This is a genomic window from Streptomyces sp. NPDC101118 (assembly GCF_044759445.1).
Lineage (GTDB): Bacteria > Actinomycetota > Actinomycetes > Streptomycetales > Streptomycetaceae > Streptomyces.
The window spans coordinates 621,257-678,927 of sequence record NZ_JBIVZG010000001.1; the positions used below are offsets into that span (position 1 = coordinate 621,257).

Genomic DNA, 57,671 nt, shown 5'->3' on the forward strand with positions numbered 1-57,671 from the left:
GGCCGCGGCGCGCGGCCCCCACCCCAACGTGTGGATTACGCGGGGCGCCGGGGGGGGCGTCGGGTGCCCCTCCTGCCCCCTTGAGCGCGGGTGGGGCCCCCCGGGCCCGGGGGGCCCCACAACCATGATCGGGACGTGACCCCTTCACCACGGTCCGACGGCCCAACCCGCGTCATCGCGGGGCCGCACCGCGCTCTCCCCGGGTAAGACGTGCCGTCAACACGGAGGGAGAGCAGCCCATGTCCCGCTCGGAGGCGCCGTCGGCCAAGGCCGCGGTGGAATGGCTGGTTTCGGTGGCGCCGGATCCCGACGCCTGCCGCTGGGAGTGGGAGCGCAGCCCCCTCGGGGTCACGCTCCTCCCCGCGGGCCGGAGCTGGGACGTCCTGATCCTGCCCGGCGACCTCGGGCACCCGACCCTCGGCGTGCTCGCCCGCCTGGTCGCCCGGCCCGGCCCGGTGCTCGCCGACTTCGGCGACTCCCGGCTGGGCTTCTTCGTCCCCGCGGGCACCGCCACGCGCTGGCTGGGCACGGGCGTACGGGGCGCCGGCCGCGGCACCTGGATCGTGGTCCCGTACCCCGGCCGGGCCACCGGCGGCGTGCGCTGGCTGGTGCCGCCGGACGGCTCCGGCGTCCTGACCGACCCGGCCCTCCTGGAGCTGGCGATGCACGAGGCAGCGGCCGTGGTGGCGCGTGAGGGGAGCGAGGGGTCTTGACAACCTGATTGGTCTGGACCATGTTGTGCGCGATCCGGCTCCTCCCGGCACGTGCCGATCCGCCGCGTGCCGAACTCCCCCCATGTTCGGAGGCAGTTGTGCCGCGCACCCCCACGCGCTTCCTCTCCGGTCCGGTCATCGCGGCCCTCGTCGCGGCCGGACTCGTCGCGGCGGTCCCGTCGGCCGCCGCGGCCGACACCGACCTCGCACGCAACGGCGGCTTCGAGTCCGGCCTCGACGGCTGGACCTGCACCGCCGGCAGCGGAACCACCGTCAGCAGTCCCGTCCACGGCGGCAGTTCCGCCCTCAAGGCCACCCCGGCCGGCCAGGACAACGCGCGCTGCGCGCAGACGGTCACCGTCCGGCCGGGCTCCACGTATACCCTCTCGGCCTGGGTCCAAGGCGCGTACGTCTACCTCGGCGCCACCGGCACCGGCACCACCGACACGTCCACCTGGACCCAGTCCGCCGGCAGCTGGACCAGGCTCTCCACCAGCTTCACCACCGGCGCGGCCACCACCCAGGTCACCGTGTACACGCACGGCTGGTACGGCCAGCCCGCGCACCACGTCGACGACCTCACGCTGGTCGGCCCCGCCCCGGACGGCGGTCAGCAGCAGCCGCCCGCCACCCCCGCGGGGCTCACCGCGGGCGGCGCCACCGCCGGCAGCGTCGGCCTCTCGTGGAACCCCGTGGCCGGCGCCACCGGCTACCGCGTCTACCGCGACGGCACCCAGGTGCTCACCGCGACCGGCACCACCGCCACCGTCACCGGACTGGCCGCCTCCACCACGTACACCTTCCAGGTCAGCGCCACCAACGGCGCGGGGGAGTCGGCCAGGAGCGCGGGCGTGCCCGCCACCACGACCAGCGGCGGCGGGGGCAACCCGGGCGGCGGTCTGCCCGCGCACGCCCTCGTCGGCTACCTGCACGCGAGCTTCGCCAACGGCTCCGGCTACGTCCGGATGGCCGACGTGCCCGACTCCTGGGACGTGATCAACCTGGCCTTCGGCGAGCCGACCTCCGTCACCTCCGGCGACATCCGCTTCGCCCTCTGCCCCGCCGCCGAGTGCCCGAACGTCGAGACGGCCGCCGAGTTCAAGGCCGCGATCAGGGCGAAGCAGGCGGCCGGCAAGAAGGTCCTGATCTCCATAGGCGGCCAGAACGGCCAGGTGCAGCTCGCGACCACCGCCGCCCGCGACGCCTTCGTCTCCTCCGTCTCGAAGATCATCGACGAGTACGGGCTCAACGGACTGGACATCGACTTCGAGGGCCACTCCCTCTCCCTGGCCGCCGGCGACACCGACTTCCGCAGCCCCACCACGCCCGTGATCGTCAACCTGATCTCGGCCCTGAAGACCCTGAAGGCCCGCTACGGCCCCGACTTCGTGCTCACCATGGCGCCCGAGACCTTCTTCGTGCAGCTCGGCTACCAGTTCTACGGCTCCGGCCAGTGGGGCGGCCAGGACCCGCGGGCCGGCGCCTACCTGCCCGTCATCCACGCCCTGCGCGACGACCTCACCCTGCTGCACGTCCAGGACTACAACTCCGGGCCGATCATGGGCCTCGACAACCAGTACCACTCGATGGGGGGCGCCGACTTCCACATCGCCATGACCGACATGCTGCTCACCGGCTTCCCCGTCGCGGGCAACGCGGCCCGCGTCTTCCCGCCGCTGCGGCCCGAGCAGGTGGCGATCGGCCTGCCCGCCACCACGAACGCGGGCAACGGCCACACCCCGCCCGCCGAGGTGAACAAGGCGCTGGACTGCCTCACGAGGAAGGCCGACTGCGGTACGTACGCCACCCACGGCACCTGGCCCGGCCTGCGCGGGCTGATGACCTGGTCGGTCAACTGGGACCGGTTCGGGGGCTGGGAGTTCAGCCGGAACTTCGACGCGTACTTCGGCTGACGGCCCGCGCCACCGGCAGCACCAGCAGGAAGCTCAGGCAGGCACTGGCCAGCACGTCCAGCGGCCAGTGCCAGCCGCGCAGCACCAGGCCCGCGGCCGTCAGGGCGGCCAGGGCGAGGGCGAGCGGCACCGGCCACTTCCGGCGCGCGTAGGGGCGTACGAGCAGGGCCGCGGCGGTGTACGCGACCGCGGCGGTGGCCGTGTGGCCCGAGGGGTAGTACCCGGCGGCCCAGGGCTCCAGCGGGCCCGGCCGGGCCGTCCACGCCTTGAGCGGCACGATCACCGCCGGCACCAGGGCCATCGACAGGCCGGCGGTCAGCGCCGGCACCCAGCGCCGGGAGCGGCGCACCGCGTACGCCATGGCGAGCACCAGCACGGGCACGGCCACCGGGACGTTGCCGAAGTCGGCCAGCCGCTCGGTGACGGAGTCGGGCACGGCCCGCACCAGCGCACGGCTCAGCCGCTCGTCCGGGCCCGACAGGGGTCCCCGGACCAGCACCTGCCAGGTGATCAGGGAGAAGAGCAGGGCGCAGAGGGCGGCGCAGAACGCCGCCCCTCGCGCTGCCGAGAAGGCCGGCCGCCCCGGAACAGGGGGGATGGTTCCGGGGCGGCCGCCCGGATCGGGTCGCCGCGCGCTCCGGGGGGTTTGGAGCGGGCGGCCGTCCGATCGGTGAGGAGTGCCGGGGCCAGAGGCTCCGGCGGGGTGGGTGAAGACACGACCGTCAGGGAGCTGGGGAAGCTCGGTGCCGGCTTCGTCCGCGGTTTCCCGCGGGCGGGGTGTTTCACTCATCTGCAGAAACCGTACGGCACCGAAAAGGGGACCGACAGCGGGAACGCGGTCCCGCCATCGGCCCCCCACACCTTCTTCACAGTGCCCGACCGTTACCGGCGGTACCCCGAAAAGGTGTTCAAGCCCTGGCCGCTCAGATGGCCGAGAACGCGGCCTCGATGACGTCCAGGCCCTCGTTCAGCAGGTCCTCGCCGATCACCAGCGGCGGCAGGAAGCGCAGCACGTTGCCGTAGGTGCCACAGGTGAGGACCAGCACGCCCTCGGCGTGGCAGGCCTTGGCCAGCGCGGCGGCGGCGGCCGCGTTCGGCTCCTTGGTGGCGCGGTCCGTGACCAGCTCGATGGCGATCATGGCGCCGCGGCCGCGGATGTCGCCGATGACGTCGAACTTCTCGGCCATCGCGGAGAGGCGGGTCTTCATGACCTCCTCGATGCGCTTGGCCTTGCCGTTGAGGTCGAGCTCCTTCATGGTCTCGATGGAGCCCAGCGCACCGGCGCAGGCCACCGGGTTGCCGCCGTAGGTGCCGCCCAGGCCGCCCGCGTGCGGGGCGTCCATGATCTCGGCGCGGCCGGTGACGGCGGCCAGCGGCAGACCGCCGGCGATGCCCTTGGCGGTGGTGATCAGGTCCGGGACGATGCCCTCGTCCTCACACGCGAACCACTGGCCGGTGCGGCAGAAGCCGGACTGGATCTCGTCCGCGACGAACACGATGCCGTTGTCGTTGGCGAACTTCACGATGGCCGGCAGGAAGCCCTTGGCCGGCTCGATGAAGCCGCCCTCGCCGAGGACCGGCTCGATGATGATGGCCGCGACGTTCTCGGCGCCGATCTGCTTGCTGATCTGGTCGATGGCCTGGGCGGCGGCCTCGGGGCCGCAGTTCTCCGGGCCGGTGGGCCAGCGGTAGCCGTAGGCGACCGGCACGCGGTAGACCTCGGGGGCGAACGGACCGAAGCCCTGCTTGTACGGCATGTTCTTCGCCGTCAGCGCCATCGTGAGGTTGGTGCGGCCGTGGTAGCCGTGGTCGAAGACGACGACGGCCTGGCGCTTGGTGTACGCGCGGGCGATCTTGACGGCGTTCTCGACGGCCTCGGCGCCGGAGTTGAACAGCGCCGACTTCTTGGCGTGGTCGCCCGGGGTCAGCTCGGCGAGGGCCTCGCAGACCTCCACGTAGCCCTCGTAGGGGGTGACCATGAAGCAGGTGTGGGTGAAGTCGGCCAGCTGCGCGGAGGCGCGGCGCACGACGGCCTCGGCGGAGGCGCCGACGGAGGTCACGGCGATGCCGGAGCCGAAGTCGATCAGGCGGTTGCCGTCGATGTCCTCGATGATGCCGCCGCCCGCACGGGCCGTGAAGACGGGGAGCACCGAGCCCACGCCGCCGGCCACGGTGCCGAGGCGGCGGGCCTGCAGCTCCTGCGACTTGGGGCCGGGGATCGCGGTGACGAGCTTGCGCTCCTGCGGAACAGCGGTCATGGGGGCTCCTGGGGTGTTTCGGACGCAACTGTGTCTTTGTCCGCAGGCTAGGCCCGGCGAGGGGGGCGGGGCATGCTCCGTTCGGGAGTGGTCTCCGCGTGTCCTTGTCCGCTGCGGCCATAGGGAGTGTCTCGTGGATCATGCCGGGACGCAGCTCGTGGGGCGCGCACGGCCACTAGATTGAGCGGCGCAGCACTGTGAGCGGTCAGGGGGCAGGGGTCATGGACACCGAAGGCACGCACGAGGCGGCGGGTGGCGGCGCGTACGGCACCAAGGGGGCCGGCCTCCCCGCGCAGGCCGGCGCCCCGCACGTCCCCCCGCCCCCGGCCCACGCCCCCGCCACCACCCCACCCCTGGCCGACTGGCTCCGCACCCCCCGCCCCCAGGCCGTCCCGGGCACCTGGCGCCCGGGGCACGTCCCGCGTGCGGAGCGCGCCGCGGACGAGGTGCCCGACCGGGCGCTGCTCACCAGCGCCGTGATCTCCTTCCTCGCCTGCGTCCTCGTCTGGTCCCTGCTGCGCAACGGCCTCATCCCGTACTGGACGCTCCCGCTGAAGCTCTTCACCCCCGACAGCTGGTGGTCCGCCTTCGGCGGGGGGCCGGTCGACGGGACCGGGGCGCGCACCGCCCTGTGGTGGTACGAGCTGCTGATCGACGCCGCGCTGCTGTACGGGTTCGGCCGGCTGGGCAACTGGCGCGGCGCCTGGCAGCGGCTGGTCGTGGCACGGGGCGCGTGGGCGCAGGTGGCGGGCGTGGTCGCCGTCATGCTGCTCGCCCTCGCGCTGATCGGGGGCGAGGCCGTACCGGTCAGGCCCCTGGCGTACCTGGCCGTCCCGTACGACTTCTCCTCGCCCGGCGCCCAGCAGCACAACAAGGAGATGACCGAGACCGCCAACGCCGTGATCAACCTGGTGGTGGTGCTCCTGCTGACCTGGGCCGGCGGGCTCTTCGGCCTGCTGCGCGGCCGGAACCGCCGCGCGGAGCCGGCCGGGCACGCCGCCCCGCCGGCCGAGCCGGCCGAGGACCCCGTCGAGTGGGGTGAGGTGCGGGGGGCCGGGTTGGGGGAGGTGGCCGATCTGTTGCGCGGGGAGGTCGCGGGCGGGCGGATGAACGACGTCGACTACGCCCGGATCCGGCGCGCCTGGCGGTCCGTGCAGGCCGACCCCTCGCGCCTGCGGGCCTTCGCGCAGGCCGTGCGCGACAAGGGCGCCGGCGCCTGCGTGCACCCCTCCGGCCTGCGGGACCTGCCCGTCCGCGCCGCCCGGCACGACCTCGTCACCGGCCAGGTCCGCATCGGCCGCGCCGACCCCGGCGAGCGCAACCCCTACGCCCGCCGCGGCACCGGAGTCGCCCTCGACGCCGGCCTCCTCGGCACCTCGCTCCTCGCCGTCGGCCCCTCCGGAGCGGGCAAGACCGCCCGCCTCGTCCGGCCCGTCGTCGAGTCCCTCGCCCTCCAGGCCCTGGCCGGCCAGGCCGCCGTCGTCGCCGTCGGAGCCGCCGGCACCCGGCTCGGCCCCGACGACGCCTACGACGTCGTCGTCCGCGTCGGCGACCCCGCCTCCCGCTACGACCTCGACCTCTACGGCGGCACCACCGACGCCGACGAGGCCGCCGGCCTGCTCGCCGAGGCCCTCGCGGGAGACGTCCCCGGCGCCGACGTACGCCGCGCCGCCACCGCCCTCGCCCAGCTGCTCGGCCCCTTCCGGGCGGCGTACGGGCGCTTCCCCGGCGTCCCGGAGCTCCGCGAGCTGCTCGACGCCGTCCCCGGGGCCGTCGACGCCCTGCGCGCCGAACTCGCGGGAGCCGGACAGCACCCGATGCTCCGCGAACTCGACGCCCGGGCCCGCGCCGCCGGCGCCCACGGCGACCCCGCGCCCCTGCTCGCCGACCGGGTGGCCCTGCTCGACCGGCCCGCCTTCGCCGGGTTCTTCGACACCACCGGCGCCGGGCGCCCCTTCTCGCTGCGCTCCCTGGAACACCCCCTCCGCGTCCGCATCGACCTCCCCGAGCGCGGCCACGCCGACGCCTCCCGGATGCTGGCCCGGCTGGTCCTGGCCCAGTTCACCGCCGGCGCCGCCGCCCGTTCCGACCGTTCGCTCTTCGCCTGCCTCGTCCTCGACGACGCCGCCCACGCCCTCACCCCGGAGACCGTCCGCGGCATTCAGCGGCTGCGCTCCGCGCACGCCGGAGTGGTCCTCACGCTGCGCACGCTGGACGACGTACCGGAGGCGCTGCGCACCCCGCTGCTCGGCGCGGTCGGCTGCCGGATGGCCTTCTCCGGCGTCACGACCTGGGACGGCGGCCGCTTCGCCGAGGCCTGGGGCACCGAGTGGGTCGAGACCCGCGACGTGACCAGCCGTACCGTCTTCGCCGACCAGCCGCTCACCCGGGCCGTCCACTCCTTCCGGAAGCTGGTGACCGGCAAGGCCGTCACCACCGACGCCGTCACCGTCCGGCAGGTCGAGCGGGCGCGCTGGTCCGCCTCGGACCTCGCGCACTCCGTCCCGCCCGGCCACGCGGTCCTCTCGCTGACCTCGGTGCGGGGCGAGCGCGCGGCCCCCCTCCTCGTGGACCTGGAGGGCTGAGGCGAACCACGGGAGGGCTGAGGCGAACAAGCTGAACCGACCTCTACGAGGTGGCAGAATCGATCTGAGCCGTTCATACGCCACGGCGAAATTCCCCCGGCTCACCCCCTGCCTCCCGCCCCCGAAAGCGCACGGTCCCCATGCCGCTCACCCTCGCTTCGCTCGTCCAGCACTCGGCGCTCAAACTCAGCGTCCGGGCTGGCGAGGACCGGCTTGACACCCCCGTGCGCTGGGCCCACGTCAGCGAGCTCGCCGACCCCGTCCCCTATATGGAGGGCGGCGAGCTGCTGCTGATCACCGCCATGAAGCTGGACGCCGACGACCCGGACGAGATGCGCCGCTACGTGCGCCGCCTCGCCGCCGCCGGCGTCGTGGGCATCGGCTTCGCCGTCGGAGTCAACTACGAGGCGGTGCCCGAGGCCCTCGTCGAGGCCGCCCGCGCGGAGGACCTGCCGCTGCTGGAGGTGCCCCGCCGGACCCCGTTCCTGGCCATCTCCAAGGCGGTCTCCGCCGCCCTCGCCGCCGACCAGTACCGGGCCGTCACCGCCGGTTTCGAGGCCCAGCGCGAACTCACCCGGGCCGCCCTGTCCGCCGACGGCCCGGCCGAGATCCTCGGCAAGCTCGCCGCGCACGTCCAGGGCTGGGCCGCCCTCTACGACACCTCCGGCGCCGTCGTCGCCGCGGCGCCCGAATGGGCCGCCCGCCGCGCCGCCCGCCTCACCGCCGACGTCGAGCGGCTGCGCGAGCGGCCCGCGCCCGCCAGCGCCGTGGTCGGCGGCACCGAGGACCGGGTCGAGCTCCAGTCGCTCGGCACCGGCCGCCGCGCCAGGGGCGCCCTCGCCGTCGGCACCGGCGCGCCCCTCGGCACCGCCGAGCGGTACGCCGTCCACTCCGCGGTCGCCTTGCTCACCCTCACCACGGAACGATCCCGCTCCCTGCACGAGGCCGAGTCCCGGCTGGGCGCCGCCGTGCTCCGGATGCTGCTCGCCGGGGAGGCCGAACACGCCCGCTCCGTCGCCGGCCCCCTCTACGGCGGCCTCCTCGACTCGCCGTTCCGGCTGTTCATCGCCGAGGCCACCGTCCCCGAGGAGCTGACCGCCCTGGGCGACGCGGTGGAGTCCGCCGCGGGCCGTGCGGGCGAGGCGCTGCTCGTCGTACCGGAGCCCGGCCGGCTCGTGGTCCTCGCCGGGGACGGCGCCGCGGCCGTCACCGCCTGCGCCGACCACGCCGAGGCGCTGGAGGCCCGCCGCGGACGCGCCGAGAGCGCCAACGGGCCCGTCCCGGCCACCGACGACCTCGTCGTGGGCCTGTCCGCGCCGGCCGGCCCCGCCACGGCCGCCGCCGCGTACAAGCAGGCCGACCAGGCCCTGGCCGTGGCCCGCCGCCGCGGGCGAGCCCTCGTCGAGCACGAGGACCTGGCCGCCGGCTCCGTCCTGCCGCTGCTCGCCGACGACGCGGTACGGGCCTTCGCCGACGGCACGCTCCGCGCCCTCCGGGATCACGACGCAACCGGCCGCGGCGACCTCGTGGCCTCCCTGCACGCCTGGCTCTCCCGGCACGGCCAGTGGGACGCCGCCGCCGCCGACCTGGGCGTCCACCGGCACACCCTGCGCTACCGGATGCGGCGCGTGGAGGAGATCCTCGGACGCTCCCTGGACGACCCGGACGTCCGCATGGAGCTGTGGCTGGCCCTCAAGGCCAGCCCGCCCGCCACCGCGGAGTGATCCACCCCGCCACCGCGCAGTGATCCCGCCTGCCTGCGGAGTGCCCCCGCCCGCCACCGGCCGCCGGCCGTGCGGGGCGTCCGCACCCGGCCCGCCCGGCACCCGACCGGACGGGTGGCCTCCGGAAAGGACACTGACAAAGCGGCGCGACACCGCCGCCGCCCACTCCAACCCGGATAAACGACGGAGCGGCCGGTCGGTCCTACGGTGGGAGGGACCAAGGACACCGCACAACTTCCGAAGGGCCGGGATTCGCCATGACTTCCACCCACGCCTTCTGGCTCGCCGGCCGCCAGGCCACCGGCGAGGACAGCTTCGACGTCCACAACCCGTGGGACGGCCGTCTCGTCGGCACCGTCAGCGTGCCGACCGACGCCCAGGTCGAGGAGGCCGTGGCAGCGGCGTACGCCGTGACGGCGGAGTTCTCCGCCACCCCCGCCCACGTCCGCGCCGCGGCCCTGGACCACGTGTCCAAGCGGCTCGTCGAGCGCACCGAGGAGATCGCCCAGCTGATCTCCGCCGAGAACGGCAAGCCCATCAAGTGGGCCCGCGGGGAGGTCGGCCGCGCGGTGTCCGTCTTCCGCTTCGCCGCCGAAGAGGCCCGCCGCTTCAACGGCGGAGAGGCCCAGCGCCTCGACACCGACGCCGGCGGCGTCGGCCGTCTCGCCCTGACCCGCCGCTTCGTCAAGGGCCCGGTCCTCGGCATCGCGCCGTTCAACTTCCCGCTGAACCTGTGCGCCCACAAGGTCGCCCCGGCCATCGCCGTCGGCGCCCCGATCATCCTCAAGCCGGCCCCGGCCACGCCGCTCTCCGGCCTGATCCTCGGCGAGCTGCTCGCCGAGACCGACCTGCCGGCCGGCTCCTGGTCCGTCCTCCCGGTCGCCAACGACAAGATGCCGGCCCTGGTCAAGGACGAGCGCCTGCCCGTCATCTCCTTCACCGGCTCCGACACGGTCGGCTACGCCATCCAGCAGTCGGTGCCCCACAAGCACTGCACCCTGGAGCTCGGCGGCAACGCCGCGGCCGTGGTCCTCGCCGACTGGTCCTCCGAGGCCGACCTCGACTGGGCCGCCACCCGCATCGCCACCTTCTCCAACTACCAGGCCGGCCAGTCCTGCATCTCCGTGCAGCGCGTGATCGCCGACGCCTCCGTCTACGACCGCCTGGTCGAGAAGGTCGTCGCCAAGGTCCAGGCCCAGGTCACCGGCGACCCGGCGGACGACGCCACGGACGTCGGCCCGCTGGTCTCCGAGGACGCCGCCAAGCGCGTCGAGTCCTGGGTGGACGAGGCCGTGGCCGCCGGCGCCAAGCTGCTCACCGGCGGCAGGCGCGAGGGCGCCTCGGTCGAGCCGACCGTGCTCGCCGAGGTTCCGGACGGCGTCAAGCTGGCCTGCGAAGAGGTCTTCGGCCCGGTCCTCACCATCCACAAGGTGGAGAACACCGACGAGGCCTTCGCCAAGGTCAACGACTCGAAGTTCGGTCTGCAGACCGGCGTCTTCACCCGCGACGTCCAGGTCGCGTTCCGCGCCCACCGCGAGCTCGAGGTCGGCGGCGTGATCATCGGCGACGCGCCGTCCTACCGCGCCGACCAGATGCCGTACGGCGGCGTCAAGCAGTCGGGTGTCGGCCGCGAGGGCGTCCGCTACGCCATGGACGACTACACGTACGAGCGGGTCCTGGTCCTCACCGGCCTGGACATCTGATCGCGTACGGCCCATGAGCCGACGGCCGGAGCCTACTGTGCGGGGGCTCCGGCCGTCCCCTTTTCCCCGCCGCCCCCGCCGGCGGCCCCGCCCACCCGTACGGCCCAGCGGGGGCCGGCCGGAAGCGGCTTACCGCCACCCGGCCCAGCCCGGCTTTTCCCGCGCCGCGCCAAGGGGTACGACTCACAGGTAGCACCGACTGGTAATCGGTACGACCCCTGATCGGTACGTCCCCCGACTCCGGCGGCGAGGTGAGCCCCCTCATGTCCGCAACACAGCCCGCACAGCCCAAGGTGACCGAGCGTGAAGCCCGGCAGGTCGCGGAAGCGGCCCGGGAACAGGACTGGCGCAAACCCAGCTTCGCCAAGGAACTCTTCCTCGGCAGGTTCCGGCTCGACCTGATCCACCCGCACCCGCTGCCCGCCGACGAGGACGTCCGGCGCGGCGAGGCCTTCCTCGCCCGGCTGCGCGAGTTCTGCGAGACCGGGATCGACGGCCCCCGCATCGAGCGCGAGGCCCGGATCCCCGACGAGACCGTCCGCGGCCTCAAGCAGCTCGGCGCCCTCGGCATGAAGATCGACCCCAAGTACGGCGGCCTCGGCCTCACCCAGGTCTACTACAACAAGGCCCTCGCCCTGGTCGGCTCCGTCAGCCCCGCCATCGGCGCCCTCCTCTCCGCCCACCAGTCCATCGGCGTCCCCCAGCCGCTGAAGATCTTCGGCACGCAGCAGCAGAAGGACACCTACCTGCCGCGCTGCGCCACCACCGACATCAGCGCCTTCCTGCTCACCGAGCCCGACGTCGGCTCCGACCCGGCGCGGCTGGCCACCACCGCCACCCCGGACGGCGACGACGCGTACGTGCTCGACGGCGTCAAGCTCTGGACCACCAACGGCGTCGTGGCCGACCTGCTCGTCGTCATGGCCCGCGTGCCGCGCTCCGACGGCCACAAGGGCGGCATCACCGCCTTCGTCGTCGAGGCCGACTCGCCCGGCGTCACCGTCGAGCACCGCAACGCCTTCATGGGCCTGCGCGGCCTGGAGAACGGCGTCACCCGCTTCCACCGGGTCCGCGTCCCCGCCGACCAGCGCATCGGGCCCGAGGGCGCCGGCCTCAAGATCGCCCTCACCACCCTCAACACCGGCCGCCTCTCGCTGCCCGCCATGTGCGTCGGTGCCGGGAAGTGGTGCCTGAAGATCGCCCGGGAGTGGGCGGGCGTGCGCGAGCAGTGGGGCCGCCCGGTCGCGAAGCACGAGGCCGTGGGCGCCAAGATCTCCTTCATCGCGGCCACCACGTTCGCCCTGGAGGCCGTGGTCGACCTGTCCTCCCAGATGGCCGACGAGGACCGCAACGACATCCGCATCGAGGCCGCACTCGCCAAGCTCTACGGCAGCGAGATGGCCTGCCTGATGGCCGACGAACTGGTCCAGATCCGCGGCGGCCGCGGCTTCGAGACCGCCGAGTCCCTCGCCGCCCGCGGCGAGCGCGCGGTCCCGGCCGAACAGCTCCTGCGCGACCTGCGGATCAACCGCATCTTCGAGGGCTCCACGGAGATCATGCACCTGCTGATCGCCCGCGAGGCCGTCGACGCCCACCTCTCCGTCGCCGGCGACCTCATCGACCCCGAGAAGGCACTCGGCGACAAGGCCAGGGCGGGCGCCAGGGCCGCCGGCTTCTACGCCCGGTGGCTGCCGAAGCTGGCCACCGGCCCCGGGCACGTCCCCGGCAGCTACCGCGAGTTCCACCCGCGCGGCCACGCCGACCTCTCCGCGCACCTGCGGTACGTCGAACGCGGCGCCCGCAGGCTGGCCCGCTCCACCTTCTACGCCATGTCCCGCTGGCAGGGGAAGATGGAGACCAAGCAGGGCTTCCTGGGCCGGATCGTCGACATCGGCGCCGAACTCTTCGCCATGAGCGCGGCCTGCGTGCGGGCCGAGCACCTGCGGGCCTCCGGCGACCACGGGCGCGAGGCCTACCAGCTCGCCGACGCGTTCTGCCGGCAGTCCCGGCTGCGGGTGGAGGAACTGTTCGGGCGGCTCTGGGCCAACACCGACGACCTGGACCGCAAGGTGGTCGCCGGGGTGCTCTCGGGCACCTACACCTGGCTGGAGGAGGGCGTCCTCGACCCCTCGGGCGACGGTCCCTGGATCGCCGACGCCACCCCCGGGCCCTCCGCGCACAAGAACGTGCACCGCCCCATCCGCTGACGCGGACCGACCTGCGAGGATTCGCCGGAGCGCCGCACGGTGCGGCAGACCGGCGAACGGAGCGGGACGGACATGACGGCCGACCTGGAGAGCAGACGGCTGGCCCGGTGCGTGGCGCTCCTGCTGCGCCACGCACCGGACCCGGTGGTGACCGGACTCCTGGACCGCCTGGACCCGGCCGCCCGGAAGTACCTGTGCCGGGACGAACCCCTGGCCCCCTCGGCGGTCACCCTGCTGCTGCGGCACGGCACCGCCGAGGACCGCCGCCGGGTCGCCGCCAACCCGTACGTCCTCGGCCGCCCCCTCCCGGGCCTCCCGGGCGCCCGCCGCTACGCCACCCGCCGCGCCCCCTCACCGGAACTCCGCGGCACGGTGTCGGCGGAACTCTCGCAGGCGGGGACCCCGGCGGAAGCGGACGGGCTCACCACCGCCCGGCTGGTGGGGCTGCTGCGGCGGCACGGCGCGCGGCGGCCGCGGGTGCCGTTGGACCTGCTGGCGCTGGCCGGCGGGGCCCCGGAGGCGGAGCCGCTGCTGCGGGAGCACGCCCGCCGGCCGCTGCCGCCCGGCTCCGTGGAGGCCCTGCTGCTCACCGGCGGGCTGCCCCGCGAGGCCTGCGCCGCGCTGCTCGACACGCGTGCGGCGGCCTCGTACGGCCGGGACTGGCACCGGCCCGCCGTCCGCGCCGTCCGGATGGGCCTGCTGACCTGCGACGAGATCGTCGCGTACGTCGCCCCCGCCCACCGCAGCCTGCTCCTCGGCGACCTGCGCGTCCGCACGGGGCTGCGGTGGTCCCTGCCCGAGCAGGCCGCGTACCGCTCCGCGCTGCACCGCGCCCTCCGCCCCGCCCTGGGCGACGACCCCCGCCTCTGGGCCGAACTCCTCCGCCACGCCCCCGCCTTCGACGGCACCCTCCGGGAGCTGGCCGCCGCCGTGGCCGCCGGCACCGTGCCGGAGCCGGCCGGGGGCCTGCCGGCCGGCACCCCGCCCGAGCGGCTCCCGGAGCCGGCCGGGGAGGGGAGCGTCCCCGGAGGACCGGGGACGCCACCGAACGAGACCGATCCCTTGGCCCGGGCGCTCGGCGAAGCCGTCACCGCCCTCGCCGCGCACCCCCCGGAGGCACCCGGCGGCCCGGAGCGCGAGCTCGCCCTCGCGGCACTGGGCGTACCCAACGCCATGGGCGACATCGCCGAGGACATCCGCTGGGTACGGGCCTGCCTGGACCGCTCCCTGCTCACCGGCACGGACGTGATCCGGCACAAGGCCCCCGCCGCCTGGGCCCTCGACGAGGACCACTGGCTCGGCGAGGTCGACCTCACCCGGACCCTCCTGGACGAGGACCCGTGGACGGACGTGTCCGAGCGGGCCCGCGCCCAGGCCCTCCTCGCCGCCCGGGCCGAGGCGGACCGGCTGCTCGGCGGGGCCCTCCGCACCGACGTCACCGCCTGGTGGCGCACCGCCCTCGCGCTGCCCGGCTTCCCCGGGACCCTGCCCGAGCTCGTCGCCGGCGTCGTACAGGGGGACTCCGTGCCCGGGCGCGGCTGAGTTGCGGCAACAATGGGGGGCATGAGCGCCAGCCCAGCCCCCCTCGCCGACCCGCACCTCCTCTTCGACCCCGCGGTCGGCCGCCGGGACATCGTCGTCCTCGGCTCCACCGGGTCCATCGGCACGCAGGCCATCGACCTGGTCCTGCGCAACCCCGACCGGTTCCGCGTCACCGCCCTCTCGGCGGCCGGCGGCCGCGTCGGCCTGCTCGCCGAGCAGGCCCGGCAGCTGCGGGTGCACACCGTGGCGGTGGCCCGCGAGGACGTCGTACCGGCCCTCAAGGAGGCGCTGAGCGCCCAGTACGGCAGCGAGCCGCAGCCGGAGATCCTGGCCGGGCCGGACGCCGCCGCCCAGATCGCCGCCTCCGAATGCCACACGGTCCTCAACGGCATCACCGGCTCCATCGGCCTCGCGCCGACCCTCGCCGCGCTGGAGGCGGGCCGCACCCTCGCCCTGGCCAACAAGGAGTCGCTGATCGTCGGCGGCCCGCTGGTGAAGGCCCTCGCGAAGCCCGGCCAGATCATCCCGGTCGACTCCGAGCACGCCGCGCTGTTCCAGGCCCTGGCCGCCGGCACCCGCGCCGACGTCCGCAAGCTGGTCGTGACCGCCTCCGGCGGCCCCTTCCGCGGCCGCACCCGCGCCGAACTGGCCGAGGTCACCGTCGAGGACGCGCTGGCCCACCCCACCTGGGCCATGGGCCCGGTGATCACGGTCAACAGCGCCACCCTGGTCAACAAGGGCCTGGAGGTCATCGAGGCCCACCTGCTCTACGACATCCCCTTCGACCGCATCGAGGTCGTGGTCCACCCGCAGTCCTACGTTCACTCGATGGTGGAGTTCACCGACGGCTCCACGCTCGCCCAGGCCACCCCGCCGGACATGCGCGGCCCGATCGCGATCGGTCTCGGCTGGCCCGAGCGGGTGCCGGACGCGTCCCGCTCCTTCGACTGGACCAAGGCCTCCACCTGGGAGTTCTTCCCCCTCGACACCGAGGCCTTCCCCTCCGTCGGGCTGGCCCGGCACGTGGGCGGACTGGGCGGCACGGCGCCCGCCGTGTTCAATGCGGCGAACGAGGAGTGCGTCGACGCGTTCCTGGCCGGTCGGCTGCCGTTCACAGCAATCATGGATACGGTCACCGCTGTGGTCGAGGACCACGGCACACCGCGGACGGGAACTTCGCTCACCGTCGGCGACGTCCTCGAGGCGGAGGCCTGGGCCCGCGCCCGGGCCAGGGAGATGGCGGCCAAGGCCGCAGTGGAGGCGCGCGCATGATCCTTCTGATGACGGTGCTCGGGATACTCGTCTTCGTCTTCGGGCTGCTGGTCTCGATCGCGTGGCACGAGCTGGGACACCTCTCCACGGCCAAGCTGTTCGGCATCCGCGTGCCGCAGTACATGGTCGGCTTCGGCCCGACCATCTGGTCGCGCAGGAAGGGGGAGACCGAGTACGGCATCAAGGCCATCCCCGCCGGCGGCTACATCCGCATGATCGGCATGTTCCCGCCGGGTGAGGACGGCCGGATCACGGCCCGTTCCACGTCGCCCTGGCGCACGATGATCGAGGACGCCCGCTCCGCCGCGTACGAGGAGCTGGAGCCGGGCGACGAGAAGCGGCTGTTCTACACGCGCAAGCCGTGGAAGCGCGTCATCGTCATGTTCGCCGGACCCTTCATGAACCTGGTCCTGGCCCTCGCGGTGTTCTTCGGCGTGTGGATGACCTTCGGGGTCAACATGCAGACCACCGCCGTGCGCTCGGTCAGCCACTGCGTCATCCAGGCGAGCGAGAAGCGCGACACCTGCAAGCCGGGCGACCAGGTCACCCCGGCGGAGGCCGCCGGCCTCAGGCCCGGCGACCGGATCGTCGCCTTCAACGGCCGGAAGACGGACGACTGGTCCACCCTCCAGCAGCGGATCCGCGACACCGTCGGCCCCGCCACCGTCACCGTGCTGCGCGACGGCCGGGAGGTCGTCCTCAAGGCCGACCTGATCGAGAACAAGGTCGCCAAGTCGGACGGCCGCGGCGGCTACGTGCCCGACCAGTACATCGTCGCCGGCTTCCTCGGCTTCACCCCCAAGACCGAGAAGGTCCAGCTGACCTTCGGCCAGTCCGTGGACCACATGGGCGAGATGGTCGAGGCCGGCGTGCAGGGCCTGATCAAGCTGCCCTCGAAGATCCCCGCCCTGTGGGACGCCGCCTTCGGCGACGGCCCGCGCGAGCAGGACTCCCCGATGGGCATCGTGGGCGCCGCCCGGATCAGCGGCGAGATCGCCAACCTGGACATCCCGGCCACCGACCGGATGGTGTTCTTCCTCCAGCTCATCGGCTTCTTCAACCTGTCGCTGTTCCTGTTCAACATGCTGCCGCTGCTGCCGCTGGACGGCGGGCACATCGCGGGCGCCCTCTGGGAGTCCGTGCGCCGCAGCTTCGCCCGGCTGTTCAAGCGGCCCGACCCGGGCCCGTTCGACGTCGCGAAGCTGATGCCCTTCGCCTACGTCGTGGCCGGTGTCTTCGTCTGCTTCACGCTGCTCGTGCTCGTGGCCGACGTGGTGAACCCGGTCAAGATCTCCTGACGGAGACCGCGGTCGAGCGGATGTACGAGGCGGGCCGGGCACACTGTGTGCCCGGCCCCCTACGTTCGGGTGGCGCACTCCTCCTCGTGCGCGTCGCGCGCGCCGTGTGGCGTAATCTCGGAGGCCTGGAGCCCGCCGATATCGGGACCTTGATCCACACCTTGGGGTTGCACAGCAGATGACTGCCATCTCTCTCGGAATGCCGTCCGTGCCGACGAAGCTCGCCGACCGACGGGTCAGCCGCAAGATCCAGGTCGGATCCGTCGCCGTCGGCGGTGACGCACCCGTCTCGGTGCAGTCGATGACCACCACGCGGACCTCCGACATCGGCGCCACGCTCCAGCAGATCGCCGAGCTGACCGCCTCCGGCTGCCAGATCGTCCGCGTGGCCTGCCCCACGCAGGACGACGCCGACGCGCTCGCGACCATCGCGAAGAAGTCGCAGATCCCGGTGATCGCCGACATCCACTTCCAGCCCAAGTACGTGTTCGCCGCCATCGACGCCGGCTGCGCCGCCGTCCGCGTGAACCCGGGCAACATCAAGCAGTTCGACGACAAGGTCAAGGAGATCGCCCGGGCGGCGAAGGACGCGGGCACCCCGATCCGCATCGGCGTCAACGCCGGCTCCCTCGACGCCCGCCTCCTGAAGAAGTACGGCAAGGCCACCCCCGAGGCGCTCGTCGAGTCGGCGCTGTGGGAGGCCTCCCTCTTCGAGGAGCACGACTTCCGCGACATCAAGATCTCGGTCAAGCACAACGACCCGGTCGTCATGGTCGAGGCCTACCGCCAGCTCGCCGCCCAGTGCGACTACCCGCTGCACCTCGGCGTGACCGAGGCCGGCCCCGCCTTCCAGGGCACCATCAAGTCCGCCGTCGCCTTCGGCGCGCTCCTCTCCCAGGGCATCGGCGACACCATCCGCGTCTCCCTCTCCGCGCCGCCGGCCGAGGAGATCAAGGTCGGCATCCAGATCCTGGAGTCGCTCAACCTCCGCCAGCGCCGCCTGGAGATCGTCTCCTGCCCGTCCTGCGGCCGCGCCCAGGTCGACGTCTACAAGCTGGCCGAGGAGGTCACCGCGGGCCTGACCGGCATGGAGGTGCCCCTCCGCGTCGCCGTCATGGGCTGCGTCGTCAACGGCCCCGGCGAGGCGCGCGAGGCCGACCTCGGCGTCGCCTCCGGCAATGGCAAGGGCCAGATCTTCGTCAAGGGCGAGGTCATCAAGACCGTCCCCGAGTCGAAGATCGTCGAGACCCTCATCGAGGAGGCGATGAAGATCGCCGAGCAGATGGAGAAGGACGGCGTGATGAGCGGCGAGCCCACCGTCGCCATCGGCGTCTGACACCCACCGGACCGCCCCGGCCCCGTTCCCGCAGCTCGCGGGGGCGGGGCCGGCCGCGTTCCGCCGCGCTCGCGGGCCCGTTCCGGGGCCCTCGCGGGGCGCGTCCGGGCGCCGCGACGGGTTACAGTGCGGAGATCAGCAGACTTGCACGGTGAGGCCCCCACAGTGTTGACGCAGACCACCACCAGGGTGCTCGAGCCCAGCGACCTCGAAGCCGCGCTCGAGGTACTCGACCGCGACCCGGTCGCCAACGCCTTCGTCACCTCCCGCGTCCAGGTCGCCGGACTCGACCCCTGGCGCCTCGGCGGGGAGATGTGGGGCTACTACGAGGGCGGCGAGCTGCGCTCCCTCTGCTACGCGGGCGCCAACCTCGTACCGGTCTGCGCCACCCCCGAGGCCGTACGCGCCTTCGCCGACCGGGCCCGCAGGACCGGCCGGCGCTGCTCCTCCATCGTCGGCCCCGCCGAGCCCACGGCGGCCCTGTGGCGGCTGCTGGAGCCCCACTGGGGCCCCGCCCGCGACGTGCGCGGCCACCAGCCCCTGATGGTCATCGAGCAGCCCTCGGCCGAGGTCGGCCCCGACCCGCTGGTCCGCCGCATCCGCAAGAACGAGATGGACCTGATCATGCCGGCGTGCGTGGCCATGTTCACCGAGGAGGTCGGCGTCTCCCCGATGGCCGGCGACGGCGGGCTGCTCTACCAGGCGCGGGTGGCCGAACTCGTGGGCTCCGGGCGGTCCTTCGCCCGCGTCGAGGACGGCCGGGTGGTCTTCAAGGCCGAGATCGGCGCCGCCACCGCCCGGGCCTGCCAGATCCAAGGGGTCTGGGTCGCCCCCGAGTTCCGCGGCCGGGGCCACTCCGAGACCGGCATGGCCGCCGTGGTCGAGTTCGCGCTGCGGGACGTCGCGCCGGTGGTCAGCCTGTACGTCAACGACTTCAACACCGCCGCCAGGGCCGCGTACCGGCGGGTGGGCTTCCGTGAGGTCGGCGCCTTCATGAGCGTGCTGTTCTGATGCGAGAGGGTGCCGTTCCGGCCCTCCGTCCGGGTGACGGCGGCCGGTCCCCGGGGACCCGGTGACGGCTCCGTGACCGCCGAGTAGGGTTCCCGCATGCTGCATACGCCCGGGGCCGACCCCCGCCTCCCCGCCGGTGTCGTGATCCGCCCGCTGGACCTGGCCGAGCGCGTGGACGAGGCGCTGGAGGTCCAGGCCGTCGCCTTCGGGCTGAGCGACGAAGAGGTGGGCATCCGGCGCCACATCGTGCAGCGGCACATGAAGCTGCCCGGCGCGCGGGCACTGGGCGCCTTCACCGAGGACGACGGCCGGCTCGTCGGCTTCGTGTACGGGATGCCCAACGACCGTACGCACTGGTGGTCCACCGTCGTCGAGCCGTACCTGCGGGCCGGGGGAGCGGAGGGCTGGCTCGACGGCTCCTTCGTCATCACCGAACTGCACGTCCACCCGGGCTTCCAGGGCCGGGGCGTGGGCCGCGAGCTGATCACCCGGATCACCGACACCGCCGGGGAGACCCGCTCGATCCTCTCGGCCATCGACATCGAGTCCCCCGCGCGGGGCCTCTACCGCTCGCTGGGGTACCACGACCTCGCGCGGCGGGTGTACTTCCCGAGCGCGGCCCAGCCGTACGCCGTGATGGGTGCGCCGCTGCCGCTCCCCAGGCGCGTGCACCTGCGCAGCGTGTAGCGGGTAAACCGGTACGGCCGGACCGTCCCGCTCGGCTAGCCTCCTGCGCACCACCACCCCTTTCGTGAGCAGGAGCGCGTGATGTCCCAGCCCGTCCAGCGGTTGTCCCGGCTGATGGTGAAGACCCTCCGGGAGGACCCGGCGGACGCGGAGACGCTCAGCCACCGGCTGCTGGTCCGCGCGGGCTACGTGCGGCGCACCTCGGCCGGCGTCTGGAGCTGGCTGCCGCTCGGCAAGAAGGTGCTGGACAACGTCACGCGCGTCGTCCGCGAGGAGATGGACGCCGCCGGCGCGCAGGAGGTGCTGCTGCCGGCGCTGCTGCCCCGCGAGCCCTACGACGTGAGCGGGCGCTGGGACGAGTACGGCGACCTGCTCTTCCGGCTGAAGGACCGCAAGGGCGCGGAGTACCTGCTCGGGCCCACGCACGAGGAGATCTTCACCCAGGTGGTGAAGGACCAGTGCACGTCCTACAAGGACCTGCCGGTGACGCTCTACCAGATCCAGACGAAGTACCGGGACGAGGCCAGGCCGCGCTCGGGGGTGCTGCGCGGGCGCGAGTTCCAGATGAAGGACGCGTACTCCTTCGACACGACGGACGAGGGCCTGGCGGCCTCGTACGCGGTCCAGCGCGAGGCGTACCGGCGGATCTTCACCCGGCTCGGGCTGGACTTCCGGATCGTGTCGGCGGTGTCCGGCGCGATGGGCGGCTCGGCCTCCGAGGAGTTCCTCGCCCCGGCCGCCGCGGGCGAGGACACCTTCGCGGACTGCCCCTCCTGCGGGTACGCGGCCAACACCGAGGCGGTCACCTTCCCGCTCGTGCCGGTGTCCGCCGGGGCGGCCGGGCCGGTGGAGGAGCTGGCCACCCCGGACACCCCGACCATCGAGAGCCTCGCCGCGCACCTGGGCGTGCCGGCCTCGGCCACCCTGAAGAACCTGCTGGTCAAGGTGGACGGGGAGATCGTGGCCGTCGGCGTGCCCGGGGACCGGGAGGTCGACCTCGGCAAGCTCGGCGAGCACCTGGCGCCCGCGGTCGTGGAGCTGGTGACGGAGGCGGACTTCGCGGACCGGCCCGACCTGGTACGCGGCTACGTCGGCCCGCAGGGCCTGGATAAGGTGCGCTACCTCGCCGACCCGCGGATCGCGCCGGGCACGTCGTGGGTGACGGGCGCGAACCGCGCCGACACCCACGCCCGCAACGTGGTGTGCGGCCGGGACTTCGAGGTGGACCGGTACCTGGACGTGGTCGTGGTCCGGGACGGCGACCCGTGCCCCGCCTGCGGGGCGGGGCTGCGGCTCGACCGGGCCATCGAGGTGGGCCACATCTTCCAGCTGGGCCGCAAGTACGCGGACGCGTTCGGCCTGGACGTGCTGGGCCAGGAGGGCAAGCCGGTCCGGGTGACCATGGGCTCGTACGGCATCGGGGTGTCGCGCGTGGTGGCGGCGCTGGCGGAGCAGACCGCGGACGAGCGGGGCCTGTGCTGGCCGGCCGAGGTCGCCCCGGCGGACGTCCACGTGGTGGCCGCGGGCAAGGCGGCGCAGCAGGCGCTGGCCGAGGAGGCGGCGACGGCGCTGGCGGCGCGGGGCCTGCGGGTCCTGCTGGACGACCGGCCGGGGCTGTCGCCGGGCGTGAAGCTGACCGATGCCGAGCTGATCGGGGTGCCGTGCGTGGTCGTCGCGGGGCGCCGGGCCGGGGAGGGTGTCGTGGAGCTCCAGGACCGCCGTGCGGGCACCCGCACGGAGCTCCCGCTGTCCGAAGCGGTGCCGCGGGTCGCGGGCTGACCCTTCCCGTACGGCCGCCCTGCGAGCCTGCCGTGCGGGTCCCGTGCCGGGGCGGTCCCGTGCCGGGGGCGGTCCCGTGCCGGGTGCGGCTCCCCGTGCCGGGTGCAGGCAGCTGCCGGGTGCGGGTTCGTTGCCCTGCGGGGCTGGTCCCCTACCCGCCCTTTCTCCGTTTCCCGGGGCTCCGCCCCGGACCCTTCGGGGGCTCCGCCCCCGGACCCCCGCTCCTCAAACGCCGGAGGGGCTGGAACGTGCCGGCGGCCGCTGGGTTCGCGCAGCGAAATCCGGCCTCGCCGGCGTTTGAGGCGTAGGGGTCCCGCCGGACGGAGTCTGGGGGAGGGTCCGGGGCGGAGCCCCGGTTTCGGGAAGGGGCGGGGTGGGGAAACGGCTCCGCGCAGCGGCGCTACGGCAACGGCTCCTCCGCCGGGTCCGCCCGAGACCGGGCCGGCGCAGGCGCCGCCCCGGCCGCAGGCCACGTCCCGGACTCCGGTACCACGTCCGGCAGTTCCGGCACCGCCGAGGCCCCGACCACGGTGTCCGGCGCCGCCTCGACAGCGGTACGCTCCGCGTCCGGCAGAGGCGCAGCATCCAGGGCTTCGGGCTCGGTACCCGCGGCGGTCGGCTTCGGCTGAGGCGCAGCGTCCAGGGCGTCGGGCTCGGTGCCCGAGGGGGCCGGCTTCGGCTGAGGCGCAGCCTCCGGCGAACGCGCCGCGGTCCGCCCACCGCCCTCCCGCTCGTGCGGCACCGGCTGGGCCTCGGCCGCCCGTTCCAGGAAGCGGAGCAGTTCGACCGGGAAGGGCAGGACCAGCGTCGAGTTCTTCTCCGCCGCCACCGCGACCACCGTCTGCAGGAGCCGCAGCTGCAGCGCCGCCGGCTGGTCGGCCATCACCCCCGCCGCCTCCGCCAGCTTTCGCGAGGCCTGGAGTTCCGCGTCCGCGTTGATGACCCGGGCCCGCCGCTCGCGGTCCGCCTCGGCCTGCCGGGCCATCGACCGCTTCATCGTCTCCGGCAGCGAGACGTCCTTGATCTCCACGCGGTCGATCTGCACGCCCCAGCCCACCGCCGGGCTGTCGATCATCAGCTCCAGGCCCTGGTTCAGCTTCTCCCGGTTGGACAGCAGGTCGTCCAGGTCGGACTTGCCGATGATCGACCGCAGGGAGGTCTGCGCCATCTGCGAGACCGCGAACCGGTAGTCCTCCACCTCGACGATCGCGTTCGCCGGATCGATCACCCGGAAGTACACGACCGCGTCCACCCGCACCGTGACGTTGTCCCGGGTGATGCCCTCCTGGGCCGGCACCGGCAGCGTCACGATCTGCATGTTCACCTTCCGCAGGCGGTCCACCACGGGCACGATCATCGTGAACCCGGGCGGCCGCACGCCCGCGCGGAGCCGGCCGAGCCGGAACACCAGGCCCCGCTCGTACTGCTTCACGATGCGCGCCGCCGTGGCCACGTAGACCGTGACGCCCACGGCCGCCGCCACACCCGCTGCCAGCAGTTCTTCGACCATGACGGCCCCCTGCCAGACTTTTCCGCTTAATCACGGTATGCCCAGCTCTGGCCGCCCGACGCAAGCCCTAGAGCCAGGAGCCGAACTCCAGCAGCATCTCGGCGTCCCGCCGCCGTCCCGCGGCCAGGGCCCGGGTGCCGGACTCCACCGCGCGGAAGAGGGTCCAGCCCCGCAGCCGGTCCCGGTCCACCTCCAGCGAGTCGGCCAGCCGGTTCACCCGCCGCTTGGCGCCCGCAGCGCCCGTGCTCGACGCCAGCTGGTCCTCCAGCCGGTCCCTGACCAGCCGCGCCAGGTCGTACGCCCGCTCGCCGACCAGCGGCTCCGGCCCGACCGTCAGCCACGGCGCCCGGTCGCCCGCCAGCACCTTCCCCTGCCGGAACGCGCCGTGCAGCAGCAGCTCCTCCGGCGGGAGGACCGCCAGCTCGTCGCGGACCGCCAGCGCCTGCCGGACCAGCGGCTGCGCCTCCTCCGGGGCCTTGGACATCGGCTCGGCCTGCCGCGCGCTGCGCTCGGCCACCGTCTCGAAGGAGTGCCCCGGCGGCGGGGCCACCCACAGCCGCCGGATCGTCCCGCAGGCCTCCAGCAGCGCCTTCGCCTCCGGCAGGGAGCGGAGCGACACCTCCGGCTGGAGCCGTTCCAGCAGCAGGGCGTCGTCGTCGTGCCGGGTGTCGAGGACCCGCACGGCGCCGAACCCGCCCCAGTGCGCCAGGGCCGCCAGCTCGTCCCCGGGGGCCGCGCACGGCGGGGCCAGCTTCAGCGTGGCCGGCGTGCCGTCGGAGTACCGGACGAGGACGACCAGGCTGCTCCGGCCGCCCGGGGCCTGCACGCGCTGCGCGGTCAGCCCCCGCCGGTCCAGCGCCTCGCGGGCCAGCGCGGGGAGCTCTCGGAGCCACTGCGCGGGTGCGTCTTCGGACCTCTCGCCGAGCGCCCGGACAAGCCGCTCGGGCGGTTCGAAAGCCATACGTGCAAGGTCCCTTTCAGCTGTTCCCGGCTCGTTGTGATCGTTCCACGAGCCCAGGGAAGGCTACGCCGCCTCCCCGCCAGCGTGCCGCGCGCAGGGCCGCCTCGCTCAGCGCGGCCGCCGCCCGCAGGCGCAGGGGACCCTCCGCGGCCCGCACCAGATCCGAGTACGCGCCCGCGATCCGGTCCTCGATCCCGGCCGCCAGCAGCTCCGCGTCGGCGGGGGTCCGTACGGGTGCCGGGAGTGCGTACGCGGCCTCCGACGGGCGCGGGGTGCCGCCCAGCTCCCGCACGGTGCGGGCCAGTTCGTCGCGCCGGGCGTGGTGGGCGGCGTACGCCTGCCGCGCCTCGGCGGTGCGGGACTCCCCGGCGCGCGCGCCGACCACCCCGTAGCCGTACACCGCGGCGTGCTCGGCGGCGAGCGCCGCCTGGGCCGCGGCCAGCACGCCGGGTCCGGTCTCCGGCTTGTCGCTCATGACGGCTCCGATCCGGTGGGTGCGGTGGTGAGGAGGTAGGCGTGGACGCTGCCGCAGGCGGCGACCGAGGCCAGCAGCCGGGCCAGCTCGCCGGGCGCCCCCGCCAGGGCGGCGGTGTGTGCCGCCGCGGTACGGCGCTCGGCGTCGGCCAGCGCCGCGAGGGCGGCCCCGGGCCTCGCGGGGACCGCGGCCGCCGACGGCGTGGCCGCCGACGGTGCAGCGGAGGCGGGTGCGGAGGAGGCCGTGCCGGCCGGCGGCGCGGCCGCCACCGGAGACCCCGACGGGGAGGGCGTCGCCGCGGGAGATGCCCCGGCCGGGGCGAGGGCTCCGGCGTGCGCGGCGACCGAGGCCCGCAGGGGTGCGAGGCGCGGGGCCAGGGCGGGGTGGGCGGCGAGCGTGGCGTCGTAACGTTCCAGCAGGGCGCGGGTCTCCCGGACGGCCGAGTCCCTGATCCGCCGTTCGGGTGGTACCCGCTCGGCCCGTCGCTCCCCGGCGGTGCCTCCGCCGTCCGAGCACCCGGCGAGCAGGGCGGCGCCCGCGGCCCCGGCACCGGCGGCGAGCAGGCTTCTTCGCGAGGGGCGCGAGGGCGGGGGGAGCGGCACGGTGACGTCCTCGGGGTGGCAGGGGGCGGCGGAACGCTGATCACCGTACCGGTGGCATCCGGCCATGGGGCGGACGGCAACACCCCCCGGGACCGGATACCCTTTGGTCTGACACGCGACGGAAACCACAACAGCACACGCGGCCGAGGAGTCACCCGGATGAGCACCACCCAGAGCGACAGGCTGCGCGGACTGCTGGAGCCGCTCGTCGACGCCAAGGGACTGGACCTCGAGGACATCGAACTCTCCAGGGCGGGCCGTCGGCGGATGCTGCGGATCGTGGTCGACTCCGACGAGGGCCTCGACCTGGACCTGTGCGCCGAGCTGAGCCGTGAGATCTCCGACAAGCTCGACGAGACCGACGTGATGGGCGAGGACGAGTACCAGCTGGAGGTCAGCTCCCCTGGTGCGGACCGCCCGCTGAAGGAGCACCGCCACTACGTGCGGGCCGTCGGCCGCCTCGTGAAGTTCCAACTCGCCGAGGACGGCGACCTGGTCGCGCGGATCGTGGACGTGGACGACGAGGGCCTCGACCTGGAGGTGCCGGGCGTGAAGGGGCGCAAGCCCACCGCCCGCCGGATCGCCTTCACGGAGATCGCCAAGGCGCGTGTCGAGATCGAGTTCAGCCGCAAGGACAAGAAGGAAGAGGAGGCGTAGCCGTGGACATCGACATGAGTGCCCTGCGGGGTCTGGTCAGGGAGAAGGAGATCTCCTTCGATCTGCTGGTCGAGGCGATCGAGTCGGCCCTCCTCATCGCGTACCACCGCACCGAGGGAAGCCGCCGCCGCGCCCGCGTCGAGCTGGACCGCACCAACGGTCACGTGACGGTGTGGGCGAAGGAGGACCCGCAGGACCTGGAGGAGGGGCAGGAGGCGCAGGAGTTCGACGACACCCCGTCGGGCTTCGGCCGGATCGCCGCCACCACCGCGAAGCAGGTCATCCTGCAGCGTCTGCGCGACGCCGAGGACGACCTGACCTTCGGCGAGTTCGCGGGCCGCGAGGGCGACGTCATCACCGGCGTCGTCCAGCAGGGCAAGGACCCCAAGAACGTCCTCGTCGACATCGGCAAGCTGGAGGCCATCCTGCCCGTGCAGGAGCAGGTCCCCGGCGAGGAGTACACGCACGGCCTGCGCCTGCGCACCTACGTGGTCCGCGTGGCCAAGGGTGTCCGCGGCCCGTCCGTGACGCTGTCGCGCACCCACCCGAACCTGGTGAAGAAGCTGTTCGCCCTGGAGGTCCCGGAGATCGCCGACGGCAGCGTCGAGATCGCCGCGATCGCCCGTGAGGCCGGCCACCGCACCAAGATCGCGGTGCGTTCCACCCGTTCGGGCCTGAACCCCAAGGGCGCCTGCATCGGCCCGATGGGCGGCCGGGTGCGCAACGTGATGGCGGAGCTGCACGGCGAGAAGATCGACATCGTCGACTGGTCGGACGACCCGGCGGAGATGGTCGCGAACGCGCTGTCACCCGCCCGGGTGAGCAAGGTCGAGATCGTCGACCTGGGCTCGCGGTCCGCCCGCGTGACCGTCCCCGACTACCAGCTGTCGCTGGCCATCGGCAAGGAGGGCCAGAACGCCCGCCTCGCCGCGCGGCTCACCGGCTGGCGCATCGACATCCGGCCCGACACCGAGCCGGCGGAATAAAACCGCTACCGGCCGGGGTTACCCGGCCGGTAGACAGGTGTCACCCGGCGGTGCCGGGTGCTGTCCATCGACAACATCCGTTCGATTTCTCGCCCAAAGGGGTGAGGTCGGTACGGGGAGGTAGACTTAAGAGTGTCTGGCCGGACGCATGCCCGCGCATGCCCTGAGCGCACCTGCGTGGGGTGCCGGGAGCGAGCGGCCAAGAACGATCTGCTGCGGATCGTGGTGAGCGGGGACGAGTGCGTCCCCGACCGTCGCGGTACGCTACCCGGCCGGGGTGCGTATCTGCATCCCGCCGTGGTCTGCCTCGACCTGGCGGTCCGCCGCCGGGCGTTCCCCAGGGCCCTGCGGGTCCAGAGGGCGCTCGACACGGCGGAACTGCGCAAGGCCGTTGAGGCGACACCGTAAGAAGAAGTACGGCACGGACTACCCCCGTGCGGTCAGGTACCTCGCGAGTTGGAAGTAGGTCGAGATTGCGATGAGCACTCGATGAGTACGCGATGAGTACGCCCATGAAGTAGCGACGGTCCGGCGGTAACCCGGACCTAAAAGGAGCGAAGTGGCTAAGGTCCGGGTATACGAACTCGCCAAGGAGTTCGGGGTTGAGAGCAAGGTCGTCATGGCCAAGCTCCAAGAACTCGGTGAATTCGTCCGTTCGGCGTCCTCGACGATCGAGGCGCCCGTTGTACGCAAACTGACCGACGCTCTGCAGGGTCCCGGCGGCGCCGGCAAGACCCCTGCGAAGCCCGGTGCGCCCCGCAAGACGGCGCCCTCTCCCGCGAAGCCGGCGGCCCCCGCGCCGTCCCCGGCTGCCGCGGCACGTCCTGCTGCCCCGAAGCCCGGCGCCCCGGCCCCCAAGCCGGCCGCTGCCGAGGCCCCCGCGGGCGGCGCTCCGGTGACCCCGGCCGCCTCCGGCCCGCGTCCCGGTCCGAAGGCTCCGGCCCCGAAGCCGGCTCCGGCCGCTCCGGCCCCGGTCGCCGCGGAGTTCCAGGCGCCTCCGGCGGCTCCGGCCGCCTCGCGTCCGTCCGCGACCCCGGGCCCGCGCCCGACCGGTCAGCGTCCGGCCGCCTCCGGCCAGGGCGGTGCCCGTCCCGGCGCCCCGCGTCCGGCCGGTGCGACCCCCGGTGCCCAGGCCCCCCGTCCGGGTGGCGCCCAGGCCCCGCGTCCCGGTGGTGCCCGTCCCGCGGGTCCGCGTCCGGGCAACAACCCCTTCACCTCCGGCGGCTCCACCGGCATGGCGCGCCCGCAGGCGCCCCGTCCGGGCGGCGCGCCGCGCCCCGGTGCCCCCGGCGCCGGTGCTCCCGGCCCGCGCCCGCAGGGCGGTCCCGGCGGTGCCCCGCGTCCGCAGGGCGCCCGTCCCACTCCCGGTGGCATGCCCCGTCCGCAGGGCGGCGCCCCGCGTCCGGGCGGTGCTCCCGGCGGTAACCGTCCGAACCCGGGCATGATGCCGCAGCGTCCCGCTGCCGGCCCGCGTCCGGGCCCCGGCGGCCGTGGCCCCGGTGGCCCCGGCGGCCGTCCGGCCGGTCCCGGCGGTGGCGGCGGCGGTCGTCCCGGCTTCGCCGGTCGTCCGGCAGGTCCGGGCGGCGGCGGTCGTCCCGGCGGCGGTGGCGGCGGCTTCGGCGGTCGTCCCGGTGGCGGCGGCGGTGCTCCCGGCGGTGGCGGCGGCTTCGGCGGTCGTCCCGGCTTCGGCGGCCGTCCCGGCGGCCCGGGTGCCCGTGGCGGCACGCAGGGTGCCTTCGGCCGTCCCGGCGGTCCGGCCCGTCGCGGCCGCAAGTCGAAGCGTCAGAGGCGCCAGGAGTACGAGGCCATGCAGGCCCCGTCCGTGGGCGGCGTGATGCTGCCCCGCGGCAACGGCGAGACCGTTCGCCTGTCGCGCGGTGCGTCCCTCACCGACTTCGCGGAGAAGATCAACGCCAACCCGGCGTCGCTGGTCGCGGTCATGATGAACCTCGGCGAGATGGTCACTGCCACGCAGTCCGTCTCCGACGCGACCCTCCAGCTCCTCGCGGGCGAGATGAACTACGAAGTTCAGATCGTCAGCCCGGAGGAGGAGGACCGCGAGCTGCTCGAGTCCTTCGACATCGAGTTCGGCGAGGACGAGGGTGGCGAGGAGTTCCTCGTCGCGCGTCCGCCGGTCGTGACCGTCATGGGTCACGTCGACCACGGCAAGACCCGACTCCTCGACGCGATCCGCAAGACCAACGTGGTCGCGGGCGAGGCCGGTGGCATCACCCAGCACATCGGTGCCTACCAGGTCTCCACCCAGGTCAACGACGAAGACCGCAAGATCACCTTCATCGACACCCCGGGTCACGAGGCGTTCACCGCCATGCGTGCCCGTGGTGCCAAGTCGACCGACATCGCGATCCTCGTGGTGGCGGCCAACGACGGTGTCATGCCGCAGACGATCGAGGCCCTGAACCACGCCAAGGCGGCCGACGTGCCGATCGTGGTCGCGGTCAACAAGATCGACGTCGAGGGTGCCGACCCGGTCAAGGTGCGCGGTCAGCTGACCGAGTACGGCCTGGTGGCCGAGGAGTACGGCGGCGACACCATGTTCGTCGACATCTCCGCCAAGCAGGGTCTGCACATCGACTCCCTGCTGGAGGCCGTGGTCCTCACCGCGGACGCCTCGCTCGACCTGCGGGCCAACCCGGAGCAGGACGCGCAGGGTATTGCGATCGAGTCCCACCTCGACCGCGGCCGCGGTGCCGTCTCGACCGTCCTGGTCCAGCGCGGAACGCTGCGCATCGGCGACACGATGGTCGTCGGCGACGCGTACGGCCGCGTCCGGGCGATGCTCGACGACAAGGGCAACAACGTCGAGGAAGCGGGTCCGTCGACCCCCGTCCTGGTCCTGGGTCTCACCAACGTCCCCGGCGCCGGCGACAACTTCCTCGTCGTCGACGAGGACCGCACGGCCCGCCAGATCGCCGAGAAGCGCGCGGCGCGCGAGCGCAACGCCAACTTCGCCAAGCGCACCCGCCGGGTGTCCCTCGAGGACCTCGACTCGGTGCTCAAGGCCGGTCTGGTCCAGGAACTCAACCTCATCATCAAGGGCGACGCGTCCGGTGCGGTCGAGGCCCTGGAGAGCTCGCTGCTCCAGCTCGACGTCGGCGAAGAGGTCGACATCCGCGTCCTGCACCGCGGTGTGGGTGCGGTCACGGAGTCGGACATCGACCTGGCCATGGGCTCCGACGCCATCGTCATCGGCTACAACGTCCGTGCGGCCGGCCGTGCCGCGCAGATGGCCGAGCGCGAGGGTGTCGACGTCCGCTACTACTCGGTGATCTACCAGGCCATCGAGGAGATCGAGGCGGCCCTCAAGGGTCTGCTCAAGCCGGAGTACGAAGAGGTCGAGCTCGGCACGGCGGAGATCCGCGAGGTCTTCCGCTCGTCCAAGCTGGGCAACATCGCCGGTGTCCTGGTCCGGTCGGGCGAGGTCAAGCGCAACACCAAGGCGCGCCTCCTCCGCGACGGAAAGGTCATCGCGGAGAACCTCACCATCTCCGGTCTGCGCCGCTTCAAGGACGACGTCACCGAGATCCGCGAGGGCTTCGAGGGTGGTATCAACCTCGGAAACTTCAACGACATCAAGATCGACGACGTCATCGCGACGTACGAGATGCGCGAGAAGCCGCGCGGCTGACGCCCGGCTGTTCGTACTGGGGCACTTCCCGGCGTGAGCCGGGGGATGTCGTGACCGGGGCCGGTCGGCGGAATTTCCGTCGATCGGCCCCGGCCGTTGCGTGTACGGTTTGGATGTTCCTGCCAAGCGACGGCTGGCGGACCACCGAACCCGAACCGGCGGGACATCCGGATCTGCATGTACGTGGGGACTCTGTCCTTCGACCTGCTCCTCGGCGACGTACGTTCGCTGAAGGAGAAGCGCTCCATCGTCAGGCCCATCGTTTCCGAGCTCCAGCGGAAGTTCTCCGTGAGCGCGGCCGAGGTCGGCGACCAGAACCTCCATCGCCGGGCCCATCTGGGGGTCGCCATGGTGTCGGGGGACGTGGGGCACCTGTCGGACGTGCTCGACCGCTGTGAGCGACTGGTCGCGGCACGTCCTGAAGTGGAGCTGCTGTCGGTGCGCCGACGCCTCCACGGTGATGAAGACTGAACTGCTTGACTTGCAAGAAAAGAAGGAGACGGACCAGTGGCCGACAACGCGCGGGCGAAGAAGCTGGCAGACCTCATCCGGGAGGTGGTCGCCGAGAAGCTGCAGCGTGGCATCAAGGACCCGCGGCTCGGTACGCACGTGACCATCACGGACACCCGCGTCACCGGCGACCTGCGGGAGGCCACGGTCTTCTACACGGTCTACGGTGACGACGAGGAGCGCGCGAGCGCCGCGGCGGGCCTGGAGAGCGCCAAGGGCATCCTGCGCTCCGCGGTCGGCCGCGCGGCGGGCACCAAGTTCACGCCCACCCTGACGTTCGTGGCGGACGCGCTCCCGGAGAACGCCAAGACCATCGAGGACCTCCTCGACAAGGCGCGCGCCTCGGACGCCCAGGTGCGGGAGGCCTCCTCCAACGCCACGTACGCGGGCGAGGCCGACCCCTACAAGAAGCCGGGCGAGGACGAAGCCGCGGAATGAGCAAGCACACCCCGACTCCGGACGGCCTCGTCATCGTCGACAAGCCGTCCGGCTTCACTTCGCACGACGTCGTGGCCAAGATGCGCGGTATCGCCAAGACCCGCCGCGTCGGCCACGCCGGCACGCTCGACCCCATGGCCACGGGCGTGCTCGTGCTCGGTGTCGAGAAGGCGACCAAGCTCCTCGGCCACCTCGCGCTGACCGAGAAGGAGTACCTCGGCACCATCCGCCTCGGCCAGAACACGGTCACGGACGACGCCGAGGGCGACATCACCTCGTCCGCCGACGCCTCGGGCGTGACCCGGGACGCGGTGGACGCGGGCGTCGCGAAGCTGACCGGCGACATCATGCAGGTGCCGTCCAAGGTCAGCGCCATCAAGATCGACGGCAAGCGCTCGTACACCCGCGTCCGCGAGGGCGAGGAGTTCGAGATCCCGGCCCGCCCGGTGACCGTGTCCTCGTTCCACGTCTACGACATGAGCGAGTCCGAGGCCGAGGACGGCACCAAGGTCGTCGACCTCATCGTCTCGGTCGTCTGCTCCAGCGGTACGTACATCCGGGCGCTCGCCCGCGACCTCGGCGCCGACCTCGGCGTCGGCGGGCACCTCACGGCGCTGCGGCGCACGCGGGTCGGCCCGTACAAGATCGACCGGGCGCGCACCCTGGACCAGCTCCAGGAGGAGCTGACCGTCATGCCCGTCGCGGACGCCGCCCAGGCGGCCTTCCCGCGCTGGGACCTCGACGAGAAGCGGGCGCGGCTGCTGGGCAACGGCGTCCGGCTGGAGATGCCGGACGAGTACCCGTCGGGGAAGCCCGTCGCGGTGTTCGGGCCCGACGGGAAGCTGCTGGCGCTGGTCGAGAGCAAGGGCGGCAAGGCGAAGTCCCTGGCGGTCTTCGTCTGACGACCCGAGAGGCCTGCCCCCCCCGGTGCCGTCCGGGGCGGGGGCAGTCCGCCACCGTGCCCGAGGAGGCCGGTCCGTACCAGGTACGGACCGGCCTCCTCGCGTCGGCGGGTGGGGCGGCTGCCGGTCCGGGGCGCCTGGCCGGGTGTCCCGTCCAGGACCTGGGCCCCGGCGGGGTCTTCGTACGCCGCGGAGCGGTGAGCGCACCCCCCTGTGCCGCTCACCGCTCCGCGTCCCCCTCACTTCCCCCCGCTCGGTCTCTATCCATCCGACACCCGCTATTCACCCGTCCGAGGAGGCGCTCGGAGTGAATGGAGGGAGCGTGAGGGGGCGCTTTGCGTGCGCGTCCTGTTCCGTCGATCTTCACCGGCCTAACGTCGTCCGTACGGGGAGACGGGGAGGTCGGTCGCGATGCGGGCTACGGGGGCCACGGCGGACGAGCCCGAGGGGGTGCTCGTGCGGATCCGGGACCGGGCCGGGCGGCCGTGGGGCAGCGGGTTCGTGGCCGACGACCGGGGCACCGTCCTGACCAGCCGCGCCGCCGTCACCGGCATCGACCCGCTGGTGCTGCACGGCCCCGGACGGGTCTGCGAGGTGGGCCCGGGGGCGGTCACCGTGCTGGGCGCGAGCGGGCTCGCGCTGGTGCGCACCGGGGGCGCGGACCTGGGCCTGCCGCCGCTGCCGGTCGCCGCGCGGGAGCGGATCGCCCCGGGTACGTACGTCCGGCTCGCCGCCCGCGGCTGGCGCCAGGCGCGGGTCCTCAGGGCGGGCCCCGAGCTGGACCTGGCCATCGGCACGGACGGGCGGGACGCGCTGCTGCTGGGCGGGGAGACGCGCGGCGGCCCGGTGCTGGACGCGGAGACCGGGGCGGTGCTCGCGGTGCTGGACGGCGGCCCCCGGGCGGTGCCGCTGCGTGCGGTGGAGCCGGACCGGGCGGGGGAGCTGGCGGAACTGCTCGCGAGGAACGCGGCGACCGTGCCGGCCCACGGCACGGAACTCAACCTGGCGGGAGCGCTGCGGCTCACCGGGATCACGCTGGGGGCTGCCGGCGGGGCGCTGTGGGGCGCGGAGTCCGGCGCCGTGGTGGAACGCGCGGCGATCGTGACGGAACTGGCCTGCTTCGAGGCGGGTGCGGCACCGGTGTGCGCGCTGGTGGGCCGCCCCGGTACCGGGCGCACGACCGAATTGGCGGCCTGGGCCGGCCGGCGCGTGCGGAGCGGGGCGCCCGCGCCGACGGTCTGGCTGCGGGGTGCGGACCTGATGGTGGGCGACCGTTCGGTGGGGGACGCCGTGGCGCGGGCCCTCGGGGAGGCGGAGCGGATCCTGGCGGACGGGGGTCCCGGAGCCGGAGACGGGGTGGGGGAGGGGGAAGGGCTCGCGGAGCGGGTGGCACGCCTGGCCGCCGGCGCGGGGCGGCCGCTGCTCGTGGTGCTGGACGCGCCCGAGGAGATGCCGGGGGCGCTGGGCCGGGTCCTGGACACGTGGTGGGACGGGAGCGTCGGCTGGCTGCGGGACGCCGCGGCGCGGCTTGCGGTGGGCTGCCGCCCGGAGTTCTGGGAGCGGGTCGGCTTCCCCGAGGCCGTGGTGGTGGGGCTGGGCGACCTCGCCGCGGGGGAGGCGGAGCGCGCCCGGCGGCTGTACGGGGTGCCCGACGGGGCCGTGGCCGTGCGGGACGCGGGACACCCGCTGACGCTGCGGCTGCTGGGCGAGGTGCGGGCGGCCGGGGTCACCGCGGGCTGCCCGGGCCGGGACGAGGTCTTCGCCGCCTACCTCGACCTGGTGTGCCTGCGCATCGCGGCCCGCCTGACGGACCGGGGCACCGACGGGGGTGCCGGTCGTCGCGCGGGGCCGTCCGGCCAGGCCGGAGAGGTGTGGGACCCCGGCACGGGGAGTGCCGGGGACGGCGACCCGTACGGGCGGTACCCGAGCCCGGGCGGCCCGGCAGGGGGATCCGACGCGGACCGGGCGGAGCCGGCCGGGGGCCGGGGTGCCGGCGCGCGGGAAGGCCGTGGGCGTGGTGGTGGTGCGGGTGGCGGGGCTGGTGTGGCGGCTGAGGAGTTCGGGAGCCGCGGGGCCGGTGCGCTCGGGAGCCGGGGCGCCGGCGTGCCCGGGGGCCCGGGTGCCGGGGCGGGCGCGGGGTGGGGTGGCCGGCAGGGTGCCGCGGGTGCGGGGGAGTACGGCGTGCCCGGGAGGGCGTACGGCACGCCCGGTGGGGAGCGCGGGGTGCGGGCCGCGGGGTCCCGGCGGATGGCCGCGCAGGTGGCGGCCCAGGTGCACGAGGCCGCCCGGCGCTGTCTCGGGCCCGGGCGGGGCGCCCTCGACCGCGCCGCCTTCGAGGCACTGTTCCCCCGCGACACCGGCTGGGCCGACGCCGTGCTCGCCGAGGGGCTGATCGTCCCGGCCGGCGCGGGCCACCGGTTCGCCCACGAGGCCCTGGCCGACTGGCTGCAGGGCGCCCACCTCGACGTACCCGCGGCACTGCGCATGATCCGGGACGCCGGGCCCGGCAGCGCCGGGGTCGTGCCCGAGCGGCTCGGGGTGCTGGTGGAGGGCCTCCTCGCGCTGCGCGGCGAGCGGCTCGTACCGCTGCTGGCCGCCCTGGCAGGGCAGGTGCGCGACGGCACCGCCGGGGAGGCCCGCTGGTGGGCCGTCCGGCTGCTGCGGGAGACGCTGCCCCGGCTGGCCGACCTCACCCCGTACGAGGAGGTGCTGCGCGCGCTGGCCCGCGTACCGTGCCCCGGCCTCGGCGGCCGGTTCTGGGAGCGGCTCCAGCTCCCCGAGGCGTACCGGCTGGACCTCCTGCGCGGGCTCGTGCCGGGCGACGGACCGCCCGGCGCCCCCGACCGCTACCTCGACGCCGTCGCCCGCCGGCTGACCGCCGACCCGCGGACCGTACAGCCGCTGCTCTGCGGCTGGTTCACCGACGAGACCCCGCTCGCCGCCACCCCCGGGGCGACCGTGGCCACCGCCGCTCAAGCCCTGCTGCACACCCACCGGTGCCTCGCTGTGGACGACCTCGCGGAGGCACTGGTCGAGCGGGCCCACCCCCGCGCCGACGAACTCCTCGCCGCCCTCGCCGAGGAGGAGCCCTCCGCCCTCTGCCGGGCCGTCGACCGGTGGGCCCACGACGCCCGCCCCGAGCGCCGGGTGGCCGCCGCCGCATACGGCCTCGCGACCGCCCCGTACGCGGTCACACCGGCCGACCGCGCCCTGCTGGGCTACGCCGCCCGGGCCCTGCTCACCCGCCCGGAGGAGACCGGCGCGCACGGCACGGCCCTGGCCCGGCTGGCCCTGGCACCGGCCGTGCCCTCCGCGCCCCCCGGCGGGGGCGTGGCACAGCGGCGGCGGTGACGGTGGTGACATCCCGCCGATACCGATGACGGCCGAGTGGCGCGGGCATGGCAGTCTTAGACCTTGGCGTCAGACGCACGGGCGAACGGCGCCGCCGGCACATCGGCAATCACTACAGGGTTCGGGCGAGGAGCGGTCACAGTGCAGCGCTGGCGTGGCTTGGAGGACATCCCCCAGGACTGGGGACGCAGCGTCGTCACCATCGGCTCCTACGACGGCGTCCACCGGGGACATCAGCTGATCATCGGACGGGCGGTGGCCCGGGCGCGCGAGCTCGGCGTGCCCTCCGTCGTCGTCACCTTCGACCCGCACCCCAGCGAGGTGGTCCGCCCCGGCAGCCACCCGCCCCTGCTCGCCCCGCACCACCGCCGTGCCGAGCTGATGGCCGAACTCGGCGTCGACGCGCTGCTGATCCTGCCCTTCACGGCGGAGTTCTCGCAGCTGTCCCCGGCCGACTTCATCGTGAAGGTGCTCGTCGAGGCCCTGCACGCCAAGGCCGTCATCGAGGGCCCGAACTTCCGCTTCGGCCACAAGGCCGCGGGCAACACCGACTACCTGGCCGAGCTGGGCGCCACGTACGACTACGAGGTCGAGGTCGTCGACCTGTACGTGAGCGGCGAGGCGGGCGGCGGCGAGCCGTTCTCCTCGACCCTGACCCGCCGTCTGGTCGCCGAGGGCGACATGACGGGCGCGGCGGAGATCCTGGGCCGCCCGCACCGCGTCGAGGGCGTCGTCGTGCGCGGTGCGCAGCGCGGGCGCGAGCTGGGCTACCCGACGGCGAACGTCGAGACGCTGCCGCACACCGCGATCCCGGCCGACGGCGTGTACGCGGGCTGGCTGACGGCCGACGGCGAGCGGATGCCCGCGGCCATCTCGGTCGGTACCAACCCGCAGTTCGACGGCACGGAGCGGACGGTCGAGGCGTACGCGATCGACCGGGTGGGCCTGGACCTGTACGGGCTGCACGTGACCGTGGACTTCCTGGCGTACGTGCGCGGGATGGCGAAGTTCGAGTCGATCGAGGTGCTGCTCGACGCCATCGCCGACGACGTGAAGAAGGCGCGGGAGCTGACCGAGGCGTACGACGCGCAGCGCTAGGCGCCGTTCCTCCACAGCGACACGGGTGAGGGCCCGTACCCCCCTGACGGGGTGGTACGGGCCCTCACCCGTTCCTCACTGCTGGGCCGGCGGCTGCGGCTGGGCCTGACCCGGCTGCGGCGGTGCCTGGGGCGGCTGCTGCTGCGGCTGGTGGGGTGCCTGGGGCTGCTGCGGCTGCTGCGGCTGCTGGGGCCAGCCCTGGCCGGGCTGGGGCGGGGCGGGGGGCCACTGCTGCGGGGGCGCGGGCTGCTGGGGCTGCCCGGGCCCCGCCTGCTGCTGGTACGGCTGCTGGCCGGGGTACGGCTGGCCCGGGTAGGGACCCGGCTGGCCCGGGTACGGCGGCTGCTGCGGGTGGCTGCCGGGGCCGGGGGCGGGCTGACCGTATGGCTGGGGCTGCGGCTGCGGGACCGGCTGGCCCGGGTAGCCCTGCGGAGGCATGCCGGGGTGGCCGGGCTGACCCTGCCGGCCGGGGTGACCCGGCTGTCCCCACACGCCGTTGGCCTGCTGCGCGCGGGCGAAGTCCTCGGCCACGAGGGTCGCGAGGTGGAAGTACGCCTCGCGGGTCTTCGGCCGCATCATGTCCAGGTCCACCTCGGCGCCGGCCGCCAGGTGTTCGTCGAACGGCACCACGACCACCCCGCGGCAGCGGGTCTCGAAGTGCTGCACGATGTCGTCGACCTTGATCATCTTGCCGGTCTCGCGGACCCCCGAGATCACCGTGAGGGAGCGGGAGACGAGGTCGGCGTACCCGTGGGCCGAGAGCCAGTCGAGCGTGGTGCTCGCGCTGCTCGCGCCGTCCACCGAGGGCGTCGAGATGATGATCAACTGGTCGGCCAGGTCCAGGACCCCGCGCATGGCGGAGTACAGCAGGCCGGTGCCGGAGTCCGTGAGGATGATCGGGTACTGCTTGCCGAGCGTGTCGATCGCACGGCGGTAGTCCTCGTCGTTGAACGTCGTCGAGACCGCCGGGTCCACGTCGTTGGCGATGATCTCCAGGCCCGAGGGCGCCTGCGAGGTGAACCGCCTGATGTCCATGTAGGAGTTCAGGTACGGGATCGCCTGGACGAGGTCGCGGATCGTCGCCCCGGTCTCGCGCCGCACGCGGCGGCCGAGCGTGCCGGCGTCCGGGTTGGCGTCGATGGCGAGGATCTTGTCCTGGCGCTCGCTGGCCAGGGTGGCACCGAGGGCGGTGGTGGTCGTGGTCTTGCCGACGCCGCCCTTCAGGCTGATGACCGCGATCCGGTAGCAGGACATCACCGGGGTGCGGATCAGCTCCAGCTTGCGCTGGCGCTCGGCCTCCGCCGCCTTGCCGCCGAAGCGGAAGCGGGAGCCGCCGGGGTTGCTGCGGGGCTTCTGCTTGTTGCGCAGCAGCCGCTCGGAGGACAGCTCCACCGCCGCCGTGTACCCGAGCGGGGCGCCCGGTACGGAGCGCTGGCGCGGGTCGTGCGCGACCGGCGAGGGCCACTGGGCCCCGGCGCGCGGGTCGGCGGCGTGGGGCGGCTGCGGGGCCGGGCCGGGGGCGGGTGCGGGAGCCGGGGCCGGCGCCGGCGCGGGCGTGGGGGCCGGGGCGGGCGGCGTCGGAGGTGCGGGTGCCGGTGCCGGGCCGGGGGCCGGGAAGCCGTAGCCGTGCGGGGGCTGCTGCTGGGGCGGGGGGAACCCGTACCCCTGCGGGGCCTGCTGCTGGGGCGGCGGGAAGCCGTACCCCTGCGGCGGCTGGGGTGCCTGCGGCTGCGGCTGCGGCGGGGCCGGGGGAAGACCGGCTCCGGACAGGTCTGCGGGCGGTACGGGCGCGGGGGCGCCCGCGGCCGGGTCGCCGGGCCGTACGGGCGGGGCGATCCGCATCGTGGGCGGCGACGCCAGGTCGGCGGACGGGTCACCGGGCACCGGCGGCACGGCAGGGGTCTCGGGCCCGGCGGGGTACGCGGGGGCGTCGGCGTGGCCGGCCGGGACGGCGGGCGCGTCGGGGCCGAACGGCAGGGCCGGGGCGTCCTCGGGCCCGAAGGGCGAGGTCCCGGCGTCGGCCGGGTGGGCCGGGGCGTCCACCGGGGCGGCCGGAAGGCCGGGCACGGCGTCGGCCGGGTCGGCGGCGAGCGCCGGCAGGTCCGGGCCGGTGCCCGGGTCGGGCAGCGGGCCGTCGGCGGCGTTCGGCGGGGCCAGCTCCTCGTCCGCGCCGTCGACGGCGTCGGGCGCGGGCAGTGCGGGACCGTCCACCGGTTCGGCGTCGGCGGGCTCGGGCGAGTCGGCATCGGCCGCGACGCCGGTCGTCACATCCGGCATGACGGGGCTCACGGCGGAGTCCGGCTCCGGCTCGTAGGGCGCTTCCGGCGCCGGACCGTCGGGCTCGTAGAACACCGCGGGCACCGCGAAGTCGGCCGGGTCGGGCGCCGGTTCGGCGTCCGCGTACGGCACGGGAACGGCGTCCGCGGGCTCGGGAGCGGCGGGCGGAGTGTCCCCGGGGGTGCCAGGTGCCGGCTCGGCGGAGGCCTGGACGGGGGCGGCTTGGGCCGCGTCCGCGGCGGCGTACGGGGCGGGTCCGGGCACGGCGTAGCCGGCCGGAACCGCGTCGACGGGCTCGCCCGGCGCGGGTGCGGGTGCCGGTACGGCGTCGGCGGGACCGGGGAACGGCGGCATCGCGGAGGCGTCCTGGCCGACGGGCACGGCGGGCGGCTGCTGGGCGGCCCAGGGGTTCGGCGCGTAGGGACCGGCCGACCAGCCGTCGGCCGGCTGCGCGGGAGACGGCGGTACGGGAACCGGCCCGGAGCCCTGCGGCGGCACGGCGGCGTACGGCTGCCCGGTACCGGCGTCGGCCGCGCCCGCCACGTGCGCGGAGCCGGGGTACGCGTAGCCACCCGGCGCACCGTCGGGCGCGTTGCCCGGTACGGATCCCTGGCCGGTGTTCGGCGGAACTGCGGCACCGGGTACGGGTCCGGCTCCCGGGAACCCACCGGTCCCCGGCGCGTGGCCGCCGGGCACCTGCGCGGCACCGGGCGCACCGTCGGGCGCGTTGCCCGGTACGGGCCCGTGGCCGGTGTTCGGCGGAACTGCGGCCCCCGGTACGGGCCCGGCCCCCGGCGCGTAGGCACCCGGTACGGGTCCGGCACCCGCAGCCGGTGCACCCGTACCCGCGTCCCGCGGCGCCCAGTTCGGCTCGAATCCGCTGCCCGGCGGCAGGCCGGGCACCGGAACGCCCGGCACCGGACCCGGCGCCGCGTTCTGCGTGTACCAGGCCGGCGGCGTGTAGTCGATGGTGAACTCGCCCGTCAGCTCGGGCTCCGCGTCGGACTGATCGTCCGTCGGGACGTCACGCGACCCGCCGCGGCTCTCGTTCCGATCGCTGTTCACAAATCCTCCTGCTCTGTCCGAGCACCGGCACTCGGTACTCGTATGGGCGCGCCCGGCACAGGCCTTGCCACTGAACCGTCTCCGAAACCGCCCCGGGCCGGGAGCATCGGCACCGAACCGTTACCGGCCCCGCACACCCCCGGGCTGCCCCTCGGCGGCCTCCACGGGTCACCGGGGCCTCCCCGGCCACCGGACCCGCCGGTCACGGCGGCCCGGCACCGGCCCGGCCCCCGCGCCCACGTTCAGCCTAATCGCGCCGCGCGCCCGGGACCCGGCCCCGTCGGCCCGCAGGCACCTGCCGGGACCGGCCGACGGGCCTCACCGGGCCCCGGCACAGACCGGCACGGGCCGCCGGCCGCCGACCACCGTCATCCGAACGGGTAGACCACGGCAGTCGGCACCGGGCGGCACCGGGCGGCACCGGGCGGCACCGGACACCCCGGCATGGCAGGCACCCGCGGCCACGCGCCCCAAGCCGGCCGGTCGTCAGTCGATCCGCCGCGCCGCACCCAGCAGCCCGGTCTCCGCCTCCGTGCCCTGCGTCATCACGAACTGCCGGTCCCGCCCGGTGCACCACAGGGTCACGCCCTCGCCCAGCGTCGGCAGCGCGTCCACCGCGGACCGCGGCAGGCCCATCAGCCGGCCCACCTGCTCCGCCTCGTCGGGGGACACCCGCTGGACGCCCACCAGCGCCGACTGCTCCAGCAGTCGCGCCGCGGCCGGGCTCAGGTAGGGCAGCAGCGTCAGCACCGACTGCCAGGGCCCGGCCACCACGCGCCCGCGCGGCGGCCGCATCCCGCAGTCGCGCACCACCAGCACGGGGCTGCCCGCGGACGCGCCCTGCGGCGGCACCCGGCCCACGTCGTGCAGCGTCACGCACGGCTGGCCGCCGCCCGCGGACTGGGCCAGCGCCGTCCACACGGCCGCGCGCCCGGTCTCCACGGCGACCCGTGCTCCGGTCGCGGCCGCCCGCAGCGCCAGCACCTGAGCCGTCCACAGACCGCCCACCAGCGTGACGTCGTACGGCGTCGGGCGGTTCAGCCCGAGCACCGCGGGCCGGCCGCCGGAATCCACCCCGATGACGACGCCGTCGTCAGCCACGGGCACCGCCAGCGCGTCCAGTTCCTCGAACGACACCGCGTGCCGCTCCCGGCGGGGTCCCACCAGCCCGTACCCCACCCGCTGCCGAAGACCGCGGCCCATCAGCGCGCACCTCCCAGCGGCAGCGAGGCCAGTACACCCGGCAGCTGCTCGCGGTCGAGCCGTACCAGCGCGGTCTTCACCCCGCGGGCGATCCGCTCCAGCTCCCGCCGGGCGGCCACCAGTTCCTCGTCACTGCGTCCGGTGATGCGCACGTGGCCGGTCACCGTCACCTCCTGCCGCTCGCTCGCGGCCAGCGTCAGGCTGAAGTTCGTCGCCAGCGCCGGGACCGACGTCAGCAGCGCCACGAACTGCGGCAGCGGCGCGGCGCCGCCGCCGAGCTGGGGCCAGCGCGACACCCAGTACGTGGTGTGCCGGCGGTCGTCGCAGCGCCAGCTGCGCGGGCTCTCCTCCGTACGCCGGCCCGGCGTCCCGGAACGCCCGGCCTGGGTGATGGCCATCGGGTTGGCACAGGTCGACGTCGCCAGCGCGGCCGTCAGCTCCTGCTCCGTCAGCACCGTCGCGCGGAACCCGGCACCCGTCAGCCGGCTGGCCAGCTGGTCCACGGCGCGTACGACGCACCGCTGCGCCCCCGCGAGCCCGCCGCCGCGCGCGGCGACCGCCTCGGGGCACAGCTCGGGGTCGAGCTTGAGGGCGATCCAGGTGAGCCGGACCGCCGGGGTGCCCGTCTGCGCCTGCAGCGGCGCGTAGTTGCGGGCGGCCATCGACTGCTGGGGCAGGTGCGGCGCGGGTGCGGGCTGCGTGTGCTGCACCAGCTGCGCCGACTCCAGACGGATGCCGTCGGTCTCCAGCACGTCCCGGACGATGCCGAGCGGCAGCGGCCTCGCCGAGCGGTCCGGGCGCAGCGCGGTGGCCTCCAGGTCGACCTGCACCACGGCGGTCAGGAAGGTTCCGTCGCCGATGATGCCCACCGGCCGCCGGTCCCGGTCGCTGAACGTGTACGTGCGCAGGGCCGGATCGGCCTCCACCACCGGCGCCAGCCCCGGCTCGGTCCCCGCGGGCACCGTGAACGAGGCCGCCCTGCGCCGCCGGGCGCGCAGCGCCATCGCGGTCCCCAGCCACTCCGGCAGCGACCGCTGGTGACGGCGCACCAGGGCGAGCAGCAGCAGCGCGGCCGCGACCACACCGGCCGGCACGAGCAGCATCGGGTCGACCACCCAGGCCACCACCAGCAGCGCCGCGGCGACCTCCAGCAGCACGACCTGTTGCAATCGGAACGGGCCGAAGCGCCCCGGAGTCGACTTCGGACGCGGCGTCACCGCGCCCCGAGCCGACCCGGCTTCGGCGACGCGCTGCTCCGTGCCCGCGGCCCGTGGTTCCGTCGCGGTGGCCATCTCTCGCGCCCCTCCCCGGGTGAGAGCCGCGCGCTCCGGAATCACCCAATCCGCCCCAATGAAACCTGACCGCCCCGGTACGGAAGGGACGGGGCGGCGGCCTCACCCTACCCGCCACCCGGGCGCCGTCGATCAACAGGCATAGTAGGGGGCCGGTCCGGCAGTCCAGGCCCGGGGAGCGGGCCCGCCGAGCGGGCCGTGCCGGGAGAAGCGGGGAGAAGCGAGCGGTCATGGCATCACGGCGGGACGAGCTCAACGCGTACACCTTTGCGAAGAGGCGGACGGTGGCCGCGTTCCTCCAGCCCTCGGCCACCGGGACCGAGGAGGGCGCCCCGCGCCCGCTGCGCGCGATCGTGCCGGGCATGGTCGTCGGCGCGCTGGTCCTCGCCGGGTTCGGCGCCTGGGGCATGTTCAAGCCCAACGCGCCCAAGGGCTGGGACACCCCGGGCACCAGGGTCATAGTCGGCAAGGACTCCACCACCCGGTACGTGGTGCTCACCACCGGCAGTGGCAAGCACCGGAAGACCCTGCTGCACCCGGTGCTCAACCTCGCTTCCGCGCGCCTGCTGCTGACGCCCCAGCAGTTCGAGGTCATCCAGGTCAGCGACGAGATCCTCGACGCCGGCAAGCCGCCCCGCGGGCCGATCCTCGGCATCCCGTACGCCCCCGACCGGCTGCCCACCGCCAAGGACGCGGGCACGGCCAAGCGCTGGGCGGTCTGCCAGCAGCCCGGTGGCAACGGCCACGGCACGCAGACCGCAGCCTTCGTCCTCGCCGACCGCGAGGCCGGCCTCACCGAGGGGCCCCGGCGGCTGACCGACGGCCAGGTCCTCTACGTGCAGGGGCCCGACAAGGCCCGCTACCTGGTCGACGCGGCCGGCATCCGGTACGCCATAGGCGGTCCCAAGGAGGACCGCGAGACCCTCACGCGCGCCCTGGTCGGCGACGGCCGCCCCCAGCAGGTCACCGCCGAGTGGCTGGACACCCTGCGCTCCGGCACGCCCGTCGAGTTCCCCGCCCTGCCCGGCCGGCCGGGCGAGGACGCGAAGGTCTCCGGCCTCGCCACCGCCGACAACCGCGTCGGCATGGTGCTCCGCGCCCAGACCGGCTCGGGCCCGCAGCACTACGTGGTGCTGCCCGGCAAGGTGTCGCCGGTCTCGGAGTTCACCGCCTGGCTGCTCATCAACTCCCCGGCCACCGACCGCCTCGACATGGCCGGCCGGGCCCGCGACGTCGACCTCCAGTCCATCGACCCGGGCCGCTCCGCCTTCGCCGGCGACGCCCGCTGGCCGCAGCGCAAGGCCGAGCAGGTCAACCGTACGAAGGCCGCCGCGGGTTCGGGCACCTCCCGCTCCGAGCTGCGCGACACGGTGTGCAACGTGCTGCGCGAGGTCGACTCCAAGGGCCGGCCCACCCTCAGCACCTGGGCGGGCACCGGCTTCCCGGTGGACATCACCGCCACCGGCACCAGCACGTACGTCACGCCCGGTACCGGGCTGCTGTACACCCAGGTCCGGGGCACCCAGTCGCGTCCCGACGGCTCACTGTTCCTGCTCACCGACACCGGACTGCGCTACGCGATGCAGGCGAACGGCGACAGCGACGCGGACCTCTCGGAGATCGGCGCGGGCGAGAACAAGGGCAAGGACGAGGACGGCCGCCCGGAGCCCAGCCAGGCGCAGATCCGGCTCGGCTACGAGAAGGTCGTACCGGTCCTGGTGCCCATGGCCTGGTCGGAGTTCCTCTCGAAGGGCCCGCGCCTGGACACCAACAGCGCGCGCCAGCCGCAGGGTTCGTAGGGAGGCCGCCGTGATCCGTACGACCTCCCGGCACGCCGCGTCGGCGGCGGCCGCCCTCGCGCTCACCGCGGCACCGGCCGTCCTCACCGCGGCACCGGCCGCGCAGGCCGCCGTACCGGCCGCGCCCACGGCCGTACCCAAGGCCGCACCCGCCGCGGCCGCTCCCTCCGGGGCCCCGGCCACCGCACCCGTCGCCACCCCCCGCCCCGCCCTCGACGGGGCCGGCGAGTGCAGCTTCCCCATGAAGAAGCAGATCGCCGGCCGCCCCTGGGCCCTGCAGCGCGTCCTGCTCGACGAACTCTGGCAGGACACCCGGGGCAAGGGCGTCCGCGTCGCCGTCATCGACACCGGCGTCGACCGGGTCAACCCCCAGCTCCGCGACGCCCTCGACACGGCCGCCGGCCGGGACTTCCTCGACAAGGGCAAGGACGGCACGGACGACGAGGTGGGCCACGGCACCAAGGTCGCCGGACTGATCGCCGCCCGCCCCCGCGAAGGCACCGGGTTCGTCGGCCTGGCCCCCGAGGCCACCATCATCCCGATCCGGCAGAACGACGACCGCAACAGCGGCAACGCGGCCACCATGGCCGACGCCATCGACCACGCCGTCGCCAAGGGCGCCCGGATCATCAACATCTCCCAGGACACCGACAAGCCGCTGCCGCCCGCCTCCGCGCTCGCGCAGGCCGTGAAGCGGGCCGTCGACAAGAACGTCCTGATCGTCGCCTCGGCGGGCAACGACGGGCTCGACGGCGACCAGAAGAAGACCTACCCGGCCGCCTTCGACGGCGTGCTGGCCGTCGCCGCCTCCGACCGCAACAACGAGCGCGCCGCCTTCTCCCAGTCAGGCGCCTTCGTCGGCGTGGCCGCACCCGGCGTCGACATCGTCTCCACCGTCCCCGGCAACGGCCAGTGCGTCGACAACGGCACCAGCTTCAGCGCCCCGTACGTCGCCGGCGTCGCCGCCCTCCTCGTGGCCAAGCACCCCACCTGGACCCCGCGCCAGGTCATCGCGCAGATCGAGCAGACCGCGGAGCGCTCCGTGAACGGGCACGACAACTTCGTCGGCTGGGGCGTGGTGGACCCGGTGCGCGCCCTCACCGAGGACCAGGTGCCCAAGGAGGCACCCACCCCGGACCCCGGCCCGCCCCCGGCCGTCGCCCCCGACGCCGCGCACCTCTCCACGGCCGAGACCGCGCAGGAGCGCGACGAGCGCTACGCCACCTACGCCCTGGGCATCGGCGGCGTGCTGATCGCCGTGATCGCGGGCGGCGCGACGGTCCTGCGCGACCTGCGCCGCAAACGGCGGCGGACCACCGCCGGCGGAGCCTGAACTCCCCTGCGCGCCTTTGCAGACGGGGAACCGAAGCCCCCGTGCGGGGCGTCAGGGGTGTTTGTTGGGCCTGTCGTATGAAGTGGCTAAAGTGGCAGGCGACTTCACAAGTGTGATGACGGGAGAGCACTGACCATGGCGATGAACCTCGCAGTCGACGACGTCAAGAAGCAAAAGCTTGCCGACGAGATCTTCAGCTACCACACGGAGCTCTCGACCCGGATCGGCCGGCTCAACGACGTCGTCGACCGGATCCAGGCGGGGTGGCAGGGCGCCGCGAGCCAGGAGTACGACTCCCTCCAGCGGGGTGTGAACGAGCACCTCAACAAGATCAAGGCCAAGCTCATCGAGCTCGAGGACGCCATGCGGATGAGCGTCAAGGGCTTCACGGCCGAGGAGCAGCAGCGCATCGCGGACATCCGCAAGGTGAACGCGGACCAGGGGGCGGGCGGCGGCCGCAGCGCCATCCTCGACATGTGATCCGCGCCGCAGATCCGCAGCCGCCACCACCGCATTCCAACGGGAGAAGACCGACATGTCCTTCGCAGTCAACTACGACACCGTCGCCACCGCCGCCGGTGACGTCCGCACCACCAGCCACAAGCTGACGGAGGAGCTGGACGCCCTCATGGCCCAGGTCCGCACCGTCGCCGAGTCCTGGGAGGGTGAGGCGAAGACCTCGTACCTGGAGATCCAGCAGGTCGTCTCGACCGAGATGGCGGGCATGAACGCCAAGCTCGGCAACATCGCCAACCTGCTCGACAGCTCCCTCGTGGGCTACCAGGACACCGACAAGGGCAACGCGGCGCGCTTCCGCATGATCTGACCCGCGCCGGGCCCCGGGCCCCGCACACACGAGAGGGGCACGCGCACCGGGCGCGTGCCCCTCTCGTGTGCCCGGACGGTACCCGGGCCGCGGCTCACGGCCGCCTGAGGTCGAACTCCCCGTCCCGGGCCCCGAGTACGAACGCGCGCCACTCGGCCTCCGTGTACCGCAGCACGGTCTCCGGGTCGAGCGAGGACCGCATCGCCACGGCCCCGCCCGGCAGGTGCGCGATCTCGACCCGCTCCTCGTGCTCCTCCGTCCCGGGCGCGCTGAGCCATTCCACCCCCGAGATGTCCAGGGCGTACAGCTCGTCTTTCTCACGTGCGTCGGCCATCGGCGCGGTTCCCTTCGGCGGAGCGGGTAGTACGAACAGCCTCGTCCGGCATCGTACTTCCGCCCCGCCGGCCGCGTCAGCGGTACGCGACCAGCCGCGCCCCGGCACCCGGGGCGCGGCCCGCGCGGCTCACCGGTCCGGCAGCCAGCCCAGCTGCACCAGGGAGTTGCCGCGCTTGCGGGAGATGAAGGTGCCCCGGCCCGGAGGCAGCGGGCGGGCCCGGACACCGCCGAGGATGTCGCCCTCGTTCCGGTCGCCGGACAGGACCACGCCCTGCGCGCCCAGCTCCTTCACCCGCTGGATGAACGGCTCGTACGCGGCCCGCGAGGCACCCGCGGAGCTCCGCGCGACGATGAAGCGGATGCCCACGTCCCGAGCGAACGGCAGGTGCTCCACCAGCCCGGCCATCGGGTTCCCGGTGCCGGACGAGACCAGCTCGTAGTCGTCCACGACCACGAACAGCTGCGGGCCCGACCACCAGCTGCGGTCGCGCAGCTGCTGCGGCGTGATGTCGGCCTTCGGCGCCCGCTTGGCCATCACCGTGGCCACCGCCTCCATGTGCATCTGCATGGACGACGCCATCGGCGCGTACTCCAGCAGGTGCCCCTCCGGCACCGCCTCCAGCAGGGTCCGCCGGTAGTCGCCCACCACGATCCGTGCCTGGTCCGGCGTGTACCGCTCGGCGATCTGCTTCGCGATCAGCCGCAGCAGCGCCGTCTTGCCCGACTCGCTCTCACCGAACACCAGGAAGAACGGGTCGGTCTCGAAGTCGACGAACACCGGCTCCAGGTCCGTCTCGTCGATGCCGATCGCGATGCCGTGCTGCGGGAACTCGAAGCCCTTCGGCAGCTGGTCCGCCGGCAGCTTGCGCGGCAGCAGCCGCACCGCGGGCGCCGCCGGACCGGCCCAGGAAGTGCGTACCGACTCCACGAACGCGGCCGTCGCCTCCGGCAGCGAGTCCGCGCCGGTCCGCCCGTCGGTCCGCGGCAGCGCCGCCATGAAGTGCAGCTTCTCCGGTACCTGGCCCCGGCCCGGCGCGCCCTGCGGCACGTTCGCCGCGACCTTGCGGTCGAACTCCGAGTCCATGACGTCACCCAGGCGCAGCTCCAGCCGGCCCAGGATCTGGTCCTTCAGCGCCGCCCGCACCTCCATGTAGCGGGACGCCGTCAGCACCACGTGGATGCCGTAGCCCAGACCGCGCGCCGCGATGTCCGCGACCACCGGCTCCAGGTGCTCGTAGTCGTTGCGGAACGCGCCCCAGCCGTCGACCAGCAGGAACACGTCGCCGAACACCTCGCCCGGCAGCTCACCGGCCGCCCGGCGGCGCCGGTAGGTCGCCATCGAGTCCACCGCGTTGGCCCGGAAGAACTCCTCCCGCCGGTTCAGCACGCCGGCCACCTCGGCGACCGTGCGCCGCACCCGCTCCGGGTCCAGGCGCGAGGCCACCCCGCCCACGTGCGGCAGGTCCTGCACCGCCGCGAGGCCGCCACCGCCGAAGTCCAGCCCGTAGAACTGCACCTCGCGCGGCGTGTGCGTGACCGCGAAGGCCGACACCAGCGTCCGCAGCAGCGTCGACTTGCCCGACTGCGGGCCGCCCACCACCAGCAGGTGGCCGGCCGCCCCCGAGAAGTCCCGGTACAGCACCTCGCGCCGCTGCTCGAACGGCTTGTCGATCAGACCCAGCGGTACGACGAGACCACCCGGCCGCGTGTACCCCTCCGCGTGCAGCCCGCGCTCCGCCGAGCCCGCCAGCACCGGCAGCAGCTGGTCCAGCGGCGGCGCGTCGTCCAGCGGCGGCAGCCACACCTGGTGCGCCGGCACGCCCTGCCCCTCCAGCCGCGCCACGATCACGTCCAGCACGGTGTCCGCCAGCGCGTCGTCCTCCCGCCGGGAGGCCGCCGCCAGGTACGCCGGGTCCGGCGCCGCGTACACCACCGGCACCGGAGCGGCCGTGAACACCGCGGGCCGCCGCTCCACCGGGAACTGCCCGACCGACAGCTCACGGCCGCCCGAGCGGTACGTGCCCGACACGTACGCCGCCTTGAAGCGCGTCATCTCGTCCGTGCCGAACTTCAGGTAGCCGGAACCCGGCACCGACGGCAGGTGGTACGCGTCCGGCACGCCGATCGCCGTCCGGGACTCCGCCGCGGAGAACGTCCGCAGACCGATCCGGTACGACAGGTACGTGTCCAGACCGCGCAGCTTGCCCTCCTCCAGGCGCTGCGAGGCCAGCAGCAGGTGGACGCCCAGCGACCGGCCGATCCGGCCGATCTGGATGAACATGTCGATGAAGTCGGGCTTCGCCGTCAGCAGCTCGCTGAACTCGTCGATGACCAGGACCAGCGAGGCCAGCGGCTCCAGCGGGGCACCCGCGGCGCGCGCCTTCTCGTAGTCGTGGATGTTCGCGTAGTTGCCCGCCGAACGCAGCAGCTCCTGGCGCCGCTGCAGCTCGCCGCGGATCGAGTCGCCCATCCGGTCGACCAGCGTCAGGTCGTCCGCCAGGTTCGTGATGACCGCCGCCACGTGCGGCATCTGCGACATCCCCGTGAACGTCGCACCGCCCTTGAAGTCCGCCAGGACGAAGTTCAGCGTCTCCGACGTGTGCGTCACCGCCAGACCCAGCACCAGCGTCCGCAGCAGCTCCGACTTGCCGGAACCCGTCGCGCCCACGCACAGCCCGTGCGGACCCATGCCCTCCTGCGCCGCCTCCTTGAGGTCCAGCATCACCGGCGCGCCGTCCTCGCCCACCCCGATCGGCACGCGCAGCCGCTCACCCGCCGACCGCGGCCGCCAGGTGCGGGCCACGTCGATCGACGCGGCGTCGCCCAGGTTCAGCAGGTCGGTGAAGTCCAGGTTCGCCAGCAGCGGCTCGTCCTCGTCGCCGCCGCCCGTGCGCAGCGGCGCCAGCTGCCGCGCCAGCGCCTCCGCCGCGGGCAGCGACAGCACGTCCGGCACGCCCTCGTACGCGACACCCGCGCCCGACTCCAGCCGCAGCCGGCCCGGCCGCACCTGTACGGACAGCCCGCCCCGCAACTCGTCCAGCTCGCCCGGCACCACCTCGACGATGGTCACGCCCTGCAGCCCCTCGGCCGCCGCGAACACCGAGTCCGGCGGCACCGTCGCGCCGTCCAGCACCACCACCACGTGCGGCTGGTCCAGCACCGGCTGCACGTCCCGGCTGAACCGCGGCCGGCCGTCCAGCCGCGAGGCCAGCAGCCCCTCCAGCTCCGTGACGTCGTCCCCGAACAGCCGCTTCGTGCCCGCACCGTCCACCTGACCCGGCACCTGCGTGTGCGGCAGCCACTTCACCCAGTCCCAGGCCGGCACCGCCCCCGGCGCCGCCACCACGGCCACCATCAGGTCCTCGGGGGAGTGCAGCGTCACCAGCTGGGCCACCAGCGAACGCGCCGCACCCCGCACCGACTCCGGCTCCCCGGACACCGTCACGTGGTAGAACGCCCGCATCGACACCGCCACCGGCAGCCCGTCCAGGTACGCGTGCACCGCGAGGAACCGCTGCATCGCACCCGCGGTCAGCGGCTCCAGCTCGTCGACCGGCGCCGTCTCCGGCGCCACCAGCGGAGTGGCCAGCCGCTGCGCGCCCAGCCCCAGCCGGGCCTGCCCGAAGTCCCCGTCGCCCACCCGGCGTTCCCACACCCGCGAGCCCTCGGCCACCACCGACCACAGCTGCTCCGGTGCCGGGTGCAGGTACAGCTGCGCGTCGCGCTGCGCCCGCGCCGTACGCCGCACCTGCCGGCGCGCCTGCGCCAGGTACTTGAGGTAGTCCCGCCGCACGTCCGCCATTTGCCCCTGCGCACCGCGCCGGTAGCGGACGATCTGGGCCACCACCATCGCGCCCGTGGACACCAGCATCAGCACGCCCATGATGCGCATGAAGGGGTGCGCGTTCGGCATGAAGAAGAACACCACCGACGAGCCCATGCCGAGCATCGGCAGGAGCTGCATCAGCATGCCTTCCTGCTGCCCGCGCGGGAGTTCCGGTGGAGCCTCCAGCCTCAGCTCGTCCGACGGGACCTCGGGCGGCAGGGACCGCGGCGGGCGTTTGACGACGATCTGGCTCACCGGAGCATCAATCCCTTGAAAACGGACGGGACGTCATCCGGCGCCCCCATGGCCCTCCTTGCGCGCGGGCTCCAGGGGGATCCCGCCGCAGCCGGTGATCCTACTTGCCGACCGTCCGACCACCGCCCGGTAGGGTGGCGCCGCGCACCACCGGCGCAGCGTGCGCAACCGCGAATCAGGGGGTCAACCAGGTGAGTACGGCCGCATCGACGGGTTTCTGCAGGGTCACCGTCGTGGCTCCGGACAGCCGCATCGACGTAGCGCTCCCCGAGGACATCGCCGTCGCCGACGTCTACCCGGAGCTCCTCCGGCTGACCGGCCAGACCCAGCCCGCCGGCTCACCGGCCGGCTACCACCTGGTCCGCCGCGACGGCACCGTCCTCGACGGCGCCCGCACCCTCGCCGCCCAGCAGGTGCTCGACGGCGAGCTGCTCAGCCTGCGGCCCTTCGCCGAGTCGCTGCCCCCGGCGGTCTTCGACGACGTCTCCGACGCCGTCGCCTCCGCCGTCGTCCGCGACCGGCACCGCTGGAGCGACGACATGCTGCGCGGTGCCGGCCTCGCCGGAGCCGTCCTGCTGCTCGTCCTCCTGGGCTTCGTGCTCTGGTACGCCGACCCGGTCCGCCACGACATGCACGGCCTGCCCGGCATCATCGCGGGCGCCGCCGGCATCCTGCTGACCGCCTGCGCCGGCGTCCGCGCCCGCGTCTACGACGACCGCGGCTCCGCCGTCGCCCTCGGCCTCGGCGCCCTGCCCCACCTGCTCATCGCCGGGTCCGGGATCATCGCCCCGGCCGCGGGCGACGGCCCCGGCCGCCTCCAGTTCCTGCTCGGCTGCGTCTGCGTGCTGACCGCCTCGGTCGCGCTGGTCGCGCTCACCCCCAGCGGCGACGCCCCCTTCGTCGCGGCCACCTTCCTGGCCGCCACCGGCACCCTCGCCACCTTCGCCGCCATCCTCACCGAGGCCTCCGCCACCGACACCGCCGCCGTCTGCGCCCCGGTCGCCATCGGCCTGGTCGCGTTCCTCCCGGGCCTCTCCGCCCGCTTCGCCCGGCTGCCCATCGGGTACGCCGCCCCGCGCAGCGCCGCCGACGCCTACGACGCGCCCGACGCCGACGACCATGCCGACCGCGCCGAGACCACCCCGGTCGACGCCGAGCGCATCGCCGCCCAGGCCCGCCGCGGCCACGAGATGCTGCTGGGCCTCGTCGCGGGCTCCGCCGCCGTGGTCGTCGGCTCCGCCGCCATCCTCGGCTTCTCCGACAACACCTGGGGCAAGCTCCTCGCCCTGGCCGCCGGCCTCGCGATGCTCCTGCGCGCCCGCCTCTTCCGCTACACCTCCCAGGTCGCCTGCGCCCTGGCCGCCGGCCTCGCCGCCGTCGCCCTGCTGATCCTCGGCATGGCCCTGAACCCCCCGTACGACCTGCTCCGCGAGCTGGTCCAGTACGGCGACCGGGGCCCCCTGGACCTCCGCACCATCTGGCTCTCGGCCTGCGTCGCCGCCGGCGCGGCCCTGCTCACCGGAATTTCGCTGGTCATCCCCCGCAAGGGTCTGTCACCCTTCTGGGGGCGCCTGCTCGACCTCACCGAGGCGGCGGTGCTGCTCAGCCTGGTACCGCTGTGCCTGGCAGTCCTGGACGTGTACTCCCGGGCCCGCTCGCTCACCAGCTGAGACCGTCCGGGCGCACGCCTGGTACGCTGTGTGACGGCCGTCTGTGTACGCGTTCCCGGATTTCCGGGAGCAGCGCCCGGCGGACCCCGCCTCCCGAGTCACGGAAGCTCCCCAGAGATGTAGACCTGGGGCACTCGGCGGCAATCTCAGACATCACAGAGGAGTGCACGTGTCGCTCGACACCGCCACGAAGAAGCAGATCATCGCCGAGTTCGGTACCAAGGAGGGCGACACCGGCTCCCCCGAGGTCCAGGTCGCGATGCTCTCGCGCCGCATCTCGGACCTCACCGAGCACCTGAAGGCCCACAAGCACGACCACCACTCCCGCCGTGGTCTGCTGATCCTGGTCGGCCAGCGCCGCCGCCTGCTGCAGTACCTGGCCAAGAAGGACATCCAGCGCTTCCGTACGCTGGTCGACCGTCTCGGCATCCGCCGCGGTGCCGCCGGCGCCAAGTAAGACGCTGTGAAGGGAGCGGTTCCCACTCTTAGGGGACCGCTCCCTTTGCTGTACGTGCGGGACGTACCGGACGCTTTGTAGTCTGGTCGCAACACGGACAACTGAAGAGGAGGAGCGCCCTCCACACGCACGCCGGTCCTCGGTAGTGGCATCCGGAGAGCCCGCGGGGCCCCGTACCGGGTGCTTCGATCGAAGACCGGCCCGCACCCAGGAGCGCTTCTCCAGAACCGTCCCCCGCCACACGGGTGGAGGACGGAGACGACGAAAATGGAGAAAACGCTAGTGGAGAACGAGACCCACTACGCCGAGGCCGTCATCGACAACGGCTCCTTCGGCACCCGCACCATCCGCTTCGAGACGGGCCGCCTGGCCCGCCAGGCCGCCGGCTCCGCCGTCGCGTACCTGGACGACGACACGATGGTCCTCTCCGCGACCACCGCGTCGAAGAAGCCCAAGGACCAGCTCGACTTCTTCCCCCTGACGGTGGACGTCGAGGAGCGCATGTACGCCGCGGGCAAGATCCCCGGCTCCTTCTTCCGCCGTGAGGGCCGCCCCTCCGAGGACGCCGTCCTCACCTGCCGCCTGATCGACCGCCCGCTGCGCCCGTCCTTCAAGAAGGGCCTGCGCAACGAGATCCAGGTCGTCGCCACGGTCATGGCGCTCAACCCGGACCACCTGTACGACGTCGTCGCGATCAACGCCGCGTCCGCGTCCACCCAGCTGGCCGGCCTGCCCTTCTCCGGCCCGATCGGCGGCGTCCGCGTCGCGCTGATCAAGGGCCAGTGGGTCGCCTTCCCGACGCACACCGAGCTCGAGGACGCCGTCTTCGACATGGTCGTCGCGGGCCGCACCCTCGAGGACGGCGACGTCGCGATCATGATGGTCGAGGCCGAGGCCACCGAGAAGACCATCCAGCTCGTCAAGGGCGGCGCCGAGGCGCCGACCGAGGAGATCGTCGCCGCGGGCCTCGAGGCCGCGAAGCCGTTCATCAAGGTCCTCTGCAAGGCCCAGGCCGACCTCGCCGCCAAGGCCGCCAAGCCCACCGGCGAGTTCCCGGTCTTCCTGGACTACCAGGACGACGTGTACGAGGCGCTGGCCGCCGCGGTCAAGGGCGAGCTCGCCCAGGCGCTGACCATCGCGGGCAAGCAGGAGCGCGAGGCCGAGCTCGACCGCGTCAAGGAGCTCGCCGCCGAGAAGCTCCTCCCGGCCTTCGAGGGCCGCGAGAAGGAGATCTCCGCCGCCTACCGCAGCCTGACCAAGGCCCTGGTCCGCGAGCGCGTCATCAAGGACAAGGTCCGCATCGACGGCCGCGGGATCACGGACATCCGTACCCTCGCCGCCGAGGTCGAGGCCATCCCGCGCGTGCACGGCTCGGCGCTGTTCGAGCGTGGCGAGACCCAGATCCTGGGCGTCACCACCCTCAACATGCTCCGCATGGAGCAGCAGCTGGACACCCTCTCCCCGGTGACCCGCAAGCGCTACATGCACAACTACAACTTCCCGCCGTACTCCGTCGGCGAGACCGGCCGCGTCGGCTCCCCGAAGCGCCGCGAGATCGGCCACGGCGCGCTCGCCGAGCGCGCCATCGTGCCGGTCCTCCCGACCCGCGAGGAGTTCCCCTACGCGATCCGTCAGGTGTCCGAGGCCCTCGGCTCCAACGGCTCCACCTCCATGGGCTCCGTCTGCGCCTCCACCATGTCGCTGCTGAACGCCGGTGTGCCCCTCAAGGCCCCCGTCGCCGGCATCGCCATGGGCCTGATCTCCCAGGAGATCGACGGCCAGACGCACTACGTCGCCCTCACCGACATCCTCGGTGCGGAGGACGCCTTCGGTGACATGGACTTCAAGGTCGCCGGCACCAAGGAGTTCGTCACCGCCCTCCAGCTCGACACCAAGCTGGACGGCATCCCGGCCTCCGTCCTGGCCGCGGCCCTCAAGCAGGCCCGCGACGCCCGCCTCCACATCCTCGACGTGATGATGGAAGCGATCGACACGCCGGACGCGATGTCCCCGTTCGCCCCGCGGATCATCACCGTCAAGATCCCGGTGGACAAGATCGGTGAGGTCATCGGCCCCAAGGGCAAGATGATCAACCAGATCCAGGAGGACACCGGCGCCGAGATCACGATCGAGGACGACGGCACCATCTACATCGGTGCCTCCGACGGCCCGGCCGCCGAGGCCGCCCGCGCCACGATCAACAGCATCGCCAACCCGACCATGCCGGAGGTCGGCGAGCGCTACCTGGGTACGGTCGTCAAGACCACCACCTTCGGTGCCTTCGTCTCCCTGCTCCCGGGCAAGGACGGCCTGCTGCACATCTCGCAGATCCGCAAGCTCGCCGGTGGCAAGCGCGTGGAGAACGTCGAGGACGTGCTCGCGGTCGGCTCCAAGGTCCAGGTCGAGATCGCCGAGATCGACCAGCGCGGCAAGCTCTCCCTGATCCCCGTGATCGAGGGCGAGACCGAGTCCACCGGCGGCTCCGCCGCGGGCGCCGAGGCTGACAAGGACGACTCCGACAAGTGACGTCGCGTAGTTCCCGTGTGACGGCCCGCACCTCTTCGGAGGGGCGGGCCGTCGCCCGTACCCAAACCCTGCTCAAGGGCGAGAACGGCATCGGCACCGTCCGGCGCACCACCCTCCCCGGCGGCCTGCGCGTCGTGACCGAGACCCTCCCCTCGGTCCGGTCGGCGACCTTCGGCATCTGGGCCCACGTGGGCTCCCGTGACGAGACGCCCACCCTCAACGGCGCCACCCACTACCTGGAGCACCTCCTCTTCAAGGGCACCGCCAAGCGGTCCGCCCTCGACATCTCCTCCGCCATCGACGCGGTCGGCGGCGAGATGAACGCCTTCACGGCGAAGGAGTACACCTGCTACTACGCACGGGTGCTCGACACCGACCTGCCGCTGGCGATCGACGTCGTCTGCGACATGCTCACCGGCTCGCTGATCCTCGAATCCGACGTCGACGCGGAGCGCGGCGTCATCCTCGAAGAGATCGCGATGACCGAGGACGACCCGGGCGACATGGTGCACGACCTGTTCGCCCACACCATGCTCGGCGACAGCCCGCTGGGCCGTCCCGTCCTCGGCACGGTCGACACGATCAACGCGCTCGGCCGCGACCAGATCGCCCGCTTCTACAAGAAGCACTACGACCCCACCCACCTGGTCGTCGCCGCCGCGGGCAACGTCGACCACGCCAAGGTGGTACGCCAGGTCCGCGCCGCCTTCGAGAAGGCCGGCGCCCTCACCCGCACCGACGCCGAGCCCATCGGCCCGCGCGCCGGCGAGCGCCGCGTCCGCACCGCCGGCAAGGTCGAGCTGCTCGGCCGCCGCACCGAGCAGGCCCACGTGGTCCTCGGCATGCCGGGCCTGGCCCGCACCGATGAGCGCCGCTGGGCCCTGGGCGTGCTGAACACCGCCCTCGGCGGCGGCATGTCCTCCCGCCTCTTCCAGGAGGTCCGGGAGAAGCGCGGCCTGGCCTACAGCGTGTACTCGTACACGTCCGGCTTCGCCGACTGCGGCCTCTTCGGCGTGTACGCGGGCTGCCGCCCCAACCAGGTGCACGACGTGCTGCGGATCTGCCGCGACGAGCTCGACAAGGTCGCCTCCGAGGGGCTCACGGACGAGGAGATCGGCCGCGCCATCGGCCAGCTCTCCGGCTCCACCGTCCTCGGCCTGGAGGACACCGGCGCCCTGATGAACCGCATCGGCAAGAGCGAGCTCTGCTGGGGGACCCAGATGTCGGTCGACGACATGCTCACCAGCATCGCCGCCGTCACCCCGGACGACGTCCGCGAGGTGGCCCGGGACGTCCTGGCCCAGCGCCCCTCGCTCTCGGTCATCGGCCCGCTCAAGGAGAAGCAGGCCGCCCGGCTGGACGAAGCGGTCGCGTGAGCAACGCGGGGGAGACCTCCCCCGCAGCACCTCCCGCAGAAATCCCCTCGCACTCCGTACCTCGTAGAAGGAAGAGCAATGAGCAAGCTGCGCGTGGCGGTCCTCGGTGCCAAGGGCCGGATCGGCTCCGAGGCCGTACGGGCGGTCGAGGCCGCCGAGGACATGGAACTGGTCGCGGCGCTCGGCCGCGGCGACGGTCTGGACACGCTGGCCGAGGCCGGCGCCCAGGTCGTCGTCGAGCTGACCACCCCCGCCTCGGTGAT

General features: G+C 73.9%; 42 protein-coding genes (1 of these 42 cut by a window edge). 31 read left to right on the top strand and 11 right to left on the bottom strand.

Going from position 1 to position 57,671, the window contains the following annotated elements:
* Positions 1-239: 239 nt before the first annotated feature.
* Both ACIQUQ_RS02750 and ACIQUQ_RS02755 read left to right on the top strand, forming a co-directional pair.
* Positions 240-713 (top strand): hypothetical protein, encoded by a 474-nt coding sequence (locus ACIQUQ_RS02750; protein ID WP_403970397.1) that lies wholly within the window; start codon positions 240-242, stop codon positions 711-713.
* A gap of 98 nt (positions 714-811) precedes the next feature.
* A complete protein-coding gene (locus ACIQUQ_RS02755; RefSeq protein ID WP_403970400.1) occupies positions 812-2,626 on the top strand; it encodes a chitinase in 1,815 nt (604 codons plus the stop codon).
* On the opposite strand, the gene ACIQUQ_RS02760 is transcribed toward ACIQUQ_RS02755, so the two are convergent.
* Positions 2,595-3,125, bottom strand: a complete 531-nt coding sequence (locus tag ACIQUQ_RS02760) for a phosphatase PAP2 family protein (protein WP_403970403.1) — start codon at positions 3,123-3,125, stop codon at positions 2,595-2,597. The two genes, ACIQUQ_RS02755 and ACIQUQ_RS02760, sit on opposite strands and share 32 nt — an antisense overlap.
* A gap of 424 nt (positions 3,126-3,549) precedes the next feature.
* Positions 3,550-4,884 carry a 4-aminobutyrate--2-oxoglutarate transaminase gene (gene gabT / locus ACIQUQ_RS02765; protein ID WP_403672994.1) on the bottom strand — a complete coding sequence of 445 codons (1,335 nt, stop codon included), beginning with the start codon at positions 4,882-4,884 and terminating at the stop codon, positions 3,550-3,552.
* A gap of 221 nt (positions 4,885-5,105) precedes the next feature.
* Here gabT and ACIQUQ_RS02770 point away from each other — a divergent pair, with 221 nt between their 5' ends.
* The 11 genes from ACIQUQ_RS02770 to ACIQUQ_RS02820 all read left to right on the top strand — a co-directional run bounded on the left by ACIQUQ_RS02770 (position 5,106) and on the right by ACIQUQ_RS02820 (position 22,028).
* Entirely contained in the window at positions 5,106-7,469 is a 2,364-nt protein-coding gene (locus ACIQUQ_RS02770) for an ATP/GTP-binding protein (protein WP_403970406.1), read from the top strand.
* Between the two features lie 140 nt (positions 7,470-7,609).
* Positions 7,610-9,193 carry a PucR family transcriptional regulator gene (locus ACIQUQ_RS02775; RefSeq protein ID WP_403970409.1) on the top strand — a complete coding sequence of 528 codons (1,584 nt, stop codon included), beginning with the start codon at positions 7,610-7,612 and terminating at the stop codon, positions 9,191-9,193.
* A 257-nt stretch (positions 9,194-9,450) separates the two neighbouring features.
* Entirely contained in the window at positions 9,451-10,896 is a 1,446-nt protein-coding gene (locus tag ACIQUQ_RS02780) for an aldehyde dehydrogenase family protein (protein WP_403970412.1), read from the top strand.
* A gap of 263 nt (positions 10,897-11,159) precedes the next feature.
* Positions 11,160-13,103: an acyl-CoA dehydrogenase family protein gene (locus tag ACIQUQ_RS02785; protein ID WP_403970415.1), complete on the top strand. Its 1,944-nt coding sequence runs from the start codon at positions 11,160-11,162 to the stop codon at positions 13,101-13,103.
* 72 nt (positions 13,104-13,175) lie between these two features.
* On the top strand, positions 13,176-14,645 hold the full coding sequence (locus ACIQUQ_RS02790) for a hypothetical protein (RefSeq protein ID WP_403970418.1): 1,470 nt from the start codon (positions 13,176-13,178) through the stop codon (positions 14,643-14,645).
* 21 nt (positions 14,646-14,666) lie between these two features.
* Positions 14,667-15,917: a 1-deoxy-D-xylulose-5-phosphate reductoisomerase gene (gene dxr, locus ACIQUQ_RS02795; protein ID WP_403970421.1), complete on the top strand. Its 1,251-nt coding sequence runs from the start codon at positions 14,667-14,669 to the stop codon at positions 15,915-15,917.
* A complete protein-coding gene (locus ACIQUQ_RS02800) occupies positions 15,914-17,215 on the top strand; it encodes a M50 family metallopeptidase (protein WP_403970423.1) in 1,302 nt (433 codons plus the stop codon). The genes dxr and ACIQUQ_RS02800 overlap by 4 nt, the downstream gene beginning before the upstream one ends.
* Positions 17,216-17,393: 178 nt before the next feature.
* Positions 17,394-18,551, top strand: coding sequence for a flavodoxin-dependent (E)-4-hydroxy-3-methylbut-2-enyl-diphosphate synthase (gene ispG / locus ACIQUQ_RS02805; RefSeq protein WP_399952730.1), 1,158 nt, complete (start codon positions 17,394-17,396; stop codon positions 18,549-18,551).
* Between the two features lie 168 nt (positions 18,552-18,719).
* Entirely contained in the window at positions 18,720-19,562 is an 843-nt protein-coding gene (locus ACIQUQ_RS02810) for a GNAT family N-acetyltransferase (RefSeq protein ID WP_403970602.1), read from the top strand.
* 96 nt (positions 19,563-19,658) lie between these two features.
* A complete protein-coding gene (locus ACIQUQ_RS02815; protein ID WP_403970426.1) occupies positions 19,659-20,249 on the top strand; it encodes a GNAT family N-acetyltransferase in 591 nt (196 codons plus the stop codon).
* 81 nt (positions 20,250-20,330) lie between these two features.
* Positions 20,331-22,028: a proline--tRNA ligase gene (locus ACIQUQ_RS02820; RefSeq protein WP_403970429.1), complete on the top strand. Its 1,698-nt coding sequence runs from the start codon at positions 20,331-20,333 to the stop codon at positions 22,026-22,028.
* Positions 22,029-22,428: 400 nt separating this feature from the next.
* Here the strand turns inward: ACIQUQ_RS02820 and ACIQUQ_RS02825 are convergent, their stop codons facing one another.
* The 4 genes from ACIQUQ_RS02825 to ACIQUQ_RS02840 all read right to left on the bottom strand — a co-directional run bounded on the left by ACIQUQ_RS02825 (position 22,429) and on the right by ACIQUQ_RS02840 (position 25,576).
* Positions 22,429-23,538, bottom strand: coding sequence for an SPFH domain-containing protein (locus ACIQUQ_RS02825; RefSeq protein WP_403970432.1), 1,110 nt, complete (start codon positions 23,536-23,538; stop codon positions 22,429-22,431).
* Between the two features lie 67 nt (positions 23,539-23,605).
* Positions 23,606-24,499: an aminoglycoside phosphotransferase family protein gene (locus ACIQUQ_RS02830; RefSeq protein WP_403970435.1), complete on the bottom strand. Its 894-nt coding sequence runs from the start codon at positions 24,497-24,499 to the stop codon at positions 23,606-23,608.
* Between the two features lie 16 nt (positions 24,500-24,515).
* Positions 24,516-24,974, bottom strand: coding sequence for a ferritin-like domain-containing protein (locus ACIQUQ_RS02835; protein ID WP_403970437.1), 459 nt, complete (start codon positions 24,972-24,974; stop codon positions 24,516-24,518).
* Positions 24,971-25,576, bottom strand: coding sequence for a hypothetical protein (locus ACIQUQ_RS02840; RefSeq protein WP_403970440.1), 606 nt, complete (start codon positions 25,574-25,576; stop codon positions 24,971-24,973). Before ACIQUQ_RS02840 ends, ACIQUQ_RS02835 begins: the two co-directional genes overlap by 4 nt.
* A 159-nt stretch (positions 25,577-25,735) precedes the next feature.
* On the opposite strand from ACIQUQ_RS02840, the gene rimP reads away from it, so the two are divergent.
* The 9 genes from rimP (at position 25,736) to ACIQUQ_RS02885 (ending at position 37,167) form a co-directional block, all read left to right on the top strand.
* Positions 25,736-26,233: a ribosome maturation factor RimP gene (gene rimP, locus ACIQUQ_RS02845; protein ID WP_403970443.1), complete on the top strand. Its 498-nt coding sequence runs from the start codon at positions 25,736-25,738 to the stop codon at positions 26,231-26,233.
* A 2-nt stretch (positions 26,234-26,235) separates the two neighbouring features.
* Entirely contained in the window at positions 26,236-27,219 is a 984-nt protein-coding gene (gene nusA / locus ACIQUQ_RS02850) for a transcription termination factor NusA (protein ID WP_399952701.1), read from the top strand.
* A 132-nt stretch (positions 27,220-27,351) separates the two neighbouring features.
* On the top strand, positions 27,352-27,627 hold the full coding sequence (locus ACIQUQ_RS02855) for a YlxR family protein (protein WP_399952697.1): 276 nt from the start codon (positions 27,352-27,354) through the stop codon (positions 27,625-27,627).
* A 151-nt stretch (positions 27,628-27,778) separates the two neighbouring features.
* Positions 27,779-30,868 carry a translation initiation factor IF-2 gene (infB, locus tag ACIQUQ_RS02860; protein ID WP_403970446.1) on the top strand — a complete coding sequence of 1,030 codons (3,090 nt, stop codon included), beginning with the start codon at positions 27,779-27,781 and terminating at the stop codon, positions 30,866-30,868.
* A 177-nt stretch (positions 30,869-31,045) separates the two neighbouring features.
* Positions 31,046-31,339, top strand: coding sequence for a DUF503 domain-containing protein (locus tag ACIQUQ_RS02865; protein ID WP_399952690.1), 294 nt, complete (start codon positions 31,046-31,048; stop codon positions 31,337-31,339).
* 36 nt (positions 31,340-31,375) lie between these two features.
* Complete coding sequence (rbfA, locus tag ACIQUQ_RS02870; RefSeq protein ID WP_399952687.1) at positions 31,376-31,816, top strand: 30S ribosome-binding factor RbfA; 441 nt, start codon at positions 31,376-31,378, stop codon at positions 31,814-31,816.
* Positions 31,813-32,718 (top strand): tRNA pseudouridine(55) synthase TruB, encoded by a 906-nt coding sequence (gene truB, locus ACIQUQ_RS02875; protein ID WP_403970449.1) that lies wholly within the window; start codon positions 31,813-31,815, stop codon positions 32,716-32,718. The genes rbfA and truB overlap by 4 nt, the downstream gene beginning before the upstream one ends.
* 411 nt (positions 32,719-33,129) lie before the next feature.
* Entirely contained in the window at positions 33,130-36,069 is a 2,940-nt protein-coding gene (locus tag ACIQUQ_RS02880) for a serine protease (RefSeq protein ID WP_403970452.1), read from the top strand.
* Positions 36,070-36,210: 141 nt separating this feature from the next.
* Entirely contained in the window at positions 36,211-37,167 is a 957-nt protein-coding gene (locus ACIQUQ_RS02885; RefSeq protein WP_403970455.1) for a bifunctional riboflavin kinase/FAD synthetase, read from the top strand.
* A gap of 75 nt (positions 37,168-37,242) precedes the next feature.
* Here the strand turns inward: ACIQUQ_RS02885 and ACIQUQ_RS02890 are convergent, their stop codons facing one another.
* From ACIQUQ_RS02890 to eccE, 3 genes are all read right to left on the bottom strand, one after another.
* Positions 37,243-40,509, bottom strand: coding sequence for an SCO5717 family growth-regulating ATPase (locus ACIQUQ_RS02890; RefSeq protein WP_403970458.1), 3,267 nt, complete (start codon positions 40,507-40,509; stop codon positions 37,243-37,245).
* 486 nt (positions 40,510-40,995) lie between these two features.
* Positions 40,996-41,712: a hypothetical protein gene (locus ACIQUQ_RS02895; protein ID WP_403672934.1), complete on the bottom strand. Its 717-nt coding sequence runs from the start codon at positions 41,710-41,712 to the stop codon at positions 40,996-40,998.
* On the bottom strand, positions 41,712-43,004 hold the full coding sequence (gene eccE / locus ACIQUQ_RS02900; RefSeq protein ID WP_403970461.1) for a type VII secretion protein EccE: 1,293 nt from the start codon (positions 43,002-43,004) through the stop codon (positions 41,712-41,714). Before eccE ends, ACIQUQ_RS02895 begins: the two co-directional genes overlap by 1 nt.
* 230 nt (positions 43,005-43,234) lie before the next feature.
* Between eccE and eccB the strand changes: the two genes are divergently transcribed.
* The 4 genes from eccB (at position 43,235) to ACIQUQ_RS02920 (ending at position 46,962) form a co-directional block, all read left to right on the top strand.
* A complete protein-coding gene (gene eccB, locus ACIQUQ_RS02905; protein WP_403970464.1) occupies positions 43,235-44,803 on the top strand; it encodes a type VII secretion protein EccB in 1,569 nt (522 codons plus the stop codon).
* A 10-nt stretch (positions 44,804-44,813) separates the two neighbouring features.
* Entirely contained in the window at positions 44,814-46,136 is a 1,323-nt protein-coding gene (gene mycP, locus ACIQUQ_RS02910) for a type VII secretion-associated serine protease mycosin (RefSeq protein WP_403970467.1), read from the top strand.
* A gap of 135 nt (positions 46,137-46,271) precedes the next feature.
* The gene (locus tag ACIQUQ_RS02915) at positions 46,272-46,616 is read left to right on the top strand and encodes a WXG100 family type VII secretion target (RefSeq protein WP_403970470.1); all 345 of its coding nucleotides are present in this window, start codon (positions 46,272-46,274) and stop codon (positions 46,614-46,616) included.
* Positions 46,617-46,671: 55 nt separating this feature from the next.
* Positions 46,672-46,962, top strand: coding sequence for a WXG100 family type VII secretion target (locus ACIQUQ_RS02920; protein ID WP_403672922.1), 291 nt, complete (start codon positions 46,672-46,674; stop codon positions 46,960-46,962).
* A 94-nt stretch (positions 46,963-47,056) separates the two neighbouring features.
* Here ACIQUQ_RS02920 and ACIQUQ_RS02925 read toward each other — a convergent pair whose 3' ends face one another.
* Together ACIQUQ_RS02925 and eccCa are read right to left on the bottom strand one after the other, a co-directional pair.
* Positions 47,057-47,296 carry a DUF397 domain-containing protein gene (locus tag ACIQUQ_RS02925; RefSeq protein WP_399952654.1) on the bottom strand — a complete coding sequence of 80 codons (240 nt, stop codon included), beginning with the start codon at positions 47,294-47,296 and terminating at the stop codon, positions 47,057-47,059.
* Between the two features lie 129 nt (positions 47,297-47,425).
* Positions 47,426-51,379, bottom strand: coding sequence for a type VII secretion protein EccCa (gene eccCa, locus ACIQUQ_RS02930; RefSeq protein WP_403970474.1), 3,954 nt, complete (start codon positions 51,377-51,379; stop codon positions 47,426-47,428).
* A gap of 191 nt (positions 51,380-51,570) precedes the next feature.
* Here eccCa and eccD point away from each other — a divergent pair, with 191 nt between their 5' ends.
* The 5 genes from eccD to dapB form a co-directional block, all read left to right on the top strand.
* A complete protein-coding gene (gene eccD / locus ACIQUQ_RS02935) occupies positions 51,571-53,049 on the top strand; it encodes a type VII secretion integral membrane protein EccD (RefSeq protein ID WP_403970477.1) in 1,479 nt (492 codons plus the stop codon).
* A gap of 169 nt (positions 53,050-53,218) precedes the next feature.
* Positions 53,219-53,506: a 30S ribosomal protein S15 gene (gene rpsO, locus ACIQUQ_RS02940; protein WP_360628148.1), complete on the top strand. Its 288-nt coding sequence runs from the start codon at positions 53,219-53,221 to the stop codon at positions 53,504-53,506.
* 282 nt (positions 53,507-53,788) lie between these two features.
* Positions 53,789-56,032 (top strand): polyribonucleotide nucleotidyltransferase, encoded by a 2,244-nt coding sequence (locus ACIQUQ_RS02945; RefSeq protein WP_403970605.1) that lies wholly within the window; start codon positions 53,789-53,791, stop codon positions 56,030-56,032.
* Entirely contained in the window at positions 56,029-57,408 is a 1,380-nt protein-coding gene (locus tag ACIQUQ_RS02950; protein WP_403970480.1) for a M16 family metallopeptidase, read from the top strand. The genes ACIQUQ_RS02945 and ACIQUQ_RS02950 overlap by 4 nt, the downstream gene beginning before the upstream one ends.
* A gap of 78 nt (positions 57,409-57,486) precedes the next feature.
* A protein-coding gene (dapB, locus tag ACIQUQ_RS02955; protein WP_403970483.1) for a 4-hydroxy-tetrahydrodipicolinate reductase crosses the window boundary here: on the top strand, positions 57,487-57,671 show its 5' end (the start). 565 nt of this gene lie beyond the right edge of the window; only the first 185 of its 750 coding nucleotides appear in the window; it begins with the start codon at positions 57,487-57,489; the stop codon falls past the right edge of the window.

Excerpts from the sequence above, each read along its gene's own strand:
- ACIQUQ_RS02825 (WP_403970432.1), bottom strand. The coding sequence starts at position 23,538 with ATGGTCGAAGAACTGCTGGCAGCGGGTGTGGCGGCGGCCGTGGGCGTC.
- eccE (WP_403970461.1), bottom strand. The coding sequence starts at position 43,004 with ATGGCCACCGCGACGGAACCACGGGCCGCGGGCACGGAGCAGCGCGTC.
- ACIQUQ_RS02920 (WP_403672922.1), top strand. The coding sequence starts at position 46,672 with ATGTCCTTCGCAGTCAACTACGACACCGTCGCCACCGCCGCCGGTGAC.
- ACIQUQ_RS02915 (WP_403970470.1), top strand. The coding sequence starts at position 46,272 with ATGGCGATGAACCTCGCAGTCGACGACGTCAAGAAGCAAAAGCTTGCC.
- gabT (WP_403672994.1), bottom strand. The coding sequence starts at position 4,884 with ATGACCGCTGTTCCGCAGGAGCGCAAGCTCGTCACCGCGATCCCCGGC.
- ACIQUQ_RS02865 (WP_399952690.1), top strand. The coding sequence starts at position 31,046 with ATGTACGTGGGGACTCTGTCCTTCGACCTGCTCCTCGGCGACGTACGT.
- ACIQUQ_RS02835 (WP_403970437.1), bottom strand. The coding sequence starts at position 24,974 with ATGAGCGACAAGCCGGAGACCGGACCCGGCGTGCTGGCCGCGGCCCAG.
- ACIQUQ_RS02820 (WP_403970429.1), top strand. The coding sequence starts at position 20,331 with ATGTCCCAGCCCGTCCAGCGGTTGTCCCGGCTGATGGTGAAGACCCTC.
- rimP (WP_403970443.1), top strand. The coding sequence starts at position 25,736 with ATGAGCACCACCCAGAGCGACAGGCTGCGCGGACTGCTGGAGCCGCTC.
- ACIQUQ_RS02800 (WP_403970423.1), top strand. The coding sequence starts at position 15,914 with ATGATCCTTCTGATGACGGTGCTCGGGATACTCGTCTTCGTCTTCGGG.
- ACIQUQ_RS02780 (WP_403970412.1), top strand. The coding sequence starts at position 9,451 with ATGACTTCCACCCACGCCTTCTGGCTCGCCGGCCGCCAGGCCACCGGC.
- ACIQUQ_RS02775 (WP_403970409.1), top strand. The coding sequence starts at position 7,610 with ATGCCGCTCACCCTCGCTTCGCTCGTCCAGCACTCGGCGCTCAAACTC.
- ACIQUQ_RS02785 (WP_403970415.1), top strand. The coding sequence starts at position 11,160 with ATGTCCGCAACACAGCCCGCACAGCCCAAGGTGACCGAGCGTGAAGCC.
- ACIQUQ_RS02895 (WP_403672934.1), bottom strand. The coding sequence starts at position 41,712 with ATGGGCCGCGGTCTTCGGCAGCGGGTGGGGTACGGGCTGGTGGGACCC.
- ACIQUQ_RS02925 (WP_399952654.1), bottom strand. The coding sequence starts at position 47,296 with ATGGCCGACGCACGTGAGAAAGACGAGCTGTACGCCCTGGACATCTCG.
- ACIQUQ_RS02770 (WP_403970406.1), top strand. The coding sequence starts at position 5,106 with ATGGACACCGAAGGCACGCACGAGGCGGCGGGTGGCGGCGCGTACGGC.
- ACIQUQ_RS02880 (WP_403970452.1), top strand. The coding sequence starts at position 33,130 with ATGCGGGCTACGGGGGCCACGGCGGACGAGCCCGAGGGGGTGCTCGTG.
- ACIQUQ_RS02790 (WP_403970418.1), top strand. The coding sequence starts at position 13,176 with ATGACGGCCGACCTGGAGAGCAGACGGCTGGCCCGGTGCGTGGCGCTC.
- dxr (WP_403970421.1), top strand. The coding sequence starts at position 14,667 with ATGAGCGCCAGCCCAGCCCCCCTCGCCGACCCGCACCTCCTCTTCGAC.
- ispG (WP_399952730.1), top strand. The coding sequence starts at position 17,394 with ATGACTGCCATCTCTCTCGGAATGCCGTCCGTGCCGACGAAGCTCGCC.
- ACIQUQ_RS02750 (WP_403970397.1), top strand. The coding sequence starts at position 240 with ATGTCCCGCTCGGAGGCGCCGTCGGCCAAGGCCGCGGTGGAATGGCTG.
- ACIQUQ_RS02830 (WP_403970435.1), bottom strand. The coding sequence starts at position 24,499 with ATGGCTTTCGAACCGCCCGAGCGGCTTGTCCGGGCGCTCGGCGAGAGG.
- ACIQUQ_RS02815 (WP_403970426.1), top strand. The coding sequence starts at position 19,659 with ATGCTGCATACGCCCGGGGCCGACCCCCGCCTCCCCGCCGGTGTCGTG.
- truB (WP_403970449.1), top strand. The coding sequence starts at position 31,813 with ATGAGCAAGCACACCCCGACTCCGGACGGCCTCGTCATCGTCGACAAG.
- eccB (WP_403970464.1), top strand. The coding sequence starts at position 43,235 with ATGGCATCACGGCGGGACGAGCTCAACGCGTACACCTTTGCGAAGAGG.